Below are 57,671 nucleotides of genomic sequence, written 5' to 3' on the forward strand. Positions count from 1 at the left end.
CCAGCGTAATGGCACCCTAGGTCTTGGTGGGGTAAGCGCCGTGGTGGACGACGGGCGCCGGTCGCCTGATGGGGCCAATGCGTCATTCCGCGCAATTGGCAGGCGGATACGTGCGAGGATTCTTGGGGCGACGGTCGCGCATACGACAATCGACTATTCGAGTAGTTGGTACTGCGGGGAAGATGCCCGGGTACCACACCTGTCGTAGGGATCGAAGTGCACGCCGACGAACAGCGGAGGTGGACTCCGTTTGATGCAGTTCGAGATCGCAACGAAAGGTTTCAATCCATGACCATGCTCTTTGACCCCGCAGAGTCTGCCGACCGCAACGACCCATACGCGGGATACGCACGACTACGCAGCGAAGCCCCAGTCCAGTGGAACGAAACGATGAATGGCTGGACGCTGGCCCGTTACGACGATTGTTTTGAAGCGCTGAAGGACCCGCGGTTGGTCCACGAGTACCTGATGCGATGGGAGGATGAACTGCCAGAATTGATTGTCTTCCAACAGATCCGTCGTATGTTGATCGTTTTGGAAGGACCCGGCCACCTGCGTCTCCGCAAGCTCTTGATGCCGTCGTTCAATCGGGTGTCTCTGGAGGCGCTCCGGTCGTCCATAGAGGCAAATTGCTCAAGGCTGCTCGATGGGCTGAAGGGTCGCGAGGATGTCGATCTGGTATCTGAGTTCTGCTATCCGATGACGGTGCGAACGATTTGTTCGATGCTCGGCGTGCCGGCAGAAGACGACGACTTCTGTCACGAGCGCACGACACGCCATCAACGCATACATGAACCGGATGTATCGAAGGAAGAGCTGATCGAGATTAATCGCGGAGAAGAAGAGCTTGCTGCCTACTTCCTCGAACACATCAGGGACCGTCGAGGCAGAGAGCTCGACAAGACTGACATGATCAGCCTGTTGGTTCATTTCGAGGTCGACGGTGACCGCCTGTCCGACGATGAGATTGTGGCAAACATCGTTCTGCTCTATCTCGGCGGCGAAGACACGAACGCCAACCTTCTGGCGAACTCCACGATTGCGCTGTTGCAGCACCCGGAGCAAGCCGCTCAGGTTCGGTTAGACCCCGACATCATGGAAACCGGATTCGACGAGGTCTTGCGATATGACTCGTCGCTGCAGTTTCATCCCCGTGTGGTCGCCGCCGAAGGCGTTGAGTACGGAGGCCAGGAGATGAAGGTCGGGGACATGGTGTTTTGTCTGCTGGGCTCTGCGAATCGCGACGAAGAACAATACGAATCAGCGGACGTGCTGGATCTTTATCGACGTAGCGGGAAGGCGATCGGGTTCGGTGGCGGCGCACATCGTTGCCTGGGAGCCGCCCTCGCGCGCTTGCAGACCAGTATCGCGTTGCCAGCGCTGTTCAAGGCGTTTCCCGACATGCGACTTCCGGACGAGCCGATTGAATATGAGCGGCTGTTTCTGCGAGGGCCCGCACGACTGCCGTTGCTGTTAGGTGCTCCTGCCGATCGTGTCGGTGTGCTCCGCTGAAGATCGGCGGGAAATAGTCGCATCATCGATCAAATTGGACAACCAGGGAGCTCAACTTTGTCCTCGCCTCGGCTGCTGGACCTCCAGGGCTGGGGGGTGTGGCACGTGCCGCATCCTGATTGCGCATTTCAAAGTGCATTTCAGCGAAATTTCCCAAAGCGGTTCCCATGGCCCTCGTGGCGTGGCACCCTCTAGTAAGACGATCGCATTTCCGATTATCGAGTACGCGAGTATTCAGACTCGGGGCGGAACGTCTTCCCATCCCGACGGTGCCGTATAGGTACCGCATAGAAAGAGCTGAGGACGGTCATGATTACAGAACCGAGCAGTGCGCGGCGTCCACGCCGACTGCGCAAGGTGCTGGGGATTGCCGCGTGTGTTACTGCGCTGATTGCAGTCGCCGCGTGTAATGGCACCGAGAATGGGGGATCGGGGGAGTCTGGAGGGTCGGGAACCATCAAGGTCGGGTTCATCAACCAGACCGCCGGGTCCGTGGGGACCTATCCGGAGGTCACGGCGGCCTTCGAGGCCACCGTGCAATACATCAACGACGAGCTCGACGGTGTTGGTGGCAAAAAGATCGAACTGGACTCGTGCGCCGTCGACGGCACGCCGACTGCGTCGCAGCGCTGCGCCCAGCAGATGGTCACGAACAAGCCGGCTTTCGTTTTCCTCGGGAATGACTACAACTCCGGCGTTCTGTATCCGATTCTCGACGGAGCCGGTTTGATGGTCATCGGAGAGGTCCCGCTGACACTTCCTGACTTCAATGCTCCCAACGTGGCGTTCTTCAACTCGGGAATTGCGGGATCGGGCCCCGTAATCCCCGCGTATCTGGAGCTGCATCCGTCTGAGAACAAAGGCTTTGGTGCGCTGGTCAGCCAGAATCCGGCGGCACTCGCTGCGGCGCAGCTGCTGGAGATCCCGCTCGAACAGGCTGGGTACAACCTGCAACAGACTGCGGTGAGTCCGACAGCCACCGACTACTCGTCGGCCTTGCTGTCGCTCAACCCCAGTCAGCTGGGTGGGATTACCGGCATCTTGGCGGCCAACGGCTGTGTGGCATTCGCTGAGGCCTACGGGCAGCAGAATCTGAAGACTCCCGTCATCGCGAACCAGACCTGTTATGCGACTGACGTTTTGAAGTCGGCCGGAGAAAACATGGTCGGGTGGAAGGTCACGGAGTTGACTGCTGATCCGATGGGCGACAGCGAAGATGCGGTGCTGTACCGCAAGATCATGTCGACGTACGCCAAAGACACGGAGCCGAATGCAGGTCAGGGCCCGCTGGCGTTCTCGACTGTGATGACGACGTACAACAACATCCTTAAGCCGATGGGATCGTCTGACGTCACCTCTCAGGCGGTGAAGGATGCGCTTGCCGGTTCTGCAAAGACCGGGAAGATCTCCCTCGGTGGCGATTACACCTGCGGCGGCACCGTTGCTGCGCTGCCCACCGTTTGTGGTTGGGAAATCTTCATTTACGAGATCGGAGCCGGGCCCGACTACTCACTGCAGGTCATCCCGGATCAGGTCGACCCCATCGACGTCACCTCGACGGTGAGCGAAGCGTTCCCGAACGGACTGCCTTCCTGAGCTTGTACTCCGGGCAATGTTGAGATCGATTAGTTGACTCCGCCGAGGAGGGTTCACACCCGCCTCGGCGGAGTTGCGCATACCGCACTTTGGCGAGCTCAGCATGTGGCACGGCCCGGCACCGGCCGGCGGGTCGCGGTGTGGGCGTTCTGAATCATCTTGGCGTGCCCTCAACCGGTCTTACACCGAGTTCGCCGATCTTTACAACATCCTGATCGATCCCGCGCGCGCTGGGAAACCGAAAGACGAACTGCGATTGAACGCGCGATGCCCTATATCTGGGACTCGTTCTGCAAGGGCCGCACATTCACCGCACCGCGTCAGATGCAAGATGCCGACCTGGTGTGGTGCACCCAGGTGGACGGTCAGCATTCTCACCGCGGTATCGACTGCATGGCACCGGCCGATATGTTCGATCAGGTCGAATGTGAAGTGTTGAATCCGTTGCTGTCGACGGTCACGTAATTCCGACTTATGTGAGTGTCACGACACTGTCGTTGGGATTGCAACCCATAGCGTGTCGTAGCAGATCGCAGGGAATGACTCGCGTAATTCCTGTCGCCCGCAGTTTGGGCTGACCCACCTGGGGTGTGTCGCCTCTGTGGTCTGCGTTCGCGGTGTGACTCGAGAGAGGCGTGACCTGGAGTACTGGAAGTCGGACTGTCCGCCGCGGATTTCTCTGTCAACGACTGAAGGGAAACGTCCATCATGATCGTCATCGGCGTCGATCCGCACAAGTCCAGCCACACTGCCACCGCTCTCGATTCCGTCTCGAACACCGACCTGGGATCGGTTCGCATCGAGGCCTCCATCAAAAAGTACAAACGTCTGATCGTGTGGGCGAAGGCGTGGCCGGAACGAACGTGGGCCATCGAGAATGCGGACGGGCTCGGTCACCATCTGGCCTTGTGGTTGCTGGCTCTGGGTGAAGTCGTCCTCGACATTCCCACGACCGCGACCGCTCGCGTGCGTGAGTTGTCTCGTGGCGGCCGGCGCAAGAATGATCGGATCGACGCTGCCGCGGCAGCGAGTGTCGCGGCGCTGCACGGTGATGCCCGGCGAGTTCATCCAGAAACCGTGACTGACGCGCTAGAATTCTCGAAGAACGGCGAGAAAATCTGTCTCACAGCCGAACCCGTACGGTAAATCAATTGCATGCTGTGTTGCGGGACCTGATGGCAGGTGGTGCTCCGACCTAGTTGACACCGTCAAAGGCGGTGACCGCGGTGCGCGGATTTCGTGCCAGAACCGAACCCGACAAGGTTCGTCTCCAACTCGCCAAGGACCTGATCGCCGACCTCAAACGATTCGATGAGCAGCTGGCCGCCAACAAGCAGAAGATGACCGAGCTGCTCGATGAACACGGCACCGGACTTCGAGACATCGATGGCGTCGGCCCAGTGCTGGCCGCCCGCATCCTGGGCTGCACCGGCCGCGCGAGCAGATTCCCCACCTCGGCCGCGTACGCGAACTACACCGGCACCGCTCCCATTCAGATCGCGAGCGCAGACGCCTCCCGGTACCGCCTGTCCCGGTACGACGATCGGCAACTGAACTCAGCGATCTACACCATCGCCATGATTCAAATCCGGATGCCCGGCAGCGACGGCCGCCAGTACTACGACAAGAAGATCGCCGAAGGAAAAACAGCCGCGTACGCCCGACGCGCCCTCAAACGCCACCTCGCCGCACACCTGTGGCGCCTCATGCTCGCCGACGAAACCCGGGCCGCACGGCCGTTATCAAACGAACTCTCCACTGCGTCTTGACAAATAGAGAGGCACCCCATGTTCGAGCGTGCTGGGCTCAGCTTGGGGTGCAATCATCCACCCGTCCACTGAGTGACCACGCGGTATCCTCAGTCCCGCTCGCCTCCAGCCGAGCGGGACTGGTTCAATTCCGCTGCACGGCAGCAATAGTGTCCATTGTGTCGAACAACAAATTCGCGGGCATGTCCTCGACGTGAAGGATCAGCCGCCCCACACCCAGGGCGCGGGCAATATCGCGCAATCGTGCGAGTTCGTCCTGTCCGGTGGGGGCCTCGATCGCCGCGATCTGCAGGTCGTCGGGATTGCGCCCACGCTGAGCCCAGGTTATTCGCAGGGATGTCAGATGTGCTGGGAAGTCTTCAGCGGCAAGGGTCGTGCCCATCGTTAGCCAGCCGTCGGCCCAGGTCGAAACCCTGTCGAATGTCCGCTGAGTGGGCGGTGCGCCGAGCAGCGATGGAATACCCTGCTGTCGAACCGGTTTTGGCCAAGACCAACTCGGTTCGAGCGCGACGAAACGGCCGCGGTAGCTGGCCTCGTCTTCGGTCCACAAGCGCTGCATCAGCTCGAGCTTCTCGCGGGTGACGTCTGCCTTGTCCGTGATGTTGGCACTGTTGTGCGCGACGAATTCGGCATTGTTCCAACCGAATCCGACACCGAGAAACATCCGACCGCCCGAAAGCATGTCCACGGTGGCAAGGGCTTTGGCAAGCGCTATCGGGTCATGATTCCCGATCAGGCCGACACAGGTCCCCAGTTCCATCTCGGTTGTCAGTGCGGCCGCGTACGCAAGCGTCGTATAGGGATCGACCAACCGCTTGTAGCGGTCGGGCATCGTGCCGCCTCCGGGGTACGGAGAGCGATTCAAATCCAATGGCAAATGCGTGTGTTCGGGCAGGTAGAAGCCACCAATCTTTCTGTCCTCCGCAGCGATCAGCAAGTCCCGGACAGGCATGGTGGTGTCGGTTACGGCCGGATGGAGTCCGATGATGACGTCGTCTACACCCGGGTGTGGGGTACTCATTGTCCGTGTTTCGAGAGCAGTGCGAGCATGTCATCCCGGCCGGTCCGATGACCCCTCGACGATAGTGACCAGCGGTGGGGAAGGTCCGTTGAACGTTGGAGTATTTCAAGCTTTTCGAGATGAATCAGGTGCGCGAGTGTCTCGCCGACGGCGGAACGCTTCATGAGGCTGTCGATCGTGTCCCACCGGCGAGACCATCGCATCATCGACGCGATCGTCCAAGCCGTTCGCTTGCCCGACGATGCGAGCGCGTACACATCCTCGAACCGAACCCGGTGGTGTTCGATCAGTTCCGCGATCCTCTGTTCCAGTCCGTGGAATTCGTATTCGTGAGCCGGGAGAACGATATCTGCCGCGACTCCATCCAGTCGACCGAGAGACGCCAAAAAGTCGCCCAGCGGGTCGGCACCTGCACAGGAGAAGACCGACACCCCAGGGGTGATTCGGGGAAGTACGTGATCGCCGGTCACAAGCGCCGCTTGATCCGGGATGGAGAAGCACAGGTGCCCGGGTGAATGGCCGGGTGTCCACAACGCTTCCACCCGGCGTCCCGGGATCGGAAGCAGCTGGCCATCGGATACATCGAGGTCCGGTACGACTCGGGTCACATATCCGCTATCGGGCAGTTCTTCACCCTGGACTTCGCGTAGATCCGAATCCGGAATACCCCCTGCCCGCAACTCGTTCACGAGATCGGGTTGCTGATCGGTCGGTAGGAGGTAGTCCGCATCGACCAGTTCGGCATCCGCGTTGTGCAGTCCGATCCAGGCGCCGCTGGTCTCTCGGATGCGGCCCGCGAGACCGTAATGGTCAGGGTGGATGTGCGTGGCGACAACGCCACGCACATCCACCACAGACCGTCCTAGCTCCTTGAGTCCGGAGGTGAGTGACTGCCACGATTGCTCGTTGTCCCACCCGGTGTCGACCAGGTACATGCCGTCGTCGCCGTCTATGACGTAGACGAGTACGTAACCCAGGGACTTGATTGGAAGGTCGACCGGGATTACTGAAATGCCCTCCGCGACAACGCGAACTTTCGGGGGCAACTCAAAGGCGGCGACAGCTGCCACCGGTCACCGCTCCTGGAGTTCGTCGACGCTGCTAAGCATCAGCGGATCTTGTTCAGATCGAGCAGCTCGATCGCCCGCACCGCCTGCGGACGAACCAGCTCGCCACGCTGCTTCATGCGCGGATCCGTGGTCTCGCCGCGGTAGAACCGTGCCGCGAGTTGCTGCAGAATGACGGCCACCCGGAACGACGCGAACGCCTGGTACCACCCGAACGCGCCGATATCGTATCCGGTGGTCTTTGCGTACTGCTGCGTCATTTCGACGTGATTCGGCAATCCGAGGGCAGCGACCTCGGGTAGATACAGGCCGCTGCTTCCTTCGCTGTCCGATGGGTCCGGCCAATAATTGAGCAGGGTCGCGAAGTCGAGCAGTGGATCGCCGAGAGTCGCCATGTCCCAGTCGAATACCGAGTACACGGAATCGGGCTTGCCGGCCGCGAACTGGACATTGCTCAGTTGGTAGTCGTTGTGAAGGATCGATACGGTCGGGTTTTCCGGGATCGCGTTTGCAAGTCGTTTGGCCGCATCTGCCATCAGATCCGCTTCAGCCTCGGAGGCCACCGCATTCCATCGTTTTGTCCAGCCTCCGACCTGGCGTTGCAAGAATCCATGCGGGCGACCGAGATCGCCCAAACCGCAAGCGTCAGCATCCACGAGGTGCAGATCGCCGAGGGCCTCCGCGACTGCCAGGCCAACACGATGACCGACGTTTTCGCCGACCTGCAGAACTTGGGGGATCGACCGCCACACCACGACCCCGGGACGGTACTCCATGACATCGAAGTCGGAACCGATGATCGACTTGTCGTCGCAGAACAGCAATGACAGTGGCGCCCTTGGGAACTCCTTGTTCAGGCGCGAGAGAACCCGATGCTCGCGTCCCATGTCGTGGGCGCCAGCAGCGATTTCACCGAGCGGTGGTCGACGAATGACGACCTTGAGGTCGTCATTCAAGGTAAGCAGATAGGTCAGATTCGCTGAACCGTTGGGGAACTGCTGAACTGACCACTCCGCTGGTGAGACAGCCAACTTCGCGCCCAGGTATCCGACGAGCTTGTCCCAATCGAGTTCCTCTCCGGGCCTGACCGGGGCGAGCTCTGGTGTCTCATCAGGTGTTGTTGTCATTTTTGTGCCTCCGCGATGATAGGTCCGAACCGCTCGAAAGCGGCTGCTTTGAGAGCCGGCAGGTGACCGGTGGGGAAAAGGCCTGGTGCGGCCTGGTGGCCGCGAAGCGTCTGTTTTGCGACTGTGATCTTGTGAATCTCGGTGGCCCCGTCGGCAAGACCCATTCGATAGGACTCCATGATCATCTCGCCGAATGGCATCTCGTCAGAGGCGCCCAGGGATCCGTGGAGCTGCAGTGCGCGACCGCTGACGTCCAACAGCACCTTGGGCATCGCGGCCTTCACTGCTGCAATGTCACGCCGCACAACGCGGTAGTCGTCGAACTTGTCGATCTTCCAAGCTGTCTGCAGAACCAGAAGGCGGAACTGTTCGAGCTGAATCCAGGAGTCCGCCAACATCTCCTGGACCATCTGCTTGTCAGCAAGTCGTTCGCCCTGGGTGTGTCTGGACAGTGCACGCTCGCACATCTGGTCCAGTGCCTTGCGGACCAGACCGACAGTCCTCATTGCGTGGTGAATCCGGCCGCCACCGAGGCGTGTTTGCGCGACTGCAAACCCGTCGCCTTCGCCGCCGAGCAGATGGTCTGCCGGGATGCGCACGTCGTTGTAGCGCAGGTATGCGTGAGTCCCTTCGTTCTCGTGGTGCCCGAATACGCGCACGTCTCGAACATTTTCTAGACCAGGCGTCCCCGCGGGAACCACGAACATGGACATCCGCTTGTGTGGTTCGGCATCAGGATCGGTCTTCGCCAACACGATGTTGAACTCGGCGAACCGGGCATGCGACGAGAACCACTTGGCTCCGTTGATCACCCAATCGTCCCCGTCGCGGGTGGCTGTGGTGTTGAACTGCGTGGGGTCGGAACCACCCTCGGGTTCTGTCATCGAGTAGCACGAGACGACTTCGTTGTTGATGAGAGGTTCGAGGTACTTTTCCTTGAGCCGCGGACTTCCGTAATGAGCCAGGATCTCGGCGTTACCCGAGTCAGGCGCCTGGCAGCCGAAAACGATTGGGGCACACTTGGATTTCCCTAGAATTTCGTTCATCAGTGCCAACTTGACCTGACCGTATCCCGGACCGCCGAGATTTGGGCCCAGATGGCAGGCCCACAGCTTGCGCTTGCGGACTTCGTCCTGCAGTGGGGGGATCAGGGCTTTGCGGACCGGGTCGTTGAGATCGAACCCGTAGTCGGCCACGATGTGGTCGATCGGCTCGATCTCATCTCGTACGAAGTCCTCAATCCAATTGAGTTCCTTCTTAAATTCACTATCGGTTTCGAAGTTCCAGGACACGACATCGCTCCACTGGGTCTCGGCGTTGAAACGGGAAAGAAATACTCTAGTACTAGATAAAGTTAGGGCTCTCGTGATGAGAAGTCAATGCCGATCGACAGATCGACAGATCGATCTCAGGGTGTCGTCGTGAGGTCGGTGACCAACTGATTCCGCAGGAGCTTTCCTGTTGCGCTATAGGGGAGTTCGGTGGCGAGGATGAACTGGTCAGGTGTTTTCGAACTGCGCAACCGGGTTCGAACGAACTCGGTGAGGTCTTCGGCTGTGATTCTTGCCGGCTCGACGAGGACCACCACGGCAACAATCCGCTGTCCCCACTCGTCGTCAGACATTCCCACTACTGCCGCTTCGCGGACTCCGCTGTGGTCGAGCAAGACCGACTCGATCTCGTGTGGGGCAATGTTCTCACCGCCCCTGATGATCGTGTCATCGAGGCGGCCTTGCACGAAGAGGTAGCCGGCCTGGTCGAGGTATCCGCCGTCTTTCGTTGGGAACCACCCGTTCTCATCCAAGACAGACCCCTGCTCGGTGTATTCGCCTGACACCTGAGGTCCACGAACCCAGATCAAACCCTGTGCACCGGGCGGCAGCAGATTGTCGTCGGAGTCCCGGATCTCCACCTCGATTCCAGGTACCGGCCGACCCACTGATTCAAGTCGGGCGAGCGCGTCGGGCTCGCTGCTCTGCACGGCGTCGCGGTGATCTTGCGGACCGAGGAGTGCAATGGTCGAACTCGTTTCAGTCAAGCCGTACGCGTTCACGAAATCCGCGGTGGGGAACCTCTGGAGCGCCTTTTTCAGGACGCGTTGAGAGACTTTCGCGCCGCCATAGGCCAGTCCTGTCAGCTTGGGGAGTTCCGCCTGCTGACCTTCGAGCTCGTCGACGATTCGGCTGAGCATTGTAGGGACCACCATGGCATTTGTGACCGACTCCTCGCGGGCAACGCGTAGCCATTCAGCGGCGTCGAAATCGGGAAGGTAGACCACGCGCCGTCCTGCGTAGAGGTTGCTGATCACCGCGCCGATCGCCGCAACGTGGTAGGGCGGCACTGTGGTCAGCGTGGCGTCGTTCTCATCCGCGGACCCGAATTCCACGGTTTGCAGAACGTAGTTGACGAGGTTCGCGTGGCGCAGCCGAACGCCTTTGGGGCGCGAGGTGGTTCCGCTTGTGAACAGCACCACGGCCGTCTCGTCATCGTCTACCTGCTTGTTGAAGAGTGGCTCTAATCCGGCGATCTCACGCAACCAGGTGTCTGAACTGATCGTGTGGCTCCGCGATTCGAACTTCTCCAGGTACCGCGGGTCCGATATGAGCAGCGGATTTCCGAGTGCCTCGACCTGCTCGTGAAGTTGTTCATCGGACAGTCTGAAGTTGAGCGGAGTGAACGGTATTCCGGCCATCGCGCAGGAGAACATGACCGTGGGAAGAAGTGACCCGTTCAGCCCCAAGTAGGCGACGTTGGATGCCTCGCGTTCTATCAGCCATGCAGCACCTTGACCGGCGCGTCGGTGCCACTGCTCGAACGATGTGCGTTCGCCGTTCGCGTCGGTGAGGGCCTCGCGGGGGCCGTATGCACTTGCGGCCATCTCCAAGATCATTCCCAGAGGCATGATTCTCCTAATGTCGTATGTGGTCCCCGCATCGCGCAGACCAGGTTGTGAACTGGGTTACAACTAAAGTACTCTACTGGTAGAGTAGTTGTGGAACCGGTTGAGTCAACTCGATCAACGGAACTGCCGCAGGTTGCGAGTGGGGCCGAGTGACGAAAAGCTGCCGTGGAAGCCATTAAGCCTTCTACAGTGACTCTAAGGGTGAACTAAATATTCGGCGAGTAGATAACGGAGAAGTTGATGACGGATCGGACTGTATCGGTCTTGAAAGCCGGTCAACGGTTGGCCAGCACGGTCTGCGAAACCCAGGTGATCGTGATCAAGACGTCCGGACAGCTCAGCCTTGAGTGCGGTGGGTATCCGATGTCGGACGACCTGGCAGCACCGGCGGACGGCGCACCGGTCGACGGACTGGATGGCGGAACACTGATCGGCAAGAGGTACACCCTGCCGGACAGCGACGCAGTCGAGGTCATGGCGACACGTGGGGGCGCCGGAAGTCTAAGTATCGGCGGCGTTTTGCTGACTCTCAAAGAGAGCAAACCGTTGCCCGCTTCGGACTGATTGCGCCTCCATTGCTTTACTGCCAAAGATATTGCAGCGCAATGGAAACCCAAGTCGGAAACCAACAAGTTCTAAGGATGCTGAAATGCATACACGTGTGCCAGAAACCGGTCGATCCGCAACCGCGCGGCGAGAGCGTGGGCAGGGACCGCTCGCGGGTATCAGGATCGCTGATTTTTGCTGGGTGGGAGTCGGCGCGCTGGCCACACGATTCCTGGCGGACTTCGGCGCTGAGGTCATCAAGATCGAGGATCGCACCCGACTCGATCTGACCAGGAGGATGCCGATCTACAAGGGGGACACCAGCCGGGCGATGAGTCAAGAGGTTGCCGGCGCGAGCCCAAACATGAGTGGCCACTTCAACAACTACAACCGGAACAAACTCGGCGTGACCATCAATATGAGGACGGACGAGGGTCGTTCGCTCGTCCGGCGGCTGATCGCGAACAGCGATGTCGTGACCGAGAATTTCGCGCCCGGAATCATGGAGCGGTGGGACCTTGCCTACGACGCACTACTTGAGATCAAGTCGTCGATCATTTCGGCGCGGATGAGCGGTTTCGGGCATTCGGGACCGGACGAGTCTTACCGGAGTTACGGACCGGTGGTGCAAGCTGTTGGCGGACTGACCTTCTCGAGTGGTCTGCCGAATCGCGAACCGTCGGGATGGGGAATGTCGTATATGGACAATCAGGCCGCGTACAACGCCAGCGCCGCAATCTTGATGGCGCTCTACAATCGCGCGCTCACCGGTGAGGGAACAGAGGTTGATGTTTCTGCTCTGGAAGCTTCGGTCCACCTCATCGGGCCGGCCCTCCTCGACGCAGAGGTGAACGCGACAACCTTCCGGGGTTCGGAGTTCCCGCCAGGTAATCTCCTCGAGTTCTCCGACGCGGCACCTCACGGTGTCTACCCGACGTCCGACCCCGACCGCTGGGTCGCCATCGCGGTGTTTGATGACGCAGAGTGGGACAGGTTCGCCGATGCTCTGGGACGACCGCATTGGATCGATGCACCAGAGTTCGCCGATCAGTCCTCGCGACGCGCGGCGTTCGTGAGTCTGGACCAGAAGGTTTCGGAGTGGACGGCTACCCGGAGCGGCCACGATGTGGCGGATCTGCTTCAGCACCACGGAGTTCGAGCTTCCTCGGTGCAGGATGCCGAGGACGTCGTCGATCACGATCCTCAGCTCGCACATAGAGGTCTGTTCGTTGAAATGGATCATCCTGAAATAGGTGTAGCGCCTTTCGAAGGAACTCCATTTCTTGCGAGCTCGACCAAACCGGTGCATTGGCGATCCTCGCCGCTGCTGGGCGAGGACAATGAGTACGTTTTCAAGGAGCTACTACAGATGCCTTCGGAGCAATACGCTGATCTTCTCGAACGTGGGGTGATCTGAGATGGACGCACAACGGCCGTATGAGCATCTCAGAGTGGTGGAGTTCGCGAACAATGCCGCGGGCGAGTTGGTCGGCAAGTTGTTCGCCCAGATGGGCGCAGACGTGATCAAGATCGAACCTCCGGAGGGATCGCCGAGTCGCCACATCGGCCCATACGTCCGCGACCAAGAGGATCCCGAACACAGTCTCACGTACTGGCATTACAATGTGAGTAAGAAGAGTGTCGTTCTGGATGTGGTGTCAGAATCCGGCCGCGACTGCCTCGTCACTTTGCTCCAAGATGCCGACATCTTCGTTTTCAGTGGGCATCTCGCGGAATTTCGTGAACTCGAACTGTCAAGCGAACTGCTGGCAGTGCTGAACCCGCGGTTGGTCAGCGTGGTGATCACTCCCTTCGGACTCACCGGTCCGTGGTCCGAAATGAAGTCATGCGACCTCGTTTCATTCGCTGCCAGTGGCGTGCTGGCGAACTGTGGCTACGACGACCACTCGATTCCTCCGATTCGTCCAACAGGAAATCAAACCTTCCACACTGCTGCAAGTTTCGCGCACTCGGCGGCCTTGCTGGCATTGATTGGCCGACTCAAATCCAATCGCGGCGACTTCATAGATCTCGCGGTACACGACTCCATGGCCATCACCGTCGAGTTGGCAAACGCCTATTGGTTCTACCCCGGCGTGAAGATCGGACGCCAGACTGCTCGCCTTGCCTCTCCGACACCGACGGCACCCGCACAATTCGTGTGCGCCGACGGCAGGCACGTAGTGCTTGTGTTCATTCTCAACGAGCAGAAGGCGTGGACAATCATGCTCGAATGGTTGGACAGCCACGGCCTTTCGATGGATCTCGTTGACGATGCGTACCTGGACCCGACATTTAGGCAAAAGAATTTCGCACACATCCAGGAAGTACTTGAGGTCTTCTTCCTAATGATCGATGCCGAGACCGCATTCCGCGAGGGGCAGAGCCGCGGAATGCCGATCGGTGCAGTCTATTCTCCGGAGGAAGTGCTCGACATCGAGCACTTGCGCATACGTGAGTTCTTCAGCGAGGTCGACTTCGCTGGCGCTGCCGGAACTCGAACCCCGGGTGCGCCTTACCGGTTCTCGGCCTTTGATGAACGTCCGCCGGCGAGATCACCTCGTCTCGGCGAGCATACTTCCAGGGTGCTGCTGGCTACGACATCCGTTAACCGATAACACAATTCAGTCCTCGATTGGGCTCTTCTAAGGAGATCGAAAGCATGACAGATCCAGCACTCCCGAACTTCTCGCTCGAGGGTAAAGTTGCGCTCATCACGGGTGGCAGCCGTGGCCTCGGTCAAGCAATGTCTCGTGGCTTCGCGGCGGCAGGTGCCGAAGTTATCGTAGCGAGCCGCAAGGCAGAAAACTGCGAGAAACTTGCCAACGAACTTACCGAGAAGTACGGACGCCGAGCCCTGGGAATTGGTTGCCACGTCGGCAAATGGGATGATCTCAAAAATCTTGCAGACGTTGCGTATTCCGAGTTCGGCAGGGTCGATGTGCTCGTGAACAACGCAGGTGTGGCTGTACCCTACGACTCACTCGAATCGATCACCGAGGAACTGTATGACAAGACGTTGGACGTCAACCTGAAAAGCGTGTTCCGGCTCAGCACTTTGATAGCCAAGCGGATGTCCGAGGGTGCCGGCGGGTCGATTCTGAACATCAGTTCCATCGGTGCAATCCACCCGACGCCGATCGCAATGCCTTATGTCGCTGCGAAGGCGGGCGTGCTCAACCTCACCCAGTCTCTGGCCCGGGCCTACGGTCCCAAGGTGCGGGTGAATTGCATCATGGCCGGTCGTTTTCGGACGGACATCAGCAAGGCTTGGGATATGGAGCAAGTACTCGAGGAGGTCAAAGGCACGACACTGCAGCGTCTTGGCGAACCGGAAGACGTGGTCGGTGCGGCCTTGTTCTTCGCCAGCGACGCGTCCTCCTATGTGAGTGCCGCCAGCCTGAAAGTCGATGGGGGCGAAGTCTATCCGTGATTCGGAGACCGGCGCGAAATCCATTACGTAACACTTGGAAACAGCACTGAAAGGTGATTCAGATGTATCAGCGCGATCAGCTCTACATTGACGGAAAATGGACAACACCTACGGGGACCGACACCCTGACGATCAAAAACTCGGCCACGCAGGAGCCCATAGGCGTTGTCACCCTGGGAACTTCAGTCGATGTCGAGCGGGCGGTGGAGTCTGCGGCGAACGCCCAACCAGCCTGGGCTGCATTGAGTCCAGACGAGCGAGCGGGCTATTTGTCGGCCGTGTCCGAACAGCTAAGTGCCCGGATGACGGAACTTGTCGACCTGTTCTGCCAAGAGGTCGGGATCATTCGACCCCAGGCCGAGGCGTTCCAAGGGTTGGCAGCGAGCCTCTACTCCAGCTATGGCGAACGGGCGAAAAGGTTCGAATGGACGCAACAGCTGGACAACTCGACTCTGGCGTTCGAACCGATCGGTGTGGTCGGTGCGATCACTCCGTGGAACTTTCCATTGCTGCTGATGTCGATCAAGGTAGCTCCGGCCTTGGCAGCCGGCAATACGGTGGTTCTCAAGCCCGCGGAGATCGCCCCACTCACGGGATATCTGCTGGCCGAAGCAATCGACGCGGCCGGGTTGCCACCGGGCGTGTTCAACCTAGTCATCGGTACTGGCGCCGAGGCGGGGGAAGCGCTCGTGACCGACCCGCTGGTTGACATGATCTCCTTCGTCGGATCGACTGCGGTCGGCAAGCGGATCAGTGCACTCGCGTCGGAGACGGTCAAGAGGGTGTCGCTCGAACTCGGTGGTAAGTCCGCACTCGTGGCGCTAGAGGATGCCGACCTGGAGGCAGCGATACGTGCCGGGATGGATTCGGTCACCACAGCCAATGGTCAGGGTTGTGCATGCCTCACCCGGGTGATCGTGCCGCGCGGACAGCTCGAAGCAGCGGTCGGGCTTGCCGAGAAGTATCTGGCAGGCATCAAGGTCGGTGATCCACAAGAAGCCGGCACAACTGTCGGGCCGATGGCCTCTGAGGCGCACCGCAAGCGCGTCGAAGGCTATATCGAGACCGGCATCTCCGAGGGGGCCCGGGTAGTCGGCGGTGGCCCGGGACTACCAGATGGGATCGATGCCGGAAACTTCGTGCGGCCAACAGTCTTCGTCGTGGACGACTCGAAGGCGACAATCGCGCAGGAAGAAATCTTCGGACCGGTCCAAGTCATCATCCCGCACGACGGAGAGGCCGATGCCATCCGCATCGCGAATGACTCCGTCTACGGTCTGGCGGGCGCGGTCTATGGCGCGGACGTTGTCCGCGCCGAGCGGGTCGCCCGAGCCCTTCGAACCGGGAAGGTTGACATCAACGGGATCACCTTCGACCCGGACGCGCCTTTCGGTGGATACCGCCAATCCGGAAACGGGAAGATGTACGGCGACAAAGGTTTCGAGGAGTTCCTGGAGATCAAGACACTTTCGAAGCTCTCCTGAGAGCACGCGGTCCGGCGAGCAGACGGACCACATCAGCCACACGAGTTTGGAGAAGAGATGGCATCGATCTACAAATCAGCTGATCTATCAATCACGCCCGAGCAGGCGTGGGACTTTGTTGACAAGTTCACCAGGTCCGAGGTCCATGTCTTCTCAGGCGCCTCCGCGGAGCGCCAAGAGGGTGACTACAGAGTCGTGACAGACCTGGAGGGCAATGAGGTCTGGGAACTCGGTGTCGCAGTCGATCCGGAGCACCGACGCGCGACCTATACCGTTCCGAACCTGTTCGGAGCAACATTTCACGCCGCGTCGATGCAGATCTTCGAGAAGGACGGCCCAGGATGCAAGCTCGTGTGGATCACGGACGTCCTGCCGAACTCATTTGCCGACGAATACGGCGAGTTCTACGTTGGGTTGTTCGATGATCTGGTGAACGCAATCGAGAAGAGTGTGCTGTGACCGCACCGCCCACCGTCGCGAAACCGGTTCCGCAGCCGGCCTTCGAGAGCGTTGAGTTCTGGGCGGCTGCCCGGGAGCACAAGCTGAAAATCCAGCGGTGTACCGAAACTCTCAAATACATCTATCCACCTGATGCGGTCTCGCCGTGGACAAGGCGGGAAACCCTTGAATATGTCGAGGTTTCAGGTAGAGCCACCCTCTACAGCTATGCCGGTCTGAACCAGGCGTTCCACGCCGGATTCGCTGATGACCTACCGTATGTCATCGCGCTCGTCGAACTCGAAGAACAACCGGGTCTGCGGATGATCACCAACATCATCGGCACCCCACTCGAAGAACTCTCGATCGGGTTACCGCTCATGGTCGATTTCGAAGACCGTGGCGACCAGACCATCCCCATTTTCAGAGTTTCAAAGGACATGTGACCATGGGTTCCCTCTCACGCGATGTCGCGATCGTCGGCGTCGGCTTTTCACCTTTCAGCCGACGCGGGCTCGACGATCCACGCAAGCTGGCGTACCTCTCCTGCACCGGCGCACTGGCAGATGCCGGGCTGGCGGCCGAAGACATCGACGGCATGTACCACTACCGCTTCGAAGACGACATCCCCACGCACGAAGTCGCCCGGATGCTCGGCATGAACGATCTGGCCGTCTGGGGTGACCTTTCGCCCACCACCGGCCCTTCCGGACTGGTAAGCGCAACCGAGGCGATCATGGCGGTTGCCTCCGGAGCAGCCGAAACCGTCCTGGCTCTGAGGTGTATGACCCGGGCAACCGGATACGCCGGTGCCGTGTCGACGGAAAATGCCCCCGTCCGTGGCGCAGAGCAATATCTCGCGCCGTACGGGTGGGCAGGTGTCCTGATGGGCATCGGAATGCGGAAGCGACGCCGTTTGATCGAACTCGGTGGTAGCGAGGAGGATTACGGCCACGTGGTCCTCAATGCGCGGAAGTGGGCCGCACTCAATCCGCAAGCTGTTCTGCGTGACGAGATCACCATGGACGACTACATGAGCGGTCGGATGATCGCGGACCCGTTGAGGGTCTTCGACTGCGACTACCCGGTAAACGGGTCGGTCGCGGTGATCGTGACGACGGCGGAACGTGCCAGAGATCTGCAGCAGACACCCGTACTGGTCGACGCGATCGCGTACTCGAACGGCGTCAACCCGGATACCCGCTGGATCTTCGGAGACGACTTCCTGTACGGGGGCACGAAGTTGTGTTCGGACCGTCTGTGGTCGCGGTCCCAGTTCACGGCGGCAGATGTCGACACGGCGCAGCTCTATGACGGATTCACGCATTTGGCCATTGCCTGGGCCGAAGCGCTCGGACTCTGCGGGGATGGCGAGTTCGGCGACTGGATCGACGGTGGACGAACGATCGGCCCCGGCGGGAAGATGCCGATGAACACCAGTGGCGGGCACATTGCCGAGGGCCGGGTCCATGGATTGCAGTTCCTTGCCGAAGCGGTGGTCCAGTTGAGAGGACAGGCAGGCCAGCGACAGGTGCCTGGTGCCAAAGTCGCAGCCGTGACGAATGCCGGCGGGCCACAGAACGTTGCGATGGTCGTCAATGTCGCATGATTGGATCGAGAATGTGCGGAGGCGCGAATGAGGGCCTGGCAATTCACCGACACAGGAAACCCCCTCGAACTGGTCGAGTGGCCTGACCCGGAGCCTGCACCGGGAGAGGTGTTGATCGACATCAAGGCATCGGGATTGTGCCATTCGGACGTCTCGGCCATCGACGATCCGGCCTGGCTGGGTTACTTTCCGCGGCGGCCGATCGTACTCGGGCACGAGCCCGCCGGCGTGATCACGAAGTTGGGCGACGGAGTGACCGACTGGATGGTCGGAGACCGGGTCGGCGCCCCATCAGGTGACCCACCAGGATTGGGCTATTCGCGCGACGGGGCATACGCGGAACGCATGGTCGCGCCCGCCGGCCATCTGGTTCGGATTCCCGACAATGTCGGCTTCGCTGAGGCAGCGGCCGGAACAGATGCCGGCAACGTCTCACATCGTGCTGTGGTCACGGTCGGTCGCGTCACAGCTGGTGAGCGGGTGGCGATCGTTGGCGTCGGCGGCCTCGGTCAGATAGGCCTGCGCATAGCTCACCTGGCCGGCGCCGAGGTGTACGCCGCTGAGATCAACCGAGAAGTCTGGTCGATCGCGGAAGCGGCGGGTGCGAGACGTGTCGTGGCCGACATCATCGACCTCGCCGACGTCGGGCTCGACGTGGTGATCGATTTCGCGGGCTTCGGCTCCACGACCGCCGGTGCGATCGAGGTGTTGAAGCCAGGCGGGCGTCTCGTTCAGGTGGGGATGGGCACCTTGGAGGCGACCATCAACACGGGCGCACTGATAGTCAAGCAGCTGAAAGTACTTGGCTCGCAGGGTGGCGGCATCGACAATCTGACCGCGGTTTACGACCTTTATGCGCAGGGGTTGCTCCGCCCGGTTCTCTCGAGCATCGATTTCTCCGAGATCGGCACCGGACTCGAACGACTCAAGAACGGTGACGTACGCGGCAGGCTCGTTGCCGTGCTTCCATAGGTGGCCGGCGCTGTCGTAGCCGGCCCGAACAGGCTGAGCGCGATCCTGTGCCTGGGCGGACTGTTGGCGTCCTTCACACACACGCTGGTCATCCCAATCGTCGGCAGACTGCCTGTCTACCTGAATAGTTCGGCGCAGGACACCTCGTGGGTCGTCACTGCGACTCTTGTTTCGGCGGCCGTCGCAATGCCGATTTCCGGGCGCTTGGCCGACATGTACGGTAAACGCCGGATCATCCTCGTAGCCCTCGCCGCCATGGTTGTCGGCTCGGTGGTCTGCGCGTTGTCGGTATCGGTCATCCCCATGATCGTCGGCAGAGTGCTGCAGGGTGCGGCGACCGGTGTGATTCCATGTGGCATCAGCCTATTGCGGGACAAGTTGGCACCCGCGCGAGTACCGGGAGCAATTGCAGCCATGTCCGCCACCTTGGGCGTCGGTGCGGCTCTGGGTCTGCCCACGGCAGCGTGGGTGAGTGAACAATTCAACTGGCATGTGCTTTTCTGGATCTCAGGTGTCCTGGCGGTCATCGTCTTCCTGCTCACGCTCTTCTTCGTCTCCGAGACCGATATCCGATCACCGGGCAGATTCGATTTCGTGGGTGCTGTCGGCGTGGCGGCGGCGATGGTTGGGCTTTTGTTGGCTCTGAATAAGGGTTCGTCGTGGGGCTGGTCGAGTGTCGGTTTCGTCGCCCTGACGGTGGGAAGTATTGTGCTGCTGGGGTTCTGGAGTCTATATGAGCTTCGGGCGCAGTCACCATTGGTGAACCTCCGGGTCGCAGCGAGACCTGTCATCGTGCTGACCAACTGCGTCGGAGCACTCACCGGATTTGCCTGGATCATGATGAATCTTTCGGGACCACAACTTCTCCAGAGCCCGGAAATACCCGGTGTCACCGACTTCGGAATGGGTGAGAGTCTGTTGGCCGCAGGTCTGTACATGGCGCCAGGCGGTATCACCATGATGTTGCTCTCGCCTGTGTCCGCCAAACTGAACGTTTCGGTCGGGCCCAAGGCAAGCCTGCAGCTGGGCTCGATCATCGTCGCCGGTGGATTGCTACTTGCGGCGATCCTGATGAATGAGTCCTGGCAGGTTATGCTGGCCGGCATTGTCGTGTCGGCCGGGGTGGGAATCGGATACTCCGCGATGCCTGCCCTGATCATGTCGGCGGCCCCAATTCAGCAAATGGCTGCGGCAAACGGGCTCAACGCCCTCATGCGAACGATGGGAACGGCGACGGGGTCAGCGTTGGTCGCCACGATTCTGGCAACGTCGGTGGTCGAGATCTTTCCGGGGCACGAGATCCCAGGGGAGTCGTCGTATCGACTCACTTTCCTGGTCGGCGCTGCGGCAGCCTTGATCGCGGCAGGGCTGGCAACTGCGATCCCGTTTCCAGCCCGAGCTGCGCTACGTGCAGTCCGGACGTGATTTCATACCACCGTCTGCCCGTTGTCCACCGGGATCGTGAGGCCGGTGATTGATGCGGCGTCCTGAGATGCCAGGAACATCACCGTTCCGACCACGGAATCGGCGGTGGCGAAACCGGGTAGTGGACTGTTGGATTCAAGGGTCTTTCGAAACTTGACAGGGTCATGTTGGGCTGCGATGAACGATTCGAGGAGAGGCGTAACGCAAGAACCGGGCGCCACTGCATTGATCCTGATGCGGTGCTCGGCGTATTCGGCGGCCGACGAGCGAGTGAGCCCAGTGATACCCGCCTTCGCGTACGTATAGGGAGTGATTCCCTTCACCCCGATCAGGGCCGCAATGGATACTGTGTTCACGATGCTGCCACCGTCGGGATTCGTCAGCATCGCGGCGATTCCCGCCCGCAGGACGTTGAAGGCGCCGTCGCCATTCACCCGGCTGACGCGCTGCCAGTTGAGATCGTCAGTTTCGTGAAGAGCCTGAGGCTTGTCGTCGATACCGGCGTTGTTGAATATGACATCAACCCGTCCGTACCGACCAACGGTCTGTTCAAAGGCATCTGCAACGGCCTCTGCGTCGACAACGTCCAGGGTGATCGCTGTTGCATTCGGTAGGTTTGAAGCGATGTTTCGGGCTCCGTCATCGTTGAGATCAACGACGACACAGTTGGCGCCTTCGGAACTGAATCGCGTCGCAGCGAGGGCTCCGAAACCTGAAGCAGCGCCGGTGATAAAGACCGTCTTGCCTTCAAATCTGTTCATGCTGTCTACTACCTTCACTCGAGATCGAACAAACGTCACCGGGTCGCAGACTGACCCTCAGTTGAGAACCAGCCCGCCGTCGACAAGGACTTCAGTGCCGGTGACGTACGAAGAGTCGTCAGACGCCAGGAACAACGCAGCACGTGCAAACTCTTCAGCGGTCCCCAGGCGGCGCAAGAGTTGCGCCTTCGAAAGGCTCTCGAGCATTGCCTCGCCGTCGGTGACGCGATGGGCGAGGAACTGTCGCAACATAGGAGTATCGATGAGCCCCGGGCTGATCGAGTTGACACGGATCCCTTTAGGGGAGAGCTCGGCAGCGAGCGCGCGGCCCAACGCGATCACGGCTGCCTTCGAAGCAGTGTAGGCAGCCAGATTTGGGAGGCCGTAGGATTCGTGCGCTGCTGCAGCAGTGGTGTTCACAATGGATCCAGAACCCGCTTCGATCATGATCGGTGCGGCAATCTGGCACGCCCAGAAGACACCGTTGAAGTTCGTCGAGAACAGTCTGTCGATTTCGGCGCTCGATGTTTTGGCGAGAGACGAATGGGTTCCGTCGTATGCGGCGTTGTTGAACAGCACATCGAGTCTTCCGAAACTGCTCATGTGGGATTCGATGAGCGCCGCAACCTCGCCTTCGACTGAAACGTCTGTCGGCACAAAGTTGGCCTCGCCACCGAACTCTCTGATCGCGGCGGCCACTGCCACGCCCTGACCGGTACGCCCCGCGATCGTCACCTGCGCGCCCTCGCGTGCAAACAGAATCGCGGACGCTTCACCAATTCCCGACGTGCCGCCGGTAATGATCGCAGCTTTTCCTGCAAGCCTCATGTGTGACTCCTTGGTCAATTTTACGTTGGTTTGGTCGGGCCAGTTCATTTACTGATTGGTGTAGCCCCCGTCGATCGGAATCACGGTTCCGGTCACGTAGGCTCCGGCGCGGCTGGCCAACCAGATGACCGGGCCGGCGATGTCGTCCTGCGTTCCAGGCCGTCCCATCGGTACGCCGCGGGTGATCAGCCGGTCGTATTCGGCCGGGTCATCGAAAAGCCAATTGGTCATCTTCGACGAGAAGTAGCCGGGTGCTATGACATTGACGTTCACGTGACCGGCGGCGAGTTCCTGTGCAAGGTGTCGAGAGAATTGGTGCAGGCCAGCTTTTGCGGCCGAATAGGCGAACGCCTCATGTTTGGGTGTGCGAATGCCGTCGCCCGAGCCGATCGTGATGATGCGCGCGGGGTCAGCGGCAGTTGCTCCGCGCCGCAGTGCGGGTGACAAGCCTTGCACCAGAAGGAAGATGGACCTGATGTTGAGGTCGAACACCTTGTCCCACCCTTCCACCGGATAGTCGGACAGCGGGGCTGTCCAGGTTGTGCCGGCATTTGCGACCAGGATGTCCAGCGAATCCTGGTGCGCCTCGAAAGTGTCGACGACGAGGCGGCAGCCCTCTACAGTCGCCACATCAGCAGAGAGCGCAACAACCTCGGCCCCCTGCGAAGTGAGTTCGTCGGCCAACTGGTTGCAGACAGCTGCGGTCCGTGACACCACGTAGACCTTCGCCCCCGCTTCAGCAAGCCCTCGGACTATGAGCTCGCCGATCCCACGTGAGCCGCCGGTCACGAGCGCTACTTTGCCTCGGATCGAAAACAAGTTTTCCTGTGTCATCGGCCTACGCTCAATGGGTGAGGCCAGGAAGCCTGGTGGATATCAGTGCTTCAGCCTCTGCCATGATCGTGGCGACCACCCGGGCGCAGGAGTCGATCTCGAAGATCAGACCCTGTGCTTGGCTCGCCCACCACATGCCGCCGTCCATGTCGCCTTTGCCGAGGACCTCCGCACGTCCTCGTGCACCGGAGGCGAGGTGCGCAATGTCTGCGAAGGTTGCACCCGGACGACTTGAGATCGCGACGATCTCCTCGGAGACCGAATTGCGGGCGACACGAGCGGTGTTTCGAAATTGGCGGAAGACAATCTGCGTCGAGCGCTCGTCGTTTGCAACGATCTGTCGCTTCACGTTGTCATGAACCGGTGCTTCGGTCGTGGCCACGAATCTGGTACCCATGTTGACCGCCGACGCACCGAGCGCAAGTGCGGCGACGAGTCCGGCGCCGTTGGCGATGCCACCTGACGCGATGATCGGAATGGTCAGTTGTCTCGCGGCGGCGTTGATGAGGACCAGTCCTGGAACGTCGTCTTCGCCCGGGTGGCCTGCGCACTCGAAGCCATCGATACTGACCGCATCGACACCGAGCTTCTCAGCCTTGACTGCGTGACGAACGGCCACGGCCTTGTGGACGACCTTGACTCCTGCGGCCTTGAGGGCGGGTAGGTGGGGTGCCGGATTCGCTCCGGCGGTCTCCACGATCTTGACCCCACCATCGATGATGGCATCTCGATACTCATCGTAGGGAACGGGATCGATGGTGGGAAGAATGGTCAAGTTCACGCCAAAAGGCTTGTCGGTCAACGATTGGGTTCGGGCAATTTCTTTGGCGAGCGCCTCCGGTGTTGGTTGCGTCAACGCCGTGAGGAAGCCGAGCGCACCTGTGTTCGCCACGGCGGCAATCAGTTCGGCTGTACCAACTGCCGTCATGCCTCCGCAGACGATAGGGTGTTCGATTCCGAATGTCTCTGTGAAGGCGGTCTTAAGCATGTTGGGCAACTCTCTGTGTCGATTGATGGTGGCGGCGCGTCCGCATGGCCATCCGGTGTCTTGTCGCGGTCAATTCAGTAGGGGCCCGCAAGATCCCCACCGTCGGCGATGAAGTCTGCGCCGGTCGAATACGACGATTCGTCGCTCGCGAGGTAGACGACCAGATTAGAAATCTCAGAAGGGTCACCCGCTCGGCCTACAGGCCCGAAGTGTGCACTGAAGTCGCCCACGGCGGTCATCGGAGTGGTGACCACGCCCGGACAGACCGAGTTGACCCGGATCCCACGGCTCCCCAATTCGAGTGCGGCCGAGCGGGTGAAGCCTCGAAGCGCCCACTTGGTCGCCGTGTAGCCGTGCATGCCCCCTTGTCCCTGGAAGCCGGCGCCGGAGGCGATATTGATCACCGACGACGGGGCAGAATCGGTGAGTGCTTGAAGCGCCGCGGTTGTTCCGATGAAGGGACCGGTGATGTTGACGGCAAGCATTCGATCCCAGTCGGCGCGCGTGTACTCTCCGAGCCAGGCGTGCTGGACGATCCCGGCATTGTGCACAAGCACGTCGAGTTTGCTGAAGTGATCCAACGTTCGAGCGATCGCGGCTGACCAGCTTTTCTCATCGGTCACATCGAGGTGGACGTAGAGCGCACCGGGACCGATGTCGGCTGCCAGTCGGTTTCCGACTTCATCTTGGATGTCTGCGATGACGACAGCACCACCGTGAGCGACAATCGCTCTGCAGTGCGATTCACCCATCCCTTGCGCGCCGCCGGTCACAAGGGCGACCTTTCCAGCCAGTCGTGCCACCGATACCTCCGGGAGATCGCATAATAGTCGTAGAATATTTAGTCGTGTACACAACTATATACACGGCGTGTGGGGGGTGGAGGCGGATTTAACATCTACGTAGCATCGGGATGGCCGGTCGTGCTGTAAGTGAGGTGTACCCCATTGACGCACAAAAGGTCTAGTAATAGAGTTCTTGTGGAGGCTGGCATCGAGGCCGGCACAAGCGAGACCCGATTTCTGCAAGTTTCGGTCGGTGCTCGAGCGAAAGGTGATGCAGTGGGTCAGTTCGCCGGGAAAGTCGCACTTATCACTGGTGCCGCGCGTGGTCAGGGACGTGCACACGCTGTGCGGTTGGCCGGAGAAGGCGCGACGATAGTTGCACTCGATCTGCCGGCCGAGTCAGTTCTATCGGTCGGCTATCCATTGTCGACGCAATCGGATCTAGACGAGACGGCGCGACTAGTCACGGAGACTGGCGCACGGGTGTTGCCACTTGCTGTCGACGTGCGTGACCAAGGCGGTCTCGATGGCGCCGTCACCTCTGCTTTGTCCGAGTTCGGACGCATTGACGTGGTGTGTGCCAATGCCGGGATCGCCCAGCGACCGGGAAACGCCTGGGAGATCACCGACGCGACGTGGAACGACGTGCTCGACGTGGATCTCACCGGCGTCTGGCGAACCCTCAAGGCGGTGGTCCCCTCGATGATCGAGCGAGGTGAAGGTGGTTCGATCGTCATCATCGGTTCATCGCTTGGGATCAAGGCGCAGCGCAACCTGGCGGCCTACGTCGCCGCCAAACACGGCGTCACCGGGTTGATGAAGGCTTTCGCGCTAGAACTGGCTCCGCACCGAATCCGGGTCAACTCGGTCAACCCGTCGTCGGTCGCCACCGATATGTTGCTGAGTGACAAGTTGTTTCGGCTCTTCCGCCCCGATCTGGAGTACCCGACTGCAGATGACTGTCTTGATGCTTTTCGCTCGCTGAATGCGTTGCCTGTTCCGTGGGCAGAACCGGAAGACATCAGCGCCGTCGTCTCCTGGCTCGCGTCAGACGAATCCCGGCACGTCACCGGAGTCGCCTTGCCTGCTGATGCCGGGGCGACGATTCTCTGAATCACTTTGTGCTGCTGCGAAATCGGTCGAACGCGACCGTGGCGACCAACCGCAACAACCGTAGGTACGCCGGCAATCAAATCGAAAACGAGGTAGGCATGAGTGACGCAGTGGTAGTGGTCGGGGTCGGGTTGGGTGGTGCACGGATTGTCGAGGATCTGCGATCGAGGGGCTACCATGGCGAACTGGCCCTGATCGGTCGCGAATCCCACGTTCCATACGATCGGCCCCCGTTGTCGAAAACCGTGTTGACAGAACGCCTGGATCGGGTGGATCTCCATCCGGATGGCTTTGACGCGGACAACTAGGTCGACCTCCGAATCGGCACCAGGTTGACTGCGATCGACCCCGATGCCCACACCATCACGACCGAACCGGTCGACGGGAATGAACTGGAAAAGTTGTCGTATCGTTCGCTTGTCTTGGCGACAGGTCTCGAGCCGCGAACCCTTGCTTTCGCCGAGGGCAGGACCGGCGTTCACGTATTGTGAACGATCGATGACGCCTATGCACCACGGGCGCAATGTGAATCGGCCGTGACCGCAGTTGTAATCGGAGCCAGCTTCAATGGTTGCGAAGTGGCGGCGAGTCTGAAGGCATACTCACGAATCCGCAAGGCGTCAACGCCAGCAAACGCGCAATAAGGGGCTCTGCTTCAACGTGTAACGCATTGGTGAGGACGCCACTTGGGCCATTCGTCAGCCGCTTGCATGAAACGGTCCTCAACTTCGCTTCTGGTGCTTTGCGGGGGTCCGTTTGCGGCTGGATGCATTTGGCTGCATCTGGGGACTCGGCCTTGGGATCGAACTCGGTCCATCAGAAGGCAACGACATCAAGGCGCTCACGATCCGATTCCGCCGGTTTGCCAGCGAACGGTTACGCAGCGCCGCCTCCCCTCGTGGTGGCCACTTCCTGTTCACCCAACCACCGTTCGATCTCGCTGCGGCGGTAGAGAACTCGGGACCCAGCGCGGAATGAGGCAGGACCCTGATTGGCGTGACGCCAGTACCTCAGGGTCGCCGCCGGCAGGAACGGCCACTGTTCGCTGACTTGGTTGGTTGTTAGAAATTCGTCTGACATCGTGCCCCTCCTGGCTGTCGACTGATTGTGCGATTCGGTGTTGCATGACGAGTCTCTGATGAATCAATTCGAGCGTGGCACTTGTTGGTGATGCTGTCAAGCATTACGGTGGCAAATATGAATCAAGATGAGGCTGAGGGCGGTCAGACTTTTCCTGCGGCGATGCGCCGGGGACGCCAGGCGTTGGGTCTGAGTCAGCGGGCGTTGTCGCAGAAGCTCACTGAGCTGGGTGTGACCATCGACCAAGCGGGCATAACCCGAATGGAAAGCGGGCAGCGCGAACCGAGGCTGTCGGAGGCGGTGGTGATCGCGGAGTATCTGCAGTTCGATGTCTTGCAGGTTGACCACGACCTACCCAATGTCAGTTACTACGGTGCAATGCAGAAAGCCACGCAACGGTATTTCGATGCCCGAACGGCGGTAGCGGATTACCTCCATGCGGCGAAATATGCTGCCACGCAATACAAATTGTGGGAACTTGGTGATCCTTCGTCCGATGATGACGGCGAGTTCCTTGCCCACACCGCCACGTTGCCAGGTTCCGAGAAGACCTACGACGCGAAACCTGTTGACTTCAACGATCTGGACTGGGACTGGAGCGTTCCGTATCTGACCAACCTGCTGCGCGGGCTGTCGCCGGAATCGGACCTGGCGAAGAATCTGGGCGACAGTAGCGGCGCCGTGTGAAGACGTTGTGAGCGTGAGGATTGCCAGTGAGCGACGAAACTTCGGAGGGTGTAGCGCCGAGCGATCGAGTTGCTAGACGTTCGCGTGCAGGTCAACGTCGAGGCCGCCGAGCGGGTGTCGCGGATCTTTGGCTCACGAAGGACAAGAAGACTCGAACCTCAAGGTATGGCCGAGGCATGCGTTGGCGCGCTGTGTATGTCGACCCGTCCGGCGCCGAGTACACGAGGGCATTTCGGACCAAAGCTGACGCTCAGGGTTGGCTCGATAGCAACACCGCAGCTATGGTCGCCGGGACGTGGGTGGAACCTGGCAAGAGCAAGGAGCGGTTCGAGACCGTCGCTGAACGTTGGATGCTGAGTAAGGCTGGGTTGAAGCCGAAAACGTTTGCGGGCTACCGAAGCTTGCTCGACACCGTGGTGCTACCTCGGTGGGAAGATGAGCGACTGGTCGACATCGATTTCGCGTCCATCCAAACCTGGGTCAGTAGCCTCAGCGGCGTTGGTGGAAGCTCGAGATTTGTTGACAGGGGATTGTCTCCATCGAGGGTGATTCAGGCGCACCAAACACTCTCAGCGGTACTGAAATATGCGGTCAAGAGTGGCTTGCTGATGAGAAATCCGGCCGACGACGTCGAACTCCCGCGCCGAGGGGAAGCCGAGCATGTCTATCTCAATCACCTGCAGCTTCTTCAGCTGGCGGAGGAGTGCCGGCAGTTCAAGTCGTTGGTGTTGGTCCTCGGATACTGCGGTCTGAGATTCGGCGAGGCGATAGCACTCCGTGTTGGTGACGTCGACCTGGACAAGGGGAGGATCCGAGTCCGACGGTCGGCGACGCACGTAAGCGGACAGGGATACGTGGAAGGTACGACCAAGAATCATTCGTCTCGCACCGTCCCGGTGCCGACGGTCGCCCTGGAGCCTTTGCGTGAGCAGATCGGCAAGCGATCGGTCGGCGGATTGGTATGGCCGCCGACCGGCTCGACTAAGTGGCTGACCATCGGCGCATTGAGGTGGGTTTTCGACCCCGCAGTGAAGCGGTGTGTGGAAGCCTCGCCGGCGTTCCCAACGATCACCCCGCATCAACTGCGGCACACCTGCGCGTCGCTGGCGATCAGTGCCGGCGCGAACGTGAAGGTGCTGCAGACGCTGCTGGGGCACAAGACGGCGACGATGACATTGGATCGTTACGGGCACCTGATGCCGGACGATCTGGACGAAATTTCCAAGGCAATGGACGCTGCAGCTGAAACTGCTGCGTACCGTCTGCGTACCGGGATTGAATCGAACGATGGTGAAGAGTAGTGAAACTACCTCTGACCTGTGCGAATGTGGTGCCCCCGGTCAGACTCGAACTGACACTGGACGGGTTTTGAATCCGTTGCCTCTGCCAATTGGGCTACGGGGGCTCGTCGCAGAAGTCACTTTAGAGGACAGGCCTCACGCCAACCAAACCGGTACTGTTGCTTCACATCGAGGCGGGGAAAGCAGTACGGGTTGCTGCTGGTTCTTGCCTGGTGACCGGGCAATTTCAATGTGGAGGTGGACTGATGGCGACAACGGACGCGATTGCAGCCAAGAGTGGGGAGTCGGTTACCTCGACGTGCCGGGTTCTGGTTGCCGAGGACGACTCGCTGATCCGGATGGATCTGATCGAGATGTTGCGGGAGGAGGGCTACGACGTCGTAGGGGAGGCCCCGAATGGTCAGGTCGCTGTCGATCTCACCGAAGAGCTCCGACCCGACCTGGTCATCATGGACGTCAAGATGCCGATCCGCGATGGCATCGACGCCGCGGCCGAGATTGCTCGCAAGCGGTTGGCGGCCGTGGTGATGCTGACGGCGTTCAGCCAGCGTGAGTTCGTTGAGAAGGCGCGTGATGCCGGAGCGATGGCGTACCTGGTGAAGCCGTTCACCAAAGCGGATCTGGTGCCGGCGATCGAGGTCGCGGTCAGTCGCTACAACGAACTTCATGTTCTTGAACGAGATGTCGCCGACCTGACCGAGCGGCTCGAGATCCGCAAGTTGGTGGAGCGGGCCAAAGGCATCCTGATGCAGTCCCACGCCTTCACCGAGCCCGAAGCGTTCAAGTGGATTCAGCGCGCGGCCATGGATCGCCGAACCACGATGAAGGCCGTCGCCGAAGTGGTGATCGAAACCCTCGGTCCCAAGCCGAGCTGATTTCGGGCAGAACGCTTTTCGCGTGGATCAACCCGACGTTGAATGACCGAGGTCTCGAAAAGATCACGGCATGAGATCCAAGCGGCTCTAGTTTCACGAACGTTACTCGTGGGCAACACGTTGGCGCTAGCTTTACCGAAGCAAGCGTCGGTCGTATGCGTCGTCGATGGCGCGCCACGTTTTGCGGATTCACCGCGAGGAGAATATTGATGGCTCACAGATATCTCTTGAGGGGAACGGTTGCCCTGGCAGTTACCGCCTTGGCATTGGCCGGATGTAGCAGTGACGATGATTCGGATGAGGCATCGTCGTCGAGTGGATCGTCGACCACAGCCGCAGATTGTGGTGACAATGTCCCCCAGGCACAGCCTGGTCCGGTGAGCACGGCCCCCTTGAAGATCGGCACGCTGCTTCCGGCGACGGGCTCCCTGGCATTCCTCGGACCGCCCATGTTTGCCGGCACCAAGCTTGCAGTTGAGGACGTCAACGCCGCCGGTGGCGTGCTCGACAAGCCGGTCGAAGAGGTCGACGGCGACTCGGGCGACACCACCACTGACACCGCGAACTCCACTGTCGACCGCGAACTCGCGGCCGGCACCCAGGTGATCGTCGGTGCGGCATCGTCCTCGGTCTCGTTGAAGGTGATCGACAAGATCGCCAGCGCGGGTGCGGTTCAGTTCTCGCCCGCGAACACCTCCGATGAGTTCACCTGCTACGCCGACCAGGGCATGTATTTCCGTACCGCTCCTGCCGACACACTTCAGGCGCAGGCCCTCGCACAGGTCATTGCCGAGGGTGGCGCCCAGCGCGTCTCCATCCTGGCGCTGAACGACCCGTACGGCACCGGCCTGGCCGACAACACCGTCGCCGACCTCGAAGCTGCCGGCATCCCGTCCGACCAGATCCAGAAGATCATCTACGACCCGAACGCCCAGTCGTTCAACGCTGAGGTCGACCAGGTGAAGAACTTCAATCCGGACGGAATCGCCGTCATCGGCTTCGAAGAGAGCGCCAAGATCCTCACTCGCATGAATGAGGTGGGAATTGGACCGAAGGACAAGCTCGTCTTCGGTGTCGACGGCAACATGGGTAACGCACTGGGTGAGGCGGTGGGTCCGGGAATCCTCCAGGGGATGAAGGGCACTACACCGCTGACCAAGGTGGGACCGGATTTCGAAGCTCGGCTCAAGGCCGTCGATCCCGGCCTGATCGACTTCAACTACGCCGGTGAAAGCTATGACGCCGTGGTGATCTCGGCACTTGCCGCAGAGGTGGTGAAGTCGACCAACGGTAAGTCGATCGCCTCGGCGATCAACGAGGTGACCAAGGACGGCACCAAGTGCACCACGTACGAGGAGTGCCTGGCACTGGTCAAGGCCGGTACCGACATCGACTATGACGGTGTCACAGGCGAACTGAACTTCGTGGCCGCCGGTGAACCGTCGATCGGTTCGTACGGTGTTCTCGAGTTCGACGCCGACAACAAGCTGATCACCCCGACAGCCGACTACAAGGTGGTCTCCGACAACTGATCGCAAATAGCGACAGTTACACAACCCAATAGGAAGGGGCCCAGGTCGAAAGACCTGGGCCCCTTCTCTGTTGCTGGTTTCGCCTGTACTGCTACTTCTTCTCGGAGCTGCCCGCGAGTGTTCCCAGGTACAACTCGATGATCTTGGGATCGTTGGCGAGATTGATGCCGGTATCGGTGTAGGCGTTGCGGCCCTGGTCGAGCACATAGCCACGATCGCAGATCTGCAGGCAACGGCGGGCATTTTGCTCGACGAGTACGACCGAGACCCCGGTCGCGTTGATCTTCTTGATCCGGATGAAGACCTCGTCCTGGAACATTGGTGACAGACCGGCCGATGGCTCGTCGAGCAGCAGCACCGAGGGTTCCATCATCAGGGCACGGCCCATGGCCACCATCTGGCGTTCACCCCCGGACAACGCACCGGCTTTCACCTTGCGCCGCTCGGACAACAGCGGAAACAACTCCGACACGAACTCGAATCGCTCGTTGAACTTCTTGGGGCGTAGGTAGATCCCCATCTCGAGGTTTTCTTCGATGGTGAGCGCGGCGAACACATTGAGAGTCTGTGGCACGTAACCGACACCTTTGGTGACGAGCACGTGGGCCTTGGCCGACGTGATGTCGTCGCCACGCAGGGTCACCGCGCCGACCCGAACCGGGATGAGTCCGAAGAGTGACTTGAGGAGGGTCGATTTGCCCGCGCCGTTGGGCCCGATGATGCCGACGATCTCACCGTCGTCGAGGTAGAAGTTGCAGCCTTCGAGGATGTTGATGCCGGGCAGATAGCCTGCGGTGATGTCGTCCGCTCGGAGCAAAGCATTGACTGCTTGTTTCTGGTGGACCTCGGGGGTTGCAGCCAGCTCAGCGTGGGTCAACTCGCGATCTGGCTGTGCTCCACCAGATTTCGACAAACTGGGCCCGCTCATACCTCGTCCTCTCGGTCCGGGTTCTTGGGTCGTTCTGTGTCACCGGGCTTTTCGTCGGATCCGGGAACGATCGGTTCAGACAGATCGCCACCGGCCTGCAGGGTTTCTTCGATCGCGGCCTCGACCTTTTCGGCAAGCAGCGCGGTTTCGCCTACGGGGTTGCCCTCGTCGTCGAACTCGAGGGCCTGATCGTGATGGCCGCCGAGGTAGGCGTCGACCACCGCGGCGTTGTCGCCGAGTCGGTCGGGGAGTGATTCGGCGATGACCTTGCCCTGCGCCATCACCACAACCCAGTCGCTGATGTCGCGGATGACGTCCATGTCGTGTTCGACGAAGACCACACTCATGCCTTCGTCTCGCAGCGACTTGATGTGTTCGAGCAGGCTCTGGGTGAGCGCCGGATTGACGCCGGCCATCGGCTCGTCGAGCATGATCGCTTCCGGATTGGTCATCAACGCGCGGGCCATTTCCAGCAGTTTGCGCTGACCGCCGGAGAGCGAGCCGGCATAGTCGTCGGCCTTCGTGTCCAATTTGAACCGCTTGAGCAGTTCGTATGCGCGCTCGGTGGTTTCGGCTTCCTGTTTGCGCCACATCCACGGCAACAGCGCGGCGAACATGTGCTCACCCGTTTGATGTCGGGCACCGAGCCGGACGTTGTCGAGCACCGACAACTTCGACAGGGCCTTGGTCAACTGGAAGGTTCGAACCATGCCGTTCCGGGCAACCCGGTGTGGCACAACCCTTCCCATCTGGTGGCCGTTGAGCGCCCAGGTTCCCGTATCGGGTTTGTCGAAACCGGTGATCAGATTGAAGAATGTGGTCTTGCCGGCTCCGTTGGGGCCGATCAAACCGGTGATGCACCCGCGCTGGATCTCCAAATGCTCGACATCTACGGCCTTGAGGCCACCGAAGGTGCGGGTGATCCCGTCGATCGAGATGATCGGATCGGGTTTGGCCGAGCCCGGCTCCGGTGACACCGACGCGAAGATCGCGGCACGTTCCGCCGCAGAGAACGTCTTGAGTTCGGCCAGCGTGGCCGGGACGGCGTCTTTGGTCAGGGTGATCGACTCGCCGGTGGGCACACCGTCGGAGGGGTCGGGTTTCAGATGACGTCCATCAGGCATCGAGCTGCACCTCCCGCTTGTTACCCAGGATTCCTTGCGGTCTGAATACCATCATCAGCGCAATCGCCAATCCCAACAAGACGTAGCGGATGGCACCGACCTGCTGCTGGGACAGATCGAACCAGGCGTCGGGACCGGTGGTGACCTGCCGGAGCAGGACATCGGGTATCGCAAGCAGGAACCAGAACAGCATTGCGCCGACCACCGGACCGAAAACCGTTGCGGCACCGCCGAGAATCAGCGCTCCGTAGGCGAAGAACGTCTGTGCGGTCGAATAGAAGTCGGGGTTGACCGATTGCGTCTGTATCGCGTTGTAGACGCCGGCAATACCGCCGATGCAACCGCCGAGGATGAGCGCCTGCATCTTGTAGAAGTAGGCGTTCTTGCCGAGTGAGCGAGCGGCGTCCTCGTCCTCACGAACCGCCTTGAGCACCCGACCCCATGGACTGCGTACGAGCAGCCACACCAGCAGACAGAGCAGCAGCACGATCGACCAGCCGACGACCATCGCCCACAGATCGGTGCCCTGGAACTTCACGCCGAAGTACGAGTACTGCTTGCCGTTTTCGAACGGGTTGTATTCGAAGAACCCGCCGGCGTAGCCGAAGATGCCATTCGTGGAGTGGGTGAAGTCATCGGCCGCGGTCGAGCGGAAGACCAGTCGCAGGATCTCCGATGCGGCGATGGTGACGATGGCCAGATAGTCCGCCCGAAGACGCAGGGTGGGGAAGCCGAGGACCAATGCCAGGACACCCGCGGCGATGATGCCCACGAGAGCGCCGATCCACAGTGGCTGGTCGTAGTTGTCGGCCATGATGCCGACGCCGTACGCGCCGAGCAGCGCAAAGCCGATCTGGCCGAAGTTGAGCAGTCCGGCATAACCGAAGTGCAGGTTGAGGCCGATGGCCAGGAGGGCGTAGAAGATGGCCGACGGGCCGACCAGTTGGGCAATCGAGATCTGAAGTGCCGAAATGATATCCATGTGTCAGCCGATCCTCGCTTTGGACCCGAGAATGCCCTGGGGTCTGATGGTGAGAATGACGATGAGGACCAGAAGGCCTCCGATGTATTTGAGGTCGGGATCGATCCAGTACGTCGACACCTGGACCAGCAGGCCGACGATCACACAGCCGAGCAATGCGCCGTAGGCCGTACCGAGCCCGCCGAGCGTGATGCCGGCAAACATCAGCAGCAACAGTTTGAATCCCATCTCCCATTGGACACGTCCGCCGAGTTCGGACATCGCGAGGAGTACGCCGCCGAGTGTGGCCAGCCCACCGGCCAACGTCCACACGAACAGGATCACACGGTCGACGTTGATGCCCGAGGAAGCCGCCAGGTCCTTGTTGTCGGCGACCGCTCGCATCGCCTTGCCGATACGCGTCTTCTGCAGCATCAGCGCCACCAGGAGCAGCACGACGAGGCTGATGATGATGCACCACAGGTTGACCGGCGTGATGGCGAAGGCGCCTGATCCGATCTGCTTTTGCACCTGGTAGTCGTCGAACGGTTCGGCGCGATCGGAGAAGAAGATCAGAATGAGGTAGCGCATGATCAGCGCGAGACCGATCGAGATGACCAGCATCGCGATCAAGCCCGATCGTCGCTTTCGTAGCGGTCTCCAGATGGCCAACTCGTTGAGCATGCCGATCCCGATTCCGGCGATGATCGCCAGGATCGTGGCAGGGATGAGCTGGATGCCCAACTTCACGTTGAAGAACCAGGCCACGACCGCACCTAGGGTGACCAGTTCACCGTGCGCGAAGTTGGTCAGGCCGGTGGTGCCGAAGATCAGACTCAGACCCACACCACAGATGGCAATGATCAAGCCGAACCGCAGGCCGTCGATCGTGAGCCGGGTGAGTTCCTCGGCCGGGGAGACCTCGTTGCTCTTTCTCTCCTCGCCGAACAGGAAGATGACGGGGCGTGGCGATCCCGGCGTGACCGTGACCTCGACGGTGTCCCGCTGGACCTCGACCCCACTCGGGACCGTGGATGCCACGATGCTGACGGAATAGTTGCCCGGCGGCACGAACACTTCCCAGGCGCCGGTCGCTGCGGAGACGGTCGACTCGACAACCGCACCGGCCGGATCCTTCGCATCGATCTGGACGCCGGCAACGGGTTCAGAACCGTTCCGCAGTGTTCCGAACACTCGGACGGTGTCATCGGCGGGAGCCTCTGGTGCCGCGGCGGCCAGGCCGGAGCCCATCAGACCGGCGAACATGAGTGAGATCAGCAGGCCGAGTAACGCCGCCGCACCCCCTCTGGCTCCAAAGACCCGTATCCGTTGAGCAGGATGGGGCATCACGCGTGCGTCCTCCCGAATATGGTCGGCGCCCGGCAGTCTGCCGAGCGGCGGAAAGTCATCTTTGCGGACTCTATAACCAGTGGCAGCACTCGGCAGGCTTTCTAAGTTTCCTCGCCGTAACCGTTGCGTAACTGAGTTCCCGACCTCGAAAAACAGTGCGAAATCACGAGTTTCTGCCCCGTATGGCAGGGCGTGTCGGCCCCGCTCCATACACTTGGACCCGTGAGTCCTGCCCAGATCAGTCAGCCCGGCCGTGCAACGGCGAAGTCCGCAACCGAATCGGGTGAGCGCCCGACCCTGATGTTGCTCGACGGTCACTCGCTGGCGTTCCGCGCGTTCTTCGCGTTGCCGGCGGAGAACTTCAAAACAGCGTCGGGACAGACCACCAACGCGGTGTACGGGTTCACCTCGATGCTCATCAACCTGCTGCGTGACGAGGCGCCGTCGCACATCGCCGCCGCCTTCGACGTGTCGCGGCAGACGTTCCGCGCCGAGGTGTTCCCCGAATACAAGGCCCAGCGCAGTTCTGCCCCCGATGAGTTCCGTGGTCAAGTCGACCTGACCAAAGATGTCTTGGGCGCCATGGGGATTCCGGTTTACGCCCAGGAGGGTTACGAGGCCGACGACATCATCGCGACCCTGACCACCCGGGCCGAGGCACAGGGCTATCGCGTACTGGTGGTCACCGGAGACCGGGACTCGCTCCAGCTCGTCAGCGACAACGTGACTGTTCTCTACCCGAAGAAGGGCGTCTCCGAGCTGACGCGTTTCACGCCGGAAGAGGTCGAGACGAAGTACGGACTCACACCCGCTCAGTACCCGGACTTCGCGGCACTGCGCGGTGATCCGTCCGACAACCTGCCCGGCATCCCCGGTGTGGGGGAGAAGACGGCCACCAAGTGGATCCGTGAATACGGTTCACTTTCCGGGTTGGTCGACAACGCAGACAAGGTCAAAGGCAAAGTCGGTGAATCGTTTCGGGCGCACCTGGCCAGTGTCCAGATGAACCGGCAGCTCACCGAACTGGTGCGCGACATGGACCTGCCCATCGGTCCCGACGACCTGGTGCTGGCACCGTGGGATCGCGACAAGATTCATCAGCTCTTCGACGACCTCGAGTTCCGCGTCCTGCGTGACCGGCTCTTCAGCACATTGACGTCGACCGAACCCGAAGCTGAATCCGGCTTCGACCTGCGCGGCAGCATGCTGGGTGCCGGTGAGGTCGCAGCCTGGCTGACCGCCCATGCTGCTCCGGGTGGTGCGCGAAGTGGCGTGACCGTGGTCGGTCCTCATCGGGTGGACGGGTCGGACGTCACCGGTGTGGCGATCGCCGCGGCCGATGGCGAATCGGCGTACTTCGATCCCGCGGAAATCGGCCCCGACGACGAGACCGCGGTTGTCGCGTGGCTGGCAGATGTGAACGTGCCCAAGGCAATTCACGAGGCCAAGTGGGCTTTCCATGCTCTGCGTGGACGTGGATGGCGCCTCGGCGGTGTCACCAGCGACACCTCGTTGGCCGCTTATCTGGTGCGACCGGGGCAACGGTCGTTCAACCTCGACGATCTCGCGCTGCGCTACCTCAAGCGCGAACTCGTGGCCGACGCCGTGGCCGACAACGGCCAGATGTCGCTGCTCGACGAGGATTCCGGTGCCCAGGCCGCCGCCGACCAGGCGATGTTGCAGGCACAGGCGGTGGGCGAGCTGGCCGATCGGTTCGACGAAGAGCTCGCTGAGATCGACTCGGCATCGCTGCTGACCGACATGGAATTGCCGCTGTTGTTCGTCCTCGCCGAGTTGGAGGCGGCCGGCATCGGTATCGACACCGCGCACCTGGCAGAGCTGGAGTCGGGCTTTGCCGCGCGGGTCCGGCAGTCGGCCGACCTGGCGTACGAGGTGATCGGCGAACAGATCAACCTCGGGTCACCGAAGCAGCTGCAGGTCGTGTTGTTCGACAAGCTGGAGATGCCGAAGACCAAGAAGACCAAAACCGGCTACACCACCGACGCCGACGCGCTGGCCGGCCTGTTCGAGAAGACCGGTCACCCGTTCCTCGAGCACCTGCTGGCCCATCGCGATGCCACCCGGCTCAAGGTCACCGTCGACGGACTGCTCAAGACCGTCTCGGACGACGGTCGCATCCACACGACGTTCAATCAGACCGTCGCCGCGACCGGCCGATTGTCGTCGACCGATCCGAATTTGCAGAACATCCCGGTGCGGACCGACGCCGGTCGCCAGATCCGTCAGGGCTTTGTGGTGGCCGATGGCTACGAGAGCCTGATGACCGCTGACTACAGCCAGATCGAGATGCGGATCATGGCGCATCTATCCGGTGACGCGGGGCTGATCGAGGCGTTCAACACGGGCGAAGACCTGCACAGCTTTGTCGGGTCACGGGCCTTCGGTGTACCGATCGAAGAGGTCACCCCGGACATGCGGCGGCGGGTCAAGGCGATGAGTTACGGCTTGGCGTACGGACTGAGCGCGTTCGGTCTGTCGCAGCAGCTCAAGATCAGTACCGGCGAGGCCAAAGACCAGATGGAGGCCTACTTCACCCGATTTGGTGGCGTGCGGGATTACCTGCGCGAGACCGTTGAGGAGGCCCGTCGCAACGAGTACACGTCGACCCTGTTCGGTCGCCGGCGCTACCTGCCCGACCTCAACAGCGACAACCGGCAACGCCGCGATGTCGCCGAACGGGCCGCGCTCAACGCGCCGATCCAGGGCACCGCCGCCGACATCATCAAGGTGGCGATGATCGACGTGCAGAAGGCACTCGCGGAGCAGAACCTGAGCTCCCGGATGCTCCTGCAGGTTCACGACGAATTGGTCTTCGAAGTTGCGGCCGGTGAGCAGGTCCAACTCGAAGAACTGGTCCGGACGAAGATGGGTGGCGCGATCGAATTGTCCGTGCCACTGGATGTGTCGATCGGTTACGGCCGTTCCTGGGATGAGGCCGCGCACTAGGAGAAAACTTTCTTCCGCGGTCGTGTCGATCTGGTCGATGCTTGTTCGACGTATGGGTGAGGGCAAGACGACGACACCTCGAACCACAAACCGAATGAGGAGAAGACAATGCGGTACATGCTGATCATGCGGGCCACTCCAGAGGCCGAAGAAGCAAGCAAGGACATCCCTTTCGACGAGATCATCGCCTTGATGGGTGCCTACAACGAATCCCTGATCAAGGCCGGGGTGTTGCTGTCGGCCGAGGGGTTGACCGGACCCGAGGACGGGTTCGTGGTCGACTTCGACGCCGAACCTCCGGTGGTGACCGACGGGCCCTACGCCGAGGCCAAGGAGCTGTTCTCCGGTTTCTGGATTCTGGAGACGTCGACGAAGGAAGAGGCGGTGCAATGGGCAACGCGTTGCCCCCTTGGTGCCGGCGTGAAGTTGGAGGTTCGGCGCGTCGCAGAGATCGCCGAGTTCGATCCGGACAACGAGTGGATCCAGAAACAGCAACAGTGGCGTGAGAAGAACGAGCAGCGCGCTCACTGACCTTGTCGAGTCCTTCGTCTGAGGTCACCCGCCGCACCGTCGATGCGGTGTGGCGGATCGAGGCCGCGAAGATCATCGCCACCCTCACCCGGATGGTCGGCGATGTGGGCCTGGCCGAAGATTTGGCACAAGAAGCGCTGGTGGAGGCGCTGTCGACGTGGCCGGAGTCAGGCGTCCCGCGTAACCCGGGCGCCTGGCTCACGACCGTCGCGAAACGACGTGCGGTGGACGGTTGGCGGCGGCAGGAGCGGCTGGATGCCAAATATGCCGCGATCGCCCGCGACCTGGACACCCGGCCCGACGCCGAACTCGGCTGGGATCCGGACGACATCGACGACGACGTCCTGCGGCTGGTGTTCGTCTCGGCGCACCCGGTGCTCGCCCGGGAAGGTCAGATCGCTCTCACGCTGCGCGTGGTCGCCGGCCTGACCGCCGACGAGATCGCGCAGGCTTTCCTGACGTCGACCTCAACGATCCAGCAGCGCATCGTGCGGGCGAAGAAGACACTGAAGGCCGCGAACGTGCCGTTCGAGGTACCGCCTCGCGAGGATTATCCCCGGCGACTGTCGGCGGTGCTGAGCGTCATCTATCTCGTGTTCAACGAGGGTTATTCGGCGTCGTCCGGCGATCGCTGGATCCGCTCCGAACTGTGCACAGAGGCACTGCGCCTCGGACGCGTCTTGGCGGAGTTGGTCCCCACCGAACCAGAGGTGCACTCCCTGGTTGCACTGATGGAGTTCCAGGCATCACGTTTCCGTGCACGGATCGCCGCCGACGGGACTCCGATTCTGCTGTCTGATCAGGACCGTGGTAAGTGGGATCGGGCCCAGATCGGCCGTGGCACAGCCGCACTCGCACGTGCCGATGACTGCGGTCGCGGTCGCGGGCCCTACGGGCTGCAAGCCGCCCTGGCGCAGTGTCATGCCACCGCGGTGACGGCCCAGGACACCGATTGGCAACGCATCGTGGTGCTGTACGAGGCGCTGGGTCGGCTGGCGCCGTCGCCGGTGGTCGACCTCAACCGGGCGGTGGCGGTGTCGATGGCATCGGGTCCCGGCCCGGCGCTCGAGATCGTCGACGAACTCGTGGACGGCGGGGCCCTGGCGCGGTCGCATCTGCTGCCGGCGGTCCGAGGTGAACTTCTGGCACGTCTGGAGCGGTACCCCGAGGCACGGGCGGAGTTGCGGAAGGCAGCCGACATGGCCGGAAACCAAAGGGAGAGCGAAGTTCTGCGAGCCAAGGCGGACGGGATGTCCGACACGTTCGGTCAAAACCGTTGACTGAATGGGTCCGGCCAGTACTGTGGTCGGTATCACATAGGTCCTGGAGGGAACGCCATGGCATCAGCCGAAATGAACGAACTCCATCGCAGCATCGGGACGCTGCGGCATCACATCGTGACCCTGAAGCTGCAGTACGGCGACGTTGACGCCGTCCGCAGGATGACCAATGATCTGGATCGGCTCGAGATCGACCTCCATGACTTCGAACAGTCCCCACCGCCCGTGCTTCGGGCGCCGGTGGGCAAGGACGACGTGGTCTACGTGCCGGACAGCAAATCAGACGAGTCGGCTTGGTTGGGTGCGCAAGACGAAGGGCTGGGCTTCCACTCGCGTGAGCGAACGAAGTGAGCGCCCCCGCGTCTGAGCGGGAATCAACCGGGGTTTTCTCACCCGGACGGGCGCGCATCCTGGTGCGAACCCTTCGAGTTGATCGATGGTGGCTGTCGCCACTGCTGACGGTCCTTGGGCTGTCGACGTTCATCATCTATGCGACGGTGCGTTCGTTTATCCGCAGCGCCTATTGGGTCGCGGACTACCACTACCTCTCGCCGTTCTACTCGCCGTGTCTGAGCGAGTCGTGTGTGCCGGGATCAAGCCATTTCGGGACACCGTTCCCGGAACTCCCCATGTGGATTCCACTGGGGTTCGTGGTTCTGCCGTTCCTGCTCGGGTTCCGGGTGACCTGTTACTACTATCGCAAGGCCTACTACCGTTCGATCTGGTTCTCACCGCCGGCCTGTGCCGTGGCCGAGCCGCACACTCGCTACACCGGGGAGACCCGTCTTCCGCTGATCATCCAGAACGCGCATCGCTACTTTTTCTATGCGGCAGTGATTGTTTCGCTGATCAACTCGTACGATGCACTCGCCGCATTCCACGGCAAGGATGGCGGTTTCGGCTTCGGACTGGGCAACATCATCCTGCTGGTGAACGTGATTCTGCTGTGGACCTACACGGTGTCCTGCCATTCGTGTCGTCACGTCACCGGCGGTCGCCTCAAGCACTTCTCGGCACATCCGATCCGGTATTGGATCTGGACTCAGGTGTCGAAGCTCAACACCCGGCACATGCAGTTCGCCTGGATCACGCTCGGCACGCTCATGCTCACCGATTGCTACATCATGCTGGTGGCCAGCGACACCATCTCCGACCTGCGATTCGTGAATTGACCCGCTGCCCTGTGCGCAACACCTGTTGCGCAATCGATTTCACGCTTAGGAGCCATTGCTAGATGACGGAAACCGAACGCCACAAATACGACGTCATAGTCATCGGTGCCGGGGGCGCCGGTCTGCGGGCGGTCATCGAGGCCCGCGAGAAGGGCTACTCCGTCGCCGTGGTTTGTAAGTCATTGTTCGGTAAGGCGCACACCGTGATGGCCGAGGGTGGGTGTGCCGCGTCGATGGGGAACGCCAACTCGAAAGACAACTGGCAAACCCATTTCAAAGACACCATGCGCGGCGGCAAGTTCCTGAACAACTGGCGGATGGCGGAATTGCACGCCCGCGAAGCGCCGGATCGGGTCTGGGAGCTGGAAACCTATGGCGCGCTGTTCGATCGGACCGAGGACGGCCGAATCGCCCAGCGCAACTTCGGCGGCCACACCTATCCGAGGCTGGCGCACGTCGGCGACCGGACGGGTCTTGAACTGATCCGGACCATGCAGCAGAAGATCGTCTCGCTGCAGCAGGAGGATTACGCGGCCACCGGTGACTACGAGGCGCGCATCAAGGTATTTGCCGAATGCACCATCACCGAACTGCTCAAAGATGGCGATGCCATCGCGGGCGCGTTCGGGTACTGGCGTGAATCCGGTCGATTTGTGCTGTTCGAAGCCCCGGCGGTGGTGGTCGCCACCGGAGGTATCGGTAAATCGTTCAAGGTGACGTCAAACTCGTGGGAGTACACCGGTGACGGACACGCACTCGCGTTGCGGGCCGGTGCCACCCTGATCAACATGGAGTTCATCCAGTTCCATCCGACCGGCATGGTCTGGCCACCGAGCGTCAAGGGCATCCTCGTGACGGAAGGTGTTCGCGGTGACGGAGGTGTCCTGAAGAACACCGACGGCAAACGGTTCATGTTCGACTACATTCCGCCGGTGTTCAAAGGGCAGTACGCAGAATCCGAGGAAGAAGCCGACAAGTGGCTGGCCGACAACGACAGTGCCCGCCGCACACCGGACCTGCTGCCGCGTGACGAGGTCGCCCGGGCCATCAACGAAGAGGTGAAGGCGGGCCGCGGCACCGAACACGGTGGTGTCTACCTCGACATCGCCTCCCGCATGCCGGCCGACGAGATCATCCGCCGGCTGCCGTCGATGCACCACCAGTTCAAAGAGCTCGCCGATGTGGACATCACGGCCGAACCCATGGAGGTGGGCCCTACCTGTCACTATGTGATGGGCGGGATCGAGGTGGATCCGGACACGGGCGCGGCCCGGGTGCCGGGCCTGTTTGCGGCCGGTGAATGTTCGGGCGGCATGCACGGCTCAAATCGCTTGGGCGGCAACTCTTTATCCGATCTGTTGGTTTTCGGTCGACGGGCCGGGCTCGGTGCGGCGTCGTACATCGAATCTCTGAAGACCAGGCCGACCGTCTCCCCGGCCGACGTCGACCGGGCGGCGGCGTTCGCGCTGGCGCCGTTCGATCCGCCGACCGAGGGCAAGGCCGAGAACCCGTACACATTGCACACCGACCTGCAGCAGTCCATGAACGACCTCGTGGGCATCATCCGGAAAGAGGCGGAGGTGGCCGAGGCGATCGAAGTCCTCGCCGACATCCGCTCGCGTCTGCCCGGCATGCAGGTGGAGGGACACCGGCAGTTCAACCCGGGATGGCATCTGGCCGTCGATCTGCGAAACATGTTGCTGGTCTGCGAATGCGTCGCCAAGGCGGCACTGCTGCGCACCGAGAGTCGTGGTGGTCACACCCGCGACGATCATCCTGCGATGGATCCGAATTGGCGCAACACACTGCTGGTCTGTACGGCCGACCTCAGCAGTGATTCGTCGGTCCCGGAGGTGACGGTGGTCAAGGAGGAACAGACCCCCATGCGCCCGGAGCTGCTGGAACTCTTCGATTTCACCGAGATCGAGAAGTACTACACCGCCGGTGAGATCGCCGGTCACCCCGACGCCGGGGGCAACAGGGAGAACTGACATGGGCTATGACGCGAAGTTCCGGGTGTGGCGTGGTGACGCCGACGACGGTGAATTGAAGGACTACACCGTGCTGGCCAACGACGGTGAGGTGGTGCTCGACATCATCCACCGGTTGCAGGCCACCCAGACGCCGGACCTGGCGGTCCGCTGGAACTGCAAGGCCGGCAAGTGCGGGTCGTGCTCGGCGGAGGTCAACGGTCGCCCCAAACTCCTGTGTATGTGCAGGATGTCGACGTTCACCGAGGACGAGGTCATCACCGTCACGCCGATGCGGACCTTCCCGGTGATCCGCGATCTGGTCACCGATGTCTCGTTCAACTATCACAAGGCCCGCGAGATCCAATCCTTCACACCGCCCGAAGGTCTGAAGCCGGGGGAGTACCGGATGAAGCAGGTCGATGTGCAGCGATCGCAGGAGTTCCGCAAGTGCATCGAATGTTTCCTCTGCCAAGACACCTGCCATGTGGTTCGGGACCACGAAGAGAACAAAGTGAACTTTGCCGGTCCGCGTTATCTCATGCGTGTCGCCGAACTCGACATGCATCCCCTCGACGTCGCCGAACGACGTGATTCGGCGCAGTCCGAACACGGCCTGGGACTGTGCAACATCACCAAGTGCTGCACGGATGTGTGTCCCGAACACATCAAGATCACCGATAATGCCTTGATCCCGATGAAGGAGCGAGTGGTCGACCGTCAGTACGATCCGCTGGTGTGGTTGGGGAACAAGCTCTTTCGCAGATAGCCGGCCGCACCCCGGTTGTCACCTATCCCGCGCAGGTGACGTCGGGATGTGACGACTGGTAGGCCTTCAGTTCTTTGGCAAGATCATTCTCGACCTGTTTGTGAATCTCCTGTGTCTCTTTGTCGGTGATGTCCCGCATGGGTTTGGTGGATTCCGCGAGTTCGAAATACCAGGCTTTGACGGCGATCCGCGTGCGCAGCTCGAGTTCGGCCGTGCGAGCTTCTGCGTCGACACAGAACCGTTTGTGGTCGGCGTCGCTGTCGCGGGGTTCTTCAGCTTCCTCGCCGGTGTTGATCTCCACCGGTGGGAAATCGAGGTCGTTGGCGCGGTCGGTGGCGTCGCCGAGGTCGTTCATCGAATTCTCGAGGTCGCTGAGAGCATCATCGAATTCCTGAGGCACCTCGGCGCTGGATTGTTGGGGTGCAGCTGTTCCGGAAGTTGCGTTGCCGCCCTCGTCACTGCACGCCGCCGAGAATGCCACAGCCAGGACAAGGGCGGCTGTTGTCAACCGTGTTCGGATGATCAATTCTTGTACTCGGTTTCTGGGTAGTGGTAAAGGTATTCGTTCAATTCCCGGACGAATAATTCCTCGACCCGCTTGTGCAGCGATCGGGTTTCTACTTCTGTGATTTCTCGCATGGGCTGGCTGCTGCCGGCAAGGTCGAAATACCAGTTGTCTACAGCCGCAACCTTCCGCCGGGCGAACTCGGCGTCGCGGGCCTGCTTGTCGGTACAGAACAGGTGGTAGTCGTCGGGTCGATTCGAACTCTCGGTCCGGCCGGTTGTGATCTCAACCGGAGCAAACTCGCGCTTCCGCGCCCGGATGGTCGAGGTGGCCAGGTTGTCCATCGAGCCCTGCAACTTCCTCAACGCATTCCCGAAATCATCGTGCGAAAGCATCGTCACCACCCCAGCCTTTCCAGGACCTTTACGGTCTGCGGTATCGCGAGTTCGCACAAGTCCGGGTTGGCCGGCGTCGTTCCAATCGCTTTGTCCAACGCGACGCCGAGGACGTAACCGTCGGGAGCCCCGGGCGAAACAACAATTCCTCGGCAGCTGTAGACGGCGTCCGGGAATGTTTGATAGCCGGTGCTGTTGCCGACCTGGTACTGCTCTTCTGAGATCGTGATGAGGGCATCCACGCTGACCGGTTCGAAGACCGATAGTTCCAGCCATCCCCAGCCGTTCTCGACTGGCCATTTGCATCCAGGCAGCCCCAGATCGGTTGTAGGGGTTGGTTTATCGGTGACTTCGCCGTCGGTGAGTGGGGCCATGTCTTCTGGGGTGAGCGTGTCGCAGATTTCTTGCGGCGATAAGAATTGGCGAGCGTCTTCGGACAACGGCATGATTGGTTTCGTGAGACCGGGCACGATCTCTTCGCCGGACGCGGCGGACATGCCCGCATTGTCGCCTTCGTTGGTGGTAGTGCACGCGGATGCGAACACGACGAGCGCAATGAACAGAAGGGTGTTCGGCATTGTCCTCACTGGGCATCCTCCCACGGCTGATTATCGGTTCCGACGCTGAACGGTGTCTTTGGCTGGTTCAACAACGCTTGAATATCCGCTGCTGTCAACAGGTCTTCGACGTCTTGCGCCTTTTGTTCGGCGTTTGCCTCGGCCGCGTTGTACTCATTCACCAGGGCGTTGATCGGTTGTAACTTCTCATCGATCTTCCGTTGCGCGACTGCATCCATCTGACCGCTCGTCGATCCGATCGGGTCTTCGCAGAACTCGATGAAGGCCTTGAGCGCGTCGATTGTGGAGGTGATGGCTTCGATCATCTGATGGACCTCTTTGCCGACTTCTGTGAGCAGGGCGCTCACCTCGCCTACCGCAGCGGCCGTCCCGGCGTAGGGAATGACTTTGGCGGCGACTTTGAGAACGCCCTGCCAGCTATCGACTTTGATCAGTCGGGATAGGCCCTCCTTGATCAGCTCGATGGTTGCCCGCGCCGCGTCTTCGAGTCCTTGGGCCGCGATCTGCAGGCCCGTGTCGATCAGCCTTCCTGCCGCAGCATTCCATTCGAGGCCGTTGGCCATGTTGGTGCTGTAGGTCGTGTACGCAATTGCGGCCGCACCATCCCAGTAGCTGTCGATTTCCTTGCTGGACCAAATCAAGTCGTCGCCCGAAGTTCCAAGCGCAGTGCCGGCCTTGCCGTACGTGTTGCCGATGCGCTTGAGCTCCAACCAGTTTCCGGCGAGCGGATTCAATGCCGTAGTGAGCGGGCTCCAGCGAACAAGTCGTTCAATGGCTGAATCGGCGTCAGCCAGCCATCCGGCGGTATCTTCGATCAGGGCGTTCCAGTCGACGTTCTCGCTGGGTGGCGGGATGACATCCACCGGCGTGGGAGTCCGGAAAGCGACTGCTCCCGGAACGTCGTCGACTACGTCCCATCGAATGAATCGATCGTTGTTCTCCGGTGTTCCGGATATCGACGACCGCGAGAATGGTGGTGCAAACGGAGCCTTGTCGATGATCTGTTGTTTGGTGTGTTCGAAGCCCAGTGCCGATGTGCGTTCGGTGCTGGTGTAGTTCCACGCAGCCTGTTTGAGGCTGACGCTGGTTCCGGACAACGATGGCGGAAGGGTTTCAAGGCGGGTCCACGTCGCTGCGTGCAGCGTGTCGATGGGCTCACGAAGTGCGACCATCAGGCCTCTGAACTCACCGGTGGCCGCGGTGTGCTGCTTGACCAGGTTGACGGCTTGCGTCACGCCGTCGTTGACCGCCAGTACGTAGTTACCGAGGCCGCTGATCTCGGTCGGCGATGCCTTGAACTGTTCCCCCATGAATGCCCCCCGGCGTTGTCGTCGCCCCCGGGCGATCGCTGTCGAATTGTTGTTCGTGCCATGTGACGTGCCGACAGGAACTTTGGTTCCATCCGCGAAATGTGGATGACGACCGCCTGTGTGGATAAACGTGATCCGGGTTGGTCGCAGTCCGGGCCAACTCGGTCAGCAACACGTAGGGTTGGACCGAAGAAGAACGCCGAGCTGACAACCCGAGGTGCGCATGCCCCTGGAAAATCAACCGGACTCATCGCGACCGCCATATGACCCGGCAGAGGCTGAACACACAGCCGATGGACACCTGGTCGAGGCACAGTCCGACGACTTCGATCACGCAAAGCCAGTACGTGTGGACCACGAGTGGTTCAAGAAGGCCGTGTTCTACGAGGTGCTCGTTCGCGCCTTCAACGACTCGAACAACGACGGAGTCGGTGATCTCCGGGGCCTGACCGACAAGCTCGACTATCTGGCATGGCTTGGCGTCGACTGCCTGTGGCTACCGCCGTTCTACGATTCACCGTTGCGGGACGGGGGCTATGACATTCGGGACTTCCGGACCGTCCTGCCCGAGTTCGGCACGGTTGAAGACTTTGTCGAGCTGCTCGACCAGGCCCACCGTCGGGGGATACGCATCATCACCGACCTGGTGATGAACCACACGTCCGACAGCCACCTGTGGTTCCAGGAGTCGCGCTCGGATCCCCAAGGGCCGTACGGCGACTACTACGTCTGGGCCGACGATGATTCGGGTTATCCCGATGCCCGCATCATTTTCGTCGATACCGAGGTGTCCAACTGGACGTGGGATCCGGTTCGCAAGCAATACTATTGGCACCGATTCTTCTCTCACCAGCCCGACCTCAACTATGACAATCCTGAGGTCGCCGAGGCGATGATCGACGTGTTGCGGTTCTGGCTCGACCTGGGGATCGACGGATTCCGGCTTGACGCGGTGCCTTATCTGTACGAGCGGGACGAGACCAACTGCGAAAATCTCAGCGAGACCCACCAGTTTCTCAAACGATGCCGCAAGGTGGTCGACGACGAGTACCAGGGGCGTGTCCTACTGGCCGAGGCGAATCAGTGGCCCGCCGACGTCGTCGAGTACTTCGGTGAGCCGGACATCGGCGACGAATGCCACATGGCGTTCCACTTCCCGCTGATGCCAAGGATTTTCATGGCGGTCCGACGCCAGAACCGGTTCCCGATCTCGGAGATCCTCGACCAGACGCCGCCGATTCCGAAGTCGGCGCAATGGGCGATTTTCCTGCGCAACCACGACGAGTTGACGTTGGAGATGGTCACCGACGAAGAGCGGGACTACATGTACGCCGAGTACGCCAAAGACCCGCGGATGAAGGCGAACATCGGGATCCGGCGCAGACTCGCGCCGTTGCTCGACAACGATCGGAATCAACTGGAGTTGTTCACCGCGCTACTGCTGAGCCTGCCGGGATCCCCGATGCTCTACTACGGGGACGAGATCGGAATGGGCGACAACATCTGGCTCGGTGACCGTGACGCAGTGCGTACGCCGATGCAGTGGACACCCGATCGCAACGCCGGTTTCTCCCGGACCGATCCGGCGCGGATGTACCTGCCGGTGATCATGGATCCGACCTACGGATTCCAGGCACTCAACGTCGAGGCGCAGATGTACTCGACCAACACGCTGCTCCATTGGACCCGGCGGATGATCGAGGTGCGCAAGCAACATCCGGCCTTCGGGCTGGGGACGTTCACCGAGCTCGGCAACAGCAACCCGTCGGTGCTCACGTACCTCCGGGAGTTGGCGCCGTCGGCCGAAGAACGCCGGTCCAGCGATGTCATCCTCTGTGTCAACAATTTGTCACGCTTCCCGCAGGCCGTGATCATGGACCTGTCGACGTTCGACGGCCGGATCCCGGTCGAACTGACGGGGTCCATTCCGTTTCCCAAGATCGAGTCCGATTCCTACGTTGTGACGTTGCCCGGGCACGGGTTCTATTGGTTTGCCTTGCAACCTGATCCAGCTGATGCCGGAATTGCCCACGTGTATCCACTCAGCAGTGAAGCAGAGGCGGCGGTGCAACCATGACCGTGAACTTGCCAGATGACCAGGACCTGGCCGACGGATTGAAGGCGTGGCTCCCACATCAACGGTGGTTCTCGGCGAAGGATCGGGCCATATTGGCGGTCCGGGTGATCCTGCGGGTTCCGTTGGCCTCCGACGAAGGCTATGCGGCCGAACATGTCCTGGTTTCTGTCGACTTCATCACCGGTCCCGCCCTGCGGTACCAGATCCCGGTCGGGTATCGAACGCATCTGTCGGAGCCATTGCTGTCCTGGGCGTTGACCGATGATTTGCCGGACAAGGCATCTGCGTACGACGGATTGCACGATCCGGATCTGACGGGCCGCCTCCTCACCGCTTTGGCCAATGGTGAGCGCATCGGGCCGTTGCGATTCGAGACGCTGCCCGGCGGTGTCCTCGACTCGGAGTCGCCTGGTCGGGTCATGAACGCAGAACAGTCCAACACCTCGGTGGTATTCGGCGAATCGTTGCTGTTCAAGGTGTTCCGCCAACTCGAGGTCGGGATCAATCCCGACGTGGAACTGCATCGAGCCCTCAGCGAAGCCGGGTGTGAGCATGTGGCAGAGCTTCGCGGCTGGATCGAGGCAGACATCGATGGTGAGCCGACGACGTTGGCGATGGCACAGCAGTTTGTCGAGAACGCCGCGGATGGGTGGAGCATGGCGCTGATCAGCGTTCGTGATCTGTTCACCGAGGCCGACCTGCATGCGGCCGAGTTGGGCAGTGACTTCTCCGGGGATGCGGAGCGCCTCGGCGCAGCGCTGGCCCATGTACATGCGGATCTTGCGCGGAGCCTCGGCGTGACCGAACGCAACGGTGAGAGTTCGATGATCAACGACATGCGAGCTCGATTGCATGCTGCGGCACAATCGATTCCGCAATTGGAAGACCTGCGTGAGCCGGTGCTGGCGGTCTTCGATCAGGCCGCTGAAGTGGGTGCCACGCGCGTCCAACGGATCCACGGTGATCTCCATCTCGGCCAGGTTCTGCGAACGCCGTTGACCTGGTTGTTGATCGACTTCGAAGGAGAGCCACTCAAGTCGGTGGCCGAGCGACGTCTGCCAGACAGTCCCTTGCGAGATGTCGCCGGCATGCTCCGCTCGTTCGACTACGCCGGCCACCATCTGTTGAGCCAGGGATCGCCAGGGGCGACCGGGCAGCGCGAATTTCGGGCCCTGGAGTGGGTGGACCGGAACTCGTCGGCCTTCTGCGACGGGTACACAGCCGTTACCGGTGAGGATCCGCGTGACAACTCCGCGCTGCTCCGGGCCTATGAACTCGACAAGGCCGTCTATGAAGCGGTGTACGAGGCACGTCACCGACCGAGCTGGTTGCCGTTGCCGTTGCATGCAATCGAGCGGCTTGTTGCCGGTTGACGCCCGTCAGACGAGGTGGAACTCTTCGCGGGTGTCGCCGTTCCAGCGACGCAGTCCGGCGACTTGTGCGGTGAACATCTCGGGTCCCTCGCTGAGCGCCCTCATCAGATGTCCGAGATGACCTTCGACCAGTCGACGGGCGAGGGTGATGTGTGGGGTCCAGCTGCCGGGTGAGACGTGGGCGAGTGGCCGTCCGCCGATATGTGGGCAGGTCGCGTCGAACACCTGGGCATGGATGTCCAATAGGTGATCAGATGGGACAACCAGACGGGCTGCAGTCCCGCGGCGACCCCAAAACAGCAGCAGTGCCCCGATATTGATGGTCATCCCGGCAACACCACGGATGGCGCTGAGCTCCACGTCGGCGGTGGCGTCGATCGAGTCTGCCGCGATCAGGGTGACATGAGGTCGATTGGACGTCGACCGGATGCTGCCCTGACTCGGCAACCCGGCATCGGCCAGCTTTCGCCACTGCTCACCGATGATAGTGTTCGTGACCTCATCGAAAATGAGCTCGATCGAATGTGCCATCTGGCCACCCTAGATCTTGGCTTGCCCAAATATCTTTCAGATGTGCAACTTTGGCCCGCTCGGCGGTGACGAGGGCCCGTTCGGCGGTAACTACGGCCCGCTCGGCGGTAACGAGGGCCCGCTCGGCGGCAACTACGGCCCGCTCGACGGGGTGTTCCACTGCTTGTGGTCGTGTGCGGTGATGGCCGGGACCTCGCCTTTGTATTTCTCGATCTCGACACGAACGAGCTGTCCGGTGCTGGCCTGGGACAGCCGGGAGGTGCCGACATCGGGGGTCAGCACGTTGGGATTCCCGTGTATGCAGGCGGCGATGTCGGGTGAGCTGTAGTCGAACCAGGCGCCGGTCGACAACTGGGCGATGTTGGGTGCGACGTTGTCGTCGATGACGGCGCCGGCCAACAATTGTCCGGTCTCGCTACGGACCAGGACCAGATCGCCGTCGGTGATGGATCGAGATGCCGCATCGTCCGGGTGGAGTCGAATCGGTTCTCGCCCTTGAACTTTCGATGCGGCACTGAATGCGCCGTGGTCGAGTTGGCTGTGAAGCCGTGTCTTCGGATTGTTGGCGATCAGGCACAGCGGGTACTCGCCTGAACCGAGTGCGTCGGCTTCCGGCGGTGCGAGCCAGGCCGGGTGCGGTGGGCAGTCGTCGTAGCCGAAGCCGTCGATGGTGTGGGAGAAGATCTCGATGCGACCACTCGGCGTCCGCAGTGGGTGAGCGGTGGGATTGCTGCGAAACTCCTGGTACAGATCAGATGTGGTGACCCGGCCCGAAAGATCCAGGCGACCCTTTGCCCAGAATTCGGCGAAGTTCTCGTTCGGCGTGTGCTCGGCGGGAGTGGCCGTGCGCCAGTCCTCATAGATCTTCTCGAGCCAGCCCCATTCGTCGAGGTTCTCGGTGAACTCATCGTGGATACCGAGCCGTTTGCTCAGCTGCGCGAGGATGTCGTAGTCGCTCCGCGCCTCGCCGACGGGTTCGGTGACCTGACGCATCGCAACCATCGTCGGGTCGTATCGCCCGCAGCCGATGTCGTTGCGCTCGACGGTGGTGGTCACCGGAAACACGATGTCGGCGTGACGTGCGGTCGCGGTCCAGAACGGCTCGTGGACGATGACTGTCTCAGGTCGTGTGAACGCGCGCCGTAGCCGGACCAGATCTTGGTGGTGATGGAACGGATTGCCGCCGGCCCAATAAACCAGCCGGGTGTCGGGATAGACCTCGGTGCGACCGTTGAACTCGTAGTTCTCGCCGGGGTGGAGCAGCATGTCGGCAATACGTGCCACCGGGATGAACTCGCGCACCGGGTTGGCGCCCTGAAAGAAGGTGGGCAGCGAATAGGGCAGTTTGGCCGCGCCCATACCGCCGGTAGAACCGTATCCATGTCCGAAACCACCTCCGGGAAGACCGATCTGGCCGAGGAATGAGGCCAGCGCGATGGAGGCCCACAACGGTTGCTCGCCGTAGGTGGCTCGTTGCAACGACCACGAGGTTGTCACCATCGTGCGTTTGGCCGCCATCCGCCGTGCCAGCGTGGTGATCGTGGCCGGCTCCACCCCGCAGATCGGGGCGGCCCACCGCGGATCCTTCACCACACCGTCGGGTTCGCCGCGCAGGTACTCGGCGAACCGCTCGAAGCCCACGCAATAGCGGTCGAGAAAGTCTCTGTTGCACAGGTTCTCGTCAAGCAGTACCCAGCACAGCGCCAACATCAGGGCGGTGTCGGTGGCCGGGGTGATGGCGATCCACTCGTCGTTTGGTGCCAGCGCAAGGTCGTCGGCGAGTGGTCCGACCAGAACAAACTGAGCGCCGTTGTCCCGCGCGGCCTCGATGGCACCGCGAACGATGTGTTTGCTGACGCCGCCACCATTGACCTGGGAATTCTTGGCAGGCATGCCACCGAAACACACGAACAGTTCGGTGTGTTCGCTCATCACTTTCCACGTCGTGGGTGAATAGAGCGGCGCCACATCGCCGACCACATGCGGAAGCAGAACCTCCGACGCGCCATGGCTGTAGGTGTGCCGCGACCGGGTGTAACCGCCGAGACAGTTGAGAAAGCGATGTAACTGACTCTGCGCGTGGTGGAATCGGCCGGCGCTGGCCCAGCCGTACGAACCGCCGAAGATCGCGGAGTTCCCAAATGTGCTGCGGGTGCGTTCCAACTCGCGAGCCGCGAGGTCGAGTGCATGATCCCAGGTCACCTCGACGAACTCGTCGTCACCGCGCGTGCTGTCGGCGCCGGGACCGTCGGTCAGCCACCGGCGGCGAACATACGGGTGCAGGATGCGGGCTCCGGTGTCGAGCGACGCCCGGATGTTCTCGAGCAGTGGCGAGGGATCGGGGTCGGCGGAGTCCGGTGTGACGTGCAATCCATCGCCGTCGACGGAAGCGGTGAAGACGCCCCAGTGCGAGCTGTTGACCAATCCTTCGGCAGGCATGCTCCTCAGTCTCCCAGCTACCGCGTCTGGAAGCATCGGTGCCATGACGCAGCGCTGCCGGATCGGACTCATCAACGGCGACGGGATCGGGCCCGAAGTGGTGCCGGCTGCCGCCCGAATCGTGGACGTCGCGCTGACCCGAACCGGCTGTTCCGTCGAGTGGATACCTCTGGAGATCGGACGGGCGGCCATCGAATCCGTCGGCGAGGCCATCCCCGAACAAACCCTGTCCGCACTGGATGACCTCGACATGTGGATCCTCGGACCCCACGACTCCGCGGGCTATCCGCCCGAGCATCGCACCGGCCTGACACCGGGGGCGGTGATCCGGAAACGCTTCGACCTCTACGCCAACATTCGCCCTGCGGTGGCTTACCCCGGGGTACCTGCGTTGAGTCCGCAGATGGATTTGATCATCGTGCGCGAAAACAGTGAGGGTCTGTACGCCGACCGGAACATGGTGCGGGGGACAGGTGAGTTCATGCCGACGCCGGACGTCGCCCTCGCGGTCGGTGTGATCACGCGCGCGGCCACCGAACGAATTGCGTTGTCCGCGTTCGAGCTTGCGATGACGCGACGCAAGCAGGTGACGATAGTTCACAAGGCCAACGTGCTGACGATGACCACGGGACTGTTCCGCGATGTCTGCCGGGAGATCGGTCAGCGCTATCCGCAAGTGCAGATCACCGAACAACATGTAGACGCCATGGCCGCGCATCTCGTGCGGCGCGGGCACGAGTTCGACGTGGTGGTCACCGAAAGCCTCTTCGGCGACATCCTGTCCGACCTCGCCGCCGAGCTTGCGGGTTCACTGGGCTCGGCAGCGTCGGTGAACAGCTCTGCCGACAAGGTGATGGCTCAGGCCGCCCATGGGGCGGCGCCCGATATCGCCGGGCAAAACATCGCAAATCCGGTGGGCATCATCGGGTCGGCGGCGATGATGCTGGATTGGCAGGCCGCCCGCACCGGTGACCGCGACCTCGCCGTCGCCGCCACCCTCATTCGCGACGCCGTCGGATCGACCCTGTCGAAGGGCATCGCAACGCGCGACCTCGACGGTCTGGCCACCACGACCGAGTTCGCCGATGCGGTCGTCGCCGCGCTGTAGTCGCGGCAGGCGTCAGGAGTCCGGGTCGGGTTTCCTGCAACAGAAGATGGCCGTGCCCGGAAAGTGCTGGCCGCGAAGTGGACTCCACTGACCCCATTCCCTCTCGAACCCTTCAGGCCACTCCGGTTCGATGAGGTCCTCGAGGATCAGCCCGGCCCCGCGGATCTCCCGGATCCGGTCACCGACGGTGCGGTGGTGTTCGACGTAGGTCACTGTCCCGTCGGCTTCGGTCTCCACATAGGGGGTGCGGTCGAAGTAGGAGAGCATCACCGTCAGACCAGCGGGACCGGGATCATCCGGGAACATCCACCGCATCGGATGGTTCACCGAAAAGACCCACTTCCCACCAGGCTTCAACACCCGCGCGACCTCGGTCATCACCGCGGCCGAATCCGCGACGAACGGCACCGCGCCGAACGCCGAGCAGACCAGATCGAAGACACCGTCGCCGAAAGGGAGCTGTTCGGCGCCGGCCTGCACCAGCGGTGCCTGTGGTCCACCGCCGGCCATTGCCGTCTGACCCCGACGCAGCATCTGTCGCGACAGGTCCAGGCCCACCGCGTGGGCACCCTGCCCGGTGAGCCATCGACTGCACGGCGCCGACCCACAGCCGATCTCCAGAACGGCCTTTCCGGTAACGTCGCCGAGTAGGTGAACGTCCTCTTCGCGGAGTCCCTCGGGGCACCAGACGAAGTCGCCGGACTCACTCCCGGCTCCGAGGAACTCCCCGTGAGTCTGGTGGTAATCCTCGGCATCGGCGTCCCACCAGCGACGATTCGCCGCGGCGCTCGTTTTCGAGTCCACGGTGCCACGCATCAGCGGGTGCGAATCGCCGGTATTTGCCCAGGCCACCGGGCCTGGCGTATCCTCAACCACGCGCGTGCCTGTGCTCGTGTGGTTCTACATGCCGATCACTTCGCAGTGATTCGTGTCGTTCCAGCAATATCTGCAACATCTGTCCCTACAACCCAACCTGTCCGGAGCCATCTAACATATGTCGTCCACGACCATTACCTCGCCGCAAGTAGCCATTAACGATATTGGCTCGGCTGAGGATTTTCTTGCCGCTATCGATGCAACTATCAAGTACTTCAATGATGGCGACATCGTCGAGGGCACCATCGTCAAAGTTGACCGTGACGAAGTGCTGCTCGACATCGGTTACAAGACCGAGGGAGTGATCCCGTCCCGCGAATTGTCCATCAAGCACGACGTCGACCCCAGCGAGGTTGTCAGCGTCGGTGACGCGGTGGAAGCACTCGTCCTCACCAAGGAGGACAAAGAGGGTCGGTTGATCCTGTCCAAGAAGCGCGCACAGTACGAGCGGGCGTGGGGCACCATCGAAGAGCTCAAGGAAAAGGACGAGGCCGTCAAGGGCACCGTCATCGAGGTCGTCAAGGGCGGCCTGATCCTGGACATCGGACTGCGCGGATTCCTCCCCGCATCGCTGGTGGAGATGCGTCGCGTGCGCGATCTGCAGCCGTACATCGGCAAGGAGATCGAAGCCAAGATCATCGAGCTCGACAAGAACCGCAACAACGTGGTCCTCTCGCGCCGTGCATGGCTCGAGCAGACCCAGTCCGAGGTGCGCAGCGAGTTCCTGCACCAGTTGCAGAAGGGCCAGGTCCGCAAGGGCGTCGTGTCCTCCATCGTCAACTTCGGCGCATTCGTCGATCTCGGCGGAGTCGACGGACTGGTTCACGTTTCCGAGCTGTCCTGGAAGCACATCGATCACCCGTCCGAGGTTGTCGCAGTTGGCGACGAGGTCACCGTCGAGGTTCTCGACGTCGATCTGGACCGCGAGCGCGTGTCGCTGTCGCTCAAGGCAACGCAGGAAGATCCGTGGCGCCAGTTCGCTCGCACCCACGCCATCGGCCAGATCGTGCCCGGCAAGGTCACCAAGCTGGTTCCGTTCGGTGCATTCGTGCGGGTCGAAGAGGGAATCGAAGGCCTCGTCCACATCTCGGAGCTGGCCGAGCGCCACGTCGAGGTGCCGGATCAGGTTGTCGCCGTTGGTGACGACGCGATGGTCAAGGTCATCGACATCGACCTCGAGCGTCGCCGGATCTCGCTGAGCCTCAAGCAGGCCAACGAGGACTACACCGAAGAGTTCGACCCCTCGAAGTACGGCATGGCCGACAGCTACGACGAGCAGGGCAACTACATCTTCCCCGAGGGCTTCGATCCCGAGACCAACGAATGGCTCGAGGGCTTCGACAAGCAGCGGGAAGCGTGGGAGTCGCGCTACGCCGAGGCAGAGCGTCGCCACAAGATGCACACCACTCAGATGGAGAAGTTCGCCGCTGCCGCCGAGGCCGCTGCCAACGCACCGTCCGAGTACTCGTCGGATTCGGCTGACAAGGGTGGTGACGATGTCGCAACCGCGTCCTCGTCGTCGTCTTCTTCGTCGTCCGCTCCGAAGAGCGGTGGCTCGCTGGCCAGCGACGAGCAGCTTGCTGCTCTGCGCGAAAAGCTTTCGGGCAACGCCTGATAGAGCACTAGATCAAACGCCCCCGGCCTTCTGGCCGGGGGCGTTTGTTTTTGTCCGGGTCATCCGCCACCCGTGTCCTCCGCGGCGTCGTCGATGTCCTCGCCCGTGTCGTCGGGGGCCCCGGCGT

Annotated in this window: 55 protein-coding genes and 1 tRNA gene (1 of these 56 only partly in view); 32 read left to right on the forward strand and 24 right to left on the reverse strand. The window is 61.2% G+C overall.

The genetic code is table 11. The annotated features are described in order from the left end of the window. Positions 1-288: 288 nt before the first annotated feature. The 5 genes from H290_RS0118890 (at position 289) to H290_RS31790 (ending at position 4,877) form a co-directional block, all read left to right on the forward strand. Positions 289-1,512 (forward strand): cytochrome P450, encoded by a 1,224-nt coding sequence (locus H290_RS0118890; protein ID WP_020108392.1) that lies wholly within the window; start codon positions 289-291, stop codon positions 1,510-1,512. Between the two features lie 309 nt (positions 1,513-1,821). Further along, positions 1,822-3,108 (forward strand): ABC transporter substrate-binding protein, encoded by a 1,287-nt coding sequence (locus H290_RS0118895; RefSeq protein WP_081631639.1) that lies wholly within the window; start codon positions 1,822-1,824, stop codon positions 3,106-3,108. A gap of 267 nt (positions 3,109-3,375) precedes the next feature. After that, complete coding sequence (locus tag H290_RS30320) at positions 3,376-3,573, forward strand: hypothetical protein (RefSeq protein ID WP_020108394.1); 198 nt, start codon at positions 3,376-3,378, stop codon at positions 3,571-3,573. 243 nt (positions 3,574-3,816) lie between these two features. Beyond that, entirely contained in the window at positions 3,817-4,254 is a 438-nt protein-coding gene (locus H290_RS31785) for an IS110 family transposase (RefSeq protein WP_231373749.1), read from the forward strand. 53 nt (positions 4,255-4,307) lie between these two features. Continuing rightward, positions 4,308-4,877, forward strand: coding sequence for a transposase (locus H290_RS31790; RefSeq protein WP_231373750.1), 570 nt, complete (start codon positions 4,308-4,310; stop codon positions 4,875-4,877). 124 nt (positions 4,878-5,001) lie between these two features. Here H290_RS31790 and H290_RS29215 read toward each other — a convergent pair whose 3' ends face one another. The 5 genes from H290_RS29215 to H290_RS0118930 form a co-directional block, all read right to left on the reverse strand. After that, positions 5,002-5,898, reverse strand: a complete 897-nt coding sequence (locus H290_RS29215; protein ID WP_020108395.1) for a TIGR03619 family F420-dependent LLM class oxidoreductase — start codon at positions 5,896-5,898, stop codon at positions 5,002-5,004. After that, complete coding sequence (locus tag H290_RS29220; RefSeq protein WP_020108396.1) at positions 5,895-6,968, reverse strand: MBL fold metallo-hydrolase; 1,074 nt, start codon at positions 6,966-6,968, stop codon at positions 5,895-5,897. The genes H290_RS29215 and H290_RS29220 overlap by 4 nt, the downstream gene beginning before the upstream one ends. A gap of 38 nt (positions 6,969-7,006) precedes the next feature. After that, positions 7,007-8,092: a phosphotransferase family protein gene (locus H290_RS0118920; RefSeq protein WP_020108397.1), complete on the reverse strand. Its 1,086-nt coding sequence runs from the start codon at positions 8,090-8,092 to the stop codon at positions 7,007-7,009. Continuing rightward, positions 8,089-9,384, reverse strand: a complete 1,296-nt coding sequence (locus H290_RS0118925; RefSeq protein WP_020108398.1) for an acyl-CoA dehydrogenase family protein — start codon at positions 9,382-9,384, stop codon at positions 8,089-8,091. The genes H290_RS0118920 and H290_RS0118925 overlap by 4 nt, the downstream gene beginning before the upstream one ends. A 116-nt stretch (positions 9,385-9,500) precedes the next feature. Further along, positions 9,501-10,994, reverse strand: a complete 1,494-nt coding sequence (locus tag H290_RS0118930; RefSeq protein WP_028463382.1) for a class I adenylate-forming enzyme family protein — start codon at positions 10,992-10,994, stop codon at positions 9,501-9,503. Positions 10,995-11,234: 240 nt separating this feature from the next. Here H290_RS0118930 and H290_RS0118935 point away from each other — a divergent pair, with 240 nt between their 5' ends. The 10 genes from H290_RS0118935 (at position 11,235) to H290_RS0118980 (ending at position 20,901) form a co-directional block, all read left to right on the forward strand. Continuing rightward, entirely contained in the window at positions 11,235-11,558 is a 324-nt protein-coding gene (locus H290_RS0118935; RefSeq protein WP_020108400.1) for a hypothetical protein, read from the forward strand. Between the two features lie 85 nt (positions 11,559-11,643). Continuing rightward, positions 11,644-12,957 carry a CaiB/BaiF CoA-transferase family protein gene (locus tag H290_RS0118940; protein WP_051122112.1) on the forward strand — a complete coding sequence of 438 codons (1,314 nt, stop codon included), beginning with the start codon at positions 11,644-11,646 and terminating at the stop codon, positions 12,955-12,957. A gap of 1 nt (position 12,958) precedes the next feature. After that, positions 12,959-14,158 (forward strand): CaiB/BaiF CoA-transferase family protein, encoded by a 1,200-nt coding sequence (locus H290_RS0118945; protein ID WP_020108402.1) that lies wholly within the window; start codon positions 12,959-12,961, stop codon positions 14,156-14,158. Between the two features lie 44 nt (positions 14,159-14,202). Further along, positions 14,203-14,973: an SDR family NAD(P)-dependent oxidoreductase gene (locus tag H290_RS0118950; RefSeq protein ID WP_020108403.1), complete on the forward strand. Its 771-nt coding sequence runs from the start codon at positions 14,203-14,205 to the stop codon at positions 14,971-14,973. A gap of 62 nt (positions 14,974-15,035) precedes the next feature. Then, entirely contained in the window at positions 15,036-16,457 is a 1,422-nt protein-coding gene (locus H290_RS0118955; protein WP_020108404.1) for an aldehyde dehydrogenase family protein, read from the forward strand. A 57-nt stretch (positions 16,458-16,514) separates the two neighbouring features. Beyond that, positions 16,515-16,916 carry an SRPBCC family protein gene (locus H290_RS0118960; protein ID WP_020108405.1) on the forward strand — a complete coding sequence of 134 codons (402 nt, stop codon included), beginning with the start codon at positions 16,515-16,517 and terminating at the stop codon, positions 16,914-16,916. Beyond that, entirely contained in the window at positions 16,913-17,341 is a 429-nt protein-coding gene (locus tag H290_RS0118965; RefSeq protein ID WP_020108406.1) for a Zn-ribbon domain-containing OB-fold protein, read from the forward strand. Before H290_RS0118960 ends, H290_RS0118965 begins: the two co-directional genes overlap by 4 nt. 2 nt (positions 17,342-17,343) lie before the next feature. Next, entirely contained in the window at positions 17,344-18,504 is a 1,161-nt protein-coding gene (locus H290_RS0118970) for a thiolase family protein (protein WP_036519551.1), read from the forward strand. A gap of 27 nt (positions 18,505-18,531) precedes the next feature. Then, the gene (locus tag H290_RS0118975; protein ID WP_020108408.1) at positions 18,532-19,476 is read left to right on the forward strand and encodes a zinc-binding dehydrogenase; all 945 of its coding nucleotides are present in this window, start codon (positions 18,532-18,534) and stop codon (positions 19,474-19,476) included. Then, entirely contained in the window at positions 19,477-20,901 is a 1,425-nt protein-coding gene (locus tag H290_RS0118980; RefSeq protein ID WP_020108409.1) for an MFS transporter, read from the forward strand. It abuts the gene before it with no gap. 2 nt (positions 20,902-20,903) lie between these two features. Here the strand turns inward: H290_RS0118980 and H290_RS0118985 are convergent, their stop codons facing one another. The 5 genes from H290_RS0118985 to H290_RS0119005 form a co-directional block, all read right to left on the reverse strand. Further along, the gene (locus H290_RS0118985) at positions 20,904-21,662 is read right to left on the reverse strand and encodes an SDR family NAD(P)-dependent oxidoreductase (protein WP_020108410.1); all 759 of its coding nucleotides are present in this window, start codon (positions 21,660-21,662) and stop codon (positions 20,904-20,906) included. A 57-nt stretch (positions 21,663-21,719) separates the two neighbouring features. Continuing rightward, complete coding sequence (locus H290_RS0118990) at positions 21,720-22,538, reverse strand: SDR family NAD(P)-dependent oxidoreductase (protein ID WP_020108411.1); 819 nt, start codon at positions 22,536-22,538, stop codon at positions 21,720-21,722. Beyond that, positions 22,539-23,324 carry an SDR family NAD(P)-dependent oxidoreductase gene (locus H290_RS0118995; protein WP_028463386.1) on the reverse strand — a complete coding sequence of 262 codons (786 nt, stop codon included), beginning with the start codon at positions 23,322-23,324 and terminating at the stop codon, positions 22,539-22,541. It lies immediately after the preceding gene. 10 nt (positions 23,325-23,334) lie between these two features. After that, a complete protein-coding gene (locus H290_RS0119000; protein ID WP_028463387.1) occupies positions 23,335-24,312 on the reverse strand; it encodes a nitronate monooxygenase family protein in 978 nt (325 codons plus the stop codon). Positions 24,313-24,386: 74 nt separating this feature from the next. Further along, complete coding sequence (locus tag H290_RS0119005) at positions 24,387-25,115, reverse strand: SDR family oxidoreductase (RefSeq protein ID WP_028463388.1); 729 nt, start codon at positions 25,113-25,115, stop codon at positions 24,387-24,389. 258 nt (positions 25,116-25,373) lie between these two features. Between H290_RS0119005 and H290_RS0119010 the strand changes: the two genes are divergently transcribed. Together H290_RS0119010 and H290_RS30325 are read left to right on the forward strand one after the other, a co-directional pair. Continuing rightward, positions 25,374-26,210, forward strand: a complete 837-nt coding sequence (locus tag H290_RS0119010) for a mycofactocin-coupled SDR family oxidoreductase (protein ID WP_028463389.1) — start codon at positions 25,374-25,376, stop codon at positions 26,208-26,210. 98 nt (positions 26,211-26,308) lie between these two features. After that, positions 26,309-26,518, forward strand: a complete 210-nt coding sequence (locus tag H290_RS30325; RefSeq protein ID WP_155976933.1) for an FAD-dependent oxidoreductase — start codon at positions 26,309-26,311, stop codon at positions 26,516-26,518. Between the two features lie 568 nt (positions 26,519-27,086). Here the strand turns inward: H290_RS30325 and H290_RS30860 are convergent. Next, on the reverse strand, positions 27,087-27,290 hold the full coding sequence (locus H290_RS30860) for an AlpA family transcriptional regulator (protein WP_081631640.1): 204 nt from the start codon (positions 27,288-27,290) through the stop codon (positions 27,087-27,089). A 117-nt stretch (positions 27,291-27,407) separates the two neighbouring features. Here H290_RS30860 and H290_RS0119030 point away from each other — a divergent pair, with 117 nt between their 5' ends. Together H290_RS0119030 and H290_RS29230 are read left to right on the forward strand one after the other, a co-directional pair. Beyond that, a complete protein-coding gene (locus tag H290_RS0119030) occupies positions 27,408-27,977 on the forward strand; it encodes a helix-turn-helix transcriptional regulator (protein ID WP_028463390.1) in 570 nt (189 codons plus the stop codon). Positions 27,978-28,276: 299 nt separating this feature from the next. Next, complete coding sequence (locus H290_RS29230; protein ID WP_231373751.1) at positions 28,277-29,278, forward strand: site-specific integrase; 1,002 nt, start codon at positions 28,277-28,279, stop codon at positions 29,276-29,278. A gap of 27 nt (positions 29,279-29,305) precedes the next feature. Here H290_RS29230 and H290_RS0119040 read toward each other — a convergent pair. Further along, positions 29,306-29,382, reverse strand: a tRNA-Leu gene (locus tag H290_RS0119040). A 141-nt stretch (positions 29,383-29,523) separates the two neighbouring features. Between H290_RS0119040 and H290_RS0119045 the strand changes: the two genes are divergently transcribed. Both H290_RS0119045 and H290_RS0119050 read left to right on the forward strand, forming a co-directional pair. Continuing rightward, positions 29,524-30,153 (forward strand): ANTAR domain-containing response regulator, encoded by a 630-nt coding sequence (locus tag H290_RS0119045; protein ID WP_020108421.1) that lies wholly within the window; start codon positions 29,524-29,526, stop codon positions 30,151-30,153. A gap of 209 nt (positions 30,154-30,362) precedes the next feature. Continuing rightward, on the forward strand, positions 30,363-31,685 hold the full coding sequence (locus tag H290_RS0119050) for an ABC transporter substrate-binding protein (RefSeq protein ID WP_028463392.1): 1,323 nt from the start codon (positions 30,363-30,365) through the stop codon (positions 31,683-31,685). Between the two features lie 91 nt (positions 31,686-31,776). On the opposite strand, the gene H290_RS0119055 is transcribed toward H290_RS0119050, so the two are convergent. From H290_RS0119055 to H290_RS0119070, 4 genes are read right to left on the reverse strand one after another with little or no spacing between them, the layout of a single operon-like run. Next, positions 31,777-32,613 (reverse strand): ABC transporter ATP-binding protein, encoded by an 837-nt coding sequence (locus H290_RS0119055; RefSeq protein WP_051122114.1) that lies wholly within the window; start codon positions 32,611-32,613, stop codon positions 31,777-31,779. Next, a complete protein-coding gene (locus H290_RS0119060; RefSeq protein WP_036519556.1) occupies positions 32,610-33,737 on the reverse strand; it encodes an ABC transporter ATP-binding protein in 1,128 nt (375 codons plus the stop codon). Before H290_RS0119060 ends, H290_RS0119055 begins: the two co-directional genes overlap by 4 nt. Continuing rightward, positions 33,730-34,719: a branched-chain amino acid ABC transporter permease gene (locus H290_RS0119065; RefSeq protein WP_020108425.1), complete on the reverse strand. Its 990-nt coding sequence runs from the start codon at positions 34,717-34,719 to the stop codon at positions 33,730-33,732. The genes H290_RS0119060 and H290_RS0119065 overlap by 8 nt, the downstream gene beginning before the upstream one ends. Before the next feature lie 3 nt (positions 34,720-34,722). Continuing rightward, positions 34,723-35,964, reverse strand: a complete 1,242-nt coding sequence (locus H290_RS0119070) for a branched-chain amino acid ABC transporter permease (RefSeq protein WP_020108426.1) — start codon at positions 35,962-35,964, stop codon at positions 34,723-34,725. A gap of 306 nt (positions 35,965-36,270) precedes the next feature. Here H290_RS0119070 and polA point away from each other — a divergent pair, with 306 nt between their 5' ends. From polA to H290_RS0119105, 7 genes are all read left to right on the forward strand, one after another. After that, complete coding sequence (gene polA / locus H290_RS0119075; RefSeq protein WP_020108427.1) at positions 36,271-39,015, forward strand: DNA polymerase I; 2,745 nt, start codon at positions 36,271-36,273, stop codon at positions 39,013-39,015. A gap of 108 nt (positions 39,016-39,123) precedes the next feature. Further along, on the forward strand, positions 39,124-39,546 hold the full coding sequence (locus H290_RS0119080) for a YciI family protein (protein ID WP_020108428.1): 423 nt from the start codon (positions 39,124-39,126) through the stop codon (positions 39,544-39,546). 2 nt (positions 39,547-39,548) lie between these two features. Then, entirely contained in the window at positions 39,549-40,826 is a 1,278-nt protein-coding gene (locus H290_RS0119085) for an RNA polymerase sigma factor (protein WP_020108429.1), read from the forward strand. A gap of 57 nt (positions 40,827-40,883) precedes the next feature. Continuing rightward, complete coding sequence (locus H290_RS0119090; protein WP_020108430.1) at positions 40,884-41,177, forward strand: hypothetical protein; 294 nt, start codon at positions 40,884-40,886, stop codon at positions 41,175-41,177. Beyond that, positions 41,174-41,998 carry a hypothetical protein gene (locus tag H290_RS0119095; protein ID WP_028463395.1) on the forward strand — a complete coding sequence of 275 codons (825 nt, stop codon included), beginning with the start codon at positions 41,174-41,176 and terminating at the stop codon, positions 41,996-41,998. Before H290_RS0119090 ends, H290_RS0119095 begins: the two co-directional genes overlap by 4 nt. A gap of 62 nt (positions 41,999-42,060) precedes the next feature. Next, positions 42,061-43,989 (forward strand): fumarate reductase/succinate dehydrogenase flavoprotein subunit, encoded by a 1,929-nt coding sequence (locus tag H290_RS0119100; RefSeq protein WP_020108432.1) that lies wholly within the window; start codon positions 42,061-42,063, stop codon positions 43,987-43,989. Between the two features lies 1 nt (position 43,990). Beyond that, the gene (locus H290_RS0119105) at positions 43,991-44,737 is read left to right on the forward strand and encodes a succinate dehydrogenase/fumarate reductase iron-sulfur subunit (RefSeq protein WP_020108433.1); all 747 of its coding nucleotides are present in this window, start codon (positions 43,991-43,993) and stop codon (positions 44,735-44,737) included. A 22-nt stretch (positions 44,738-44,759) separates the two neighbouring features. On the opposite strand, the gene H290_RS0119110 is transcribed toward H290_RS0119105, so the two are convergent. The 4 genes from H290_RS0119110 to H290_RS30330 all read right to left on the reverse strand — a co-directional run bounded on the left by H290_RS0119110 (position 44,760) and on the right by H290_RS30330 (position 47,525). Continuing rightward, positions 44,760-45,245 (reverse strand): hypothetical protein, encoded by a 486-nt coding sequence (locus H290_RS0119110; protein WP_155976934.1) that lies wholly within the window; start codon positions 45,243-45,245, stop codon positions 44,760-44,762. A gap of 14 nt (positions 45,246-45,259) precedes the next feature. Beyond that, positions 45,260-45,637, reverse strand: coding sequence for a hypothetical protein (locus H290_RS0119115; protein WP_036519560.1), 378 nt, complete (start codon positions 45,635-45,637; stop codon positions 45,260-45,262). Between the two features lie 2 nt (positions 45,638-45,639). Next, positions 45,640-46,083, reverse strand: coding sequence for a hypothetical protein (locus tag H290_RS0119120; RefSeq protein WP_196809587.1), 444 nt, complete (start codon positions 46,081-46,083; stop codon positions 45,640-45,642). Between the two features lie 137 nt (positions 46,084-46,220). Further along, a complete protein-coding gene (locus tag H290_RS30330; RefSeq protein ID WP_020108437.1) occupies positions 46,221-47,525 on the reverse strand; it encodes a hypothetical protein in 1,305 nt (434 codons plus the stop codon). Positions 47,526-47,748: 223 nt separating this feature from the next. On the opposite strand from H290_RS30330, the gene treS reads away from it, so the two are divergent. Together treS and H290_RS0119135 are read left to right on the forward strand one after the other, a co-directional pair. Further along, entirely contained in the window at positions 47,749-49,602 is a 1,854-nt protein-coding gene (gene treS / locus H290_RS0119130) for a maltose alpha-D-glucosyltransferase (protein WP_020108438.1), read from the forward strand. Next, positions 49,599-50,975, forward strand: a complete 1,377-nt coding sequence (locus H290_RS0119135) for a hypothetical protein (protein ID WP_020108439.1) — start codon at positions 49,599-49,601, stop codon at positions 50,973-50,975. Before treS ends, H290_RS0119135 begins: the two co-directional genes overlap by 4 nt. Before the next feature lie 6 nt (positions 50,976-50,981). On the opposite strand, the gene H290_RS0119140 is transcribed toward H290_RS0119135, so the two are convergent. Next, positions 50,982-51,506 (reverse strand): 2'-5' RNA ligase family protein, encoded by a 525-nt coding sequence (locus H290_RS0119140; protein WP_020108440.1) that lies wholly within the window; start codon positions 51,504-51,506, stop codon positions 50,982-50,984. 132 nt (positions 51,507-51,638) lie between these two features. Next, positions 51,639-53,945, reverse strand: coding sequence for a molybdopterin-dependent oxidoreductase (locus H290_RS0119145; RefSeq protein WP_020108441.1), 2,307 nt, complete (start codon positions 53,943-53,945; stop codon positions 51,639-51,641). 43 nt (positions 53,946-53,988) lie between these two features. Here H290_RS0119145 and H290_RS0119150 point away from each other — a divergent pair, with 43 nt between their 5' ends. Beyond that, a complete protein-coding gene (locus H290_RS0119150) occupies positions 53,989-55,053 on the forward strand; it encodes an isocitrate/isopropylmalate dehydrogenase family protein (RefSeq protein WP_020108442.1) in 1,065 nt (354 codons plus the stop codon). Between the two features lie 12 nt (positions 55,054-55,065). Here H290_RS0119150 and H290_RS0119155 read toward each other — a convergent pair whose 3' ends face one another. Next, complete coding sequence (locus H290_RS0119155; RefSeq protein WP_051122126.1) at positions 55,066-55,869, reverse strand: class I SAM-dependent methyltransferase; 804 nt, start codon at positions 55,867-55,869, stop codon at positions 55,066-55,068. 178 nt (positions 55,870-56,047) lie between these two features. Between H290_RS0119155 and rpsA the strand changes: the two genes are divergently transcribed. Continuing rightward, positions 56,048-57,544 carry a 30S ribosomal protein S1 gene (gene rpsA, locus H290_RS0119160; RefSeq protein ID WP_020108444.1) on the forward strand — a complete coding sequence of 499 codons (1,497 nt, stop codon included), beginning with the start codon at positions 56,048-56,050 and terminating at the stop codon, positions 57,542-57,544. Between the two features lie 59 nt (positions 57,545-57,603). Here the strand turns inward: rpsA and H290_RS0119165 are convergent, their stop codons facing one another. Further along, positions 57,604-57,671, reverse strand: the 3' portion of a protein-coding gene (locus H290_RS0119165; protein WP_231373752.1) for a serine hydrolase. 1,264 nt of this gene lie beyond the right edge of the window; the window shows 68 of its 1,332 coding nt (coding positions 1,265-1,332); its start codon lies off the right edge, out of view; the stop codon is at positions 57,604-57,606.

The sequence above is a fragment of the Nocardia sp. 348MFTsu5.1 genome, from assembly GCF_000383535.1.
Taxonomy (GTDB): Bacteria; Actinomycetota; Actinomycetes; order Mycobacteriales; family Mycobacteriaceae; genus Williamsia; species Williamsia faeni.

Excerpts from the sequence above, each read along its gene's own strand:
- H290_RS0118890 (WP_020108392.1), top strand. The coding sequence starts at position 289 with ATGACCATGCTCTTTGACCCCGCAGAGTCTGCCGACCGCAACGACCCA.
- H290_RS0118895 (WP_081631639.1), top strand. The coding sequence starts at position 1,822 with ATGATTACAGAACCGAGCAGTGCGCGGCGTCCACGCCGACTGCGCAAG.
- H290_RS30320 (WP_020108394.1), top strand. The coding sequence starts at position 3,376 with ATGCCCTATATCTGGGACTCGTTCTGCAAGGGCCGCACATTCACCGCA.
- H290_RS31785 (WP_231373749.1), top strand. The coding sequence starts at position 3,817 with ATGATCGTCATCGGCGTCGATCCGCACAAGTCCAGCCACACTGCCACC.
- H290_RS29215 (WP_020108395.1), bottom strand. The coding sequence starts at position 5,898 with ATGAGTACCCCACACCCGGGTGTAGACGACGTCATCATCGGACTCCAT.
- H290_RS0118920 (WP_020108397.1), bottom strand. The coding sequence starts at position 8,092 with ATGACAACAACACCTGATGAGACACCAGAGCTCGCCCCGGTCAGGCCC.
- H290_RS0118930 (WP_028463382.1), bottom strand. The coding sequence starts at position 10,994 with ATGCCTCTGGGAATGATCTTGGAGATGGCCGCAAGTGCATACGGCCCC.
- H290_RS0118935 (WP_020108400.1), top strand. The coding sequence starts at position 11,235 with ATGACGGATCGGACTGTATCGGTCTTGAAAGCCGGTCAACGGTTGGCC.
- H290_RS0118940 (WP_051122112.1), top strand. The coding sequence starts at position 11,644 with ATGCATACACGTGTGCCAGAAACCGGTCGATCCGCAACCGCGCGGCGA.
- H290_RS0118945 (WP_020108402.1), top strand. The coding sequence starts at position 12,959 with ATGGACGCACAACGGCCGTATGAGCATCTCAGAGTGGTGGAGTTCGCG.
- H290_RS0118950 (WP_020108403.1), top strand. The coding sequence starts at position 14,203 with ATGACAGATCCAGCACTCCCGAACTTCTCGCTCGAGGGTAAAGTTGCG.
- H290_RS0118955 (WP_020108404.1), top strand. The coding sequence starts at position 15,036 with ATGTATCAGCGCGATCAGCTCTACATTGACGGAAAATGGACAACACCT.
- H290_RS0118960 (WP_020108405.1), top strand. The coding sequence starts at position 16,515 with ATGGCATCGATCTACAAATCAGCTGATCTATCAATCACGCCCGAGCAG.
- H290_RS0118970 (WP_036519551.1), top strand. The coding sequence starts at position 17,344 with ATGGGTTCCCTCTCACGCGATGTCGCGATCGTCGGCGTCGGCTTTTCA.
- H290_RS0118975 (WP_020108408.1), top strand. The coding sequence starts at position 18,532 with ATGAGGGCCTGGCAATTCACCGACACAGGAAACCCCCTCGAACTGGTC.
- H290_RS0118985 (WP_020108410.1), bottom strand. The coding sequence starts at position 21,662 with ATGAACAGATTTGAAGGCAAGACGGTCTTTATCACCGGCGCTGCTTCA.
- H290_RS0118990 (WP_020108411.1), bottom strand. The coding sequence starts at position 22,538 with ATGAACTGGCCCGACCAAACCAACGTAAAATTGACCAAGGAGTCACAC.
- H290_RS0118995 (WP_028463386.1), bottom strand. The coding sequence starts at position 23,324 with ATGACACAGGAAAACTTGTTTTCGATCCGAGGCAAAGTAGCGCTCGTG.
- H290_RS0119000 (WP_028463387.1), bottom strand. The coding sequence starts at position 24,312 with ATGCTTAAGACCGCCTTCACAGAGACATTCGGAATCGAACACCCTATC.
- H290_RS30325 (WP_155976933.1), top strand. The coding sequence starts at position 26,309 with ATGAGTGACGCAGTGGTAGTGGTCGGGGTCGGGTTGGGTGGTGCACGG.
- H290_RS30860 (WP_081631640.1), bottom strand. The coding sequence starts at position 27,290 with ATGTCAGACGAATTTCTAACAACCAACCAAGTCAGCGAACAGTGGCCG.
- H290_RS0119030 (WP_028463390.1), top strand. The coding sequence starts at position 27,408 with ATGAATCAAGATGAGGCTGAGGGCGGTCAGACTTTTCCTGCGGCGATG.
- H290_RS0119045 (WP_020108421.1), top strand. The coding sequence starts at position 29,524 with ATGGCGACAACGGACGCGATTGCAGCCAAGAGTGGGGAGTCGGTTACC.
- H290_RS0119050 (WP_028463392.1), top strand. The coding sequence starts at position 30,363 with ATGGCTCACAGATATCTCTTGAGGGGAACGGTTGCCCTGGCAGTTACC.
- H290_RS0119055 (WP_051122114.1), bottom strand. The coding sequence starts at position 32,613 with ATGAGCGGGCCCAGTTTGTCGAAATCTGGTGGAGCACAGCCAGATCGC.
- H290_RS0119060 (WP_036519556.1), bottom strand. The coding sequence starts at position 33,737 with ATGCCTGATGGACGTCATCTGAAACCCGACCCCTCCGACGGTGTGCCC.
- H290_RS0119065 (WP_020108425.1), bottom strand. The coding sequence starts at position 34,719 with ATGGATATCATTTCGGCACTTCAGATCTCGATTGCCCAACTGGTCGGC.
- H290_RS0119070 (WP_020108426.1), bottom strand. The coding sequence starts at position 35,964 with ATGTTCGCCGGTCTGATGGGCTCCGGCCTGGCCGCCGCGGCACCAGAG.
- H290_RS0119080 (WP_020108428.1), top strand. The coding sequence starts at position 39,124 with ATGCGGTACATGCTGATCATGCGGGCCACTCCAGAGGCCGAAGAAGCA.
- H290_RS0119090 (WP_020108430.1), top strand. The coding sequence starts at position 40,884 with ATGGCATCAGCCGAAATGAACGAACTCCATCGCAGCATCGGGACGCTG.
- H290_RS0119100 (WP_020108432.1), top strand. The coding sequence starts at position 42,061 with ATGACGGAAACCGAACGCCACAAATACGACGTCATAGTCATCGGTGCC.
- H290_RS0119105 (WP_020108433.1), top strand. The coding sequence starts at position 43,991 with ATGGGCTATGACGCGAAGTTCCGGGTGTGGCGTGGTGACGCCGACGAC.
- H290_RS0119115 (WP_036519560.1), bottom strand. The coding sequence starts at position 45,637 with ATGCTTTCGCACGATGATTTCGGGAATGCGTTGAGGAAGTTGCAGGGC.
- H290_RS0119120 (WP_196809587.1), bottom strand. The coding sequence starts at position 46,083 with ATGCCGTTGTCCGAAGACGCTCGCCAATTCTTATCGCCGCAAGAAATC.
- H290_RS30330 (WP_020108437.1), bottom strand. The coding sequence starts at position 47,525 with ATGGGGGAACAGTTCAAGGCATCGCCGACCGAGATCAGCGGCCTCGGT.
- treS (WP_020108438.1), top strand. The coding sequence starts at position 47,749 with ATGCCCCTGGAAAATCAACCGGACTCATCGCGACCGCCATATGACCCG.
- H290_RS0119135 (WP_020108439.1), top strand. The coding sequence starts at position 49,599 with ATGACCGTGAACTTGCCAGATGACCAGGACCTGGCCGACGGATTGAAG.
- H290_RS0119140 (WP_020108440.1), bottom strand. The coding sequence starts at position 51,506 with ATGGCACATTCGATCGAGCTCATTTTCGATGAGGTCACGAACACTATC.
- H290_RS0119145 (WP_020108441.1), bottom strand. The coding sequence starts at position 53,945 with ATGCCTGCCGAAGGATTGGTCAACAGCTCGCACTGGGGCGTCTTCACC.
- H290_RS0119150 (WP_020108442.1), top strand. The coding sequence starts at position 53,989 with ATGACGCAGCGCTGCCGGATCGGACTCATCAACGGCGACGGGATCGGG.
- H290_RS0119155 (WP_051122126.1), bottom strand. The coding sequence starts at position 55,869 with ATGCGTGGCACCGTGGACTCGAAAACGAGCGCCGCGGCGAATCGTCGC.
- rpsA (WP_020108444.1), top strand. The coding sequence starts at position 56,048 with ATGTCGTCCACGACCATTACCTCGCCGCAAGTAGCCATTAACGATATT.